At 69.4% G+C, this 57,671-nt stretch carries 42 protein-coding genes and 1 riboswitch (1 of these 43 only partly in view); of the genes, 24 read left to right on the forward strand and 18 right to left on the reverse strand.

Going from position 1 to position 57,671, the window contains the following annotated elements; translation table 11 throughout:
- Window positions 1–134: 134 nt before the first annotated feature.
- Window positions 135–1,700 carry a sigma 54-interacting transcriptional regulator gene (locus QHF85_RS16090; RefSeq protein WP_281328064.1) on the reverse strand — a complete coding sequence of 522 codons (1,566 nt, stop codon included), beginning with the start codon at window positions 1,698–1,700 and terminating at the stop codon, window positions 135–137.
- Window positions 1,701–1,978: 278 nt separating this feature from the next.
- Between QHF85_RS16090 and QHF85_RS16095 the strand changes: the two genes are divergently transcribed.
- Entirely contained in the window at window positions 1,979–3,334 is a 1,356-nt protein-coding gene (locus QHF85_RS16095; protein ID WP_281328065.1) for a cytochrome c peroxidase, read from the forward strand.
- Between the two features lie 3 nt (window positions 3,335–3,337).
- Here QHF85_RS16095 and QHF85_RS16100 read toward each other — a convergent pair whose 3' ends face one another.
- On the reverse strand, window positions 3,338–7,588 hold the full coding sequence (locus QHF85_RS16100; RefSeq protein ID WP_281328066.1) for an AAA family ATPase: 4,251 nt from the start codon (window positions 7,586–7,588) through the stop codon (window positions 3,338–3,340).
- Window positions 7,589–7,707: 119 nt separating this feature from the next.
- Window positions 7,708–8,292 (reverse strand): HPF/RaiA family ribosome-associated protein, encoded by a 585-nt coding sequence (locus QHF85_RS16105; protein ID WP_281328067.1) that lies wholly within the window; start codon window positions 8,290–8,292, stop codon window positions 7,708–7,710.
- A gap of 229 nt (window positions 8,293–8,521) precedes the next feature.
- On the opposite strand from QHF85_RS16105, the gene udk reads away from it, so the two are divergent.
- The 4 genes from udk to QHF85_RS16125 all read left to right on the forward strand — a co-directional run bounded on the left by udk (window position 8,522) and on the right by QHF85_RS16125 (window position 12,361).
- Window positions 8,522–9,139 carry a uridine kinase gene (udk, locus tag QHF85_RS16110; RefSeq protein ID WP_281328068.1) on the forward strand — a complete coding sequence of 206 codons (618 nt, stop codon included), beginning with the start codon at window positions 8,522–8,524 and terminating at the stop codon, window positions 9,137–9,139.
- Between the two features lie 55 nt (window positions 9,140–9,194).
- The gene (locus QHF85_RS16115) at window positions 9,195–10,439 is read left to right on the forward strand and encodes an ATP-grasp domain-containing protein (protein WP_281328069.1); all 1,245 of its coding nucleotides are present in this window, start codon (window positions 9,195–9,197) and stop codon (window positions 10,437–10,439) included.
- A 50-nt stretch (window positions 10,440–10,489) separates the two neighbouring features.
- A riboswitch (guanidine-III (ykkC-III) riboswitch) is annotated at window positions 10,490–10,554 on the forward strand.
- Between the two features lie 21 nt (window positions 10,555–10,575).
- Window positions 10,576–10,890 carry a quaternary ammonium compound efflux SMR transporter SugE gene (sugE, locus tag QHF85_RS16120; protein WP_281328070.1) on the forward strand — a complete coding sequence of 105 codons (315 nt, stop codon included), beginning with the start codon at window positions 10,576–10,578 and terminating at the stop codon, window positions 10,888–10,890.
- Window positions 10,891–11,284: 394 nt separating this feature from the next.
- Window positions 11,285–12,361: an STAS domain-containing protein gene (locus QHF85_RS16125; protein WP_281328071.1), complete on the forward strand. Its 1,077-nt coding sequence runs from the start codon at window positions 11,285–11,287 to the stop codon at window positions 12,359–12,361.
- Window positions 12,362–12,397: 36 nt separating this feature from the next.
- Here the strand turns inward: QHF85_RS16125 and QHF85_RS16130 are convergent, their stop codons facing one another.
- Window positions 12,398–14,641, reverse strand: a complete 2,244-nt coding sequence (locus tag QHF85_RS16130) for an MASE1 domain-containing protein (RefSeq protein WP_281328072.1) — start codon at window positions 14,639–14,641, stop codon at window positions 12,398–12,400.
- 224 nt (window positions 14,642–14,865) lie between these two features.
- Entirely contained in the window at window positions 14,866–18,312 is a 3,447-nt protein-coding gene (locus tag QHF85_RS16135) for a BRCT domain-containing protein (RefSeq protein ID WP_281328073.1), read from the reverse strand.
- 104 nt (window positions 18,313–18,416) lie between these two features.
- Here QHF85_RS16135 and QHF85_RS16140 point away from each other — a divergent pair, with 104 nt between their 5' ends.
- Both QHF85_RS16140 and QHF85_RS16145 read left to right on the forward strand, forming a co-directional pair.
- Window positions 18,417–19,148, forward strand: a complete 732-nt coding sequence (locus QHF85_RS16140) for a hypothetical protein (protein ID WP_281328074.1) — start codon at window positions 18,417–18,419, stop codon at window positions 19,146–19,148.
- The gene (locus QHF85_RS16145; protein ID WP_281328075.1) at window positions 19,145–20,164 is read left to right on the forward strand and encodes a site-2 protease family protein; all 1,020 of its coding nucleotides are present in this window, start codon (window positions 19,145–19,147) and stop codon (window positions 20,162–20,164) included. The genes QHF85_RS16140 and QHF85_RS16145 overlap by 4 nt, the downstream gene beginning before the upstream one ends.
- 3 nt (window positions 20,165–20,167) lie before the next feature.
- Here QHF85_RS16145 and QHF85_RS16150 read toward each other — a convergent pair whose 3' ends face one another.
- From QHF85_RS16150 to QHF85_RS16160, 3 genes are all read right to left on the reverse strand, one after another.
- On the reverse strand, window positions 20,168–22,597 hold the full coding sequence (locus QHF85_RS16150; RefSeq protein WP_281328076.1) for a hypothetical protein: 2,430 nt from the start codon (window positions 22,595–22,597) through the stop codon (window positions 20,168–20,170).
- Window positions 22,598–22,729: 132 nt separating this feature from the next.
- On the reverse strand, window positions 22,730–23,569 hold the full coding sequence (locus QHF85_RS16155) for a hypothetical protein (protein ID WP_281328077.1): 840 nt from the start codon (window positions 23,567–23,569) through the stop codon (window positions 22,730–22,732).
- Complete coding sequence (locus tag QHF85_RS16160; RefSeq protein ID WP_281328078.1) at window positions 23,566–24,915, reverse strand: FAD-binding oxidoreductase; 1,350 nt, start codon at window positions 24,913–24,915, stop codon at window positions 23,566–23,568. Before QHF85_RS16160 ends, QHF85_RS16155 begins: the two co-directional genes overlap by 4 nt.
- 78 nt (window positions 24,916–24,993) lie before the next feature.
- Between QHF85_RS16160 and QHF85_RS16165 the strand changes: the two genes are divergently transcribed.
- Together QHF85_RS16165 and QHF85_RS16170 are read left to right on the forward strand one after the other, a co-directional pair.
- Entirely contained in the window at window positions 24,994–25,881 is an 888-nt protein-coding gene (locus tag QHF85_RS16165; protein WP_281328079.1) for a LysR family transcriptional regulator, read from the forward strand.
- A 3-nt stretch (window positions 25,882–25,884) separates the two neighbouring features.
- Window positions 25,885–26,694, forward strand: coding sequence for a hypothetical protein (locus QHF85_RS16170; protein WP_281328080.1), 810 nt, complete (start codon window positions 25,885–25,887; stop codon window positions 26,692–26,694).
- Here QHF85_RS16170 and QHF85_RS16175 read toward each other — a convergent pair.
- Both QHF85_RS16175 and QHF85_RS16180 read right to left on the reverse strand, forming a co-directional pair.
- Window positions 26,656–28,011: a nucleobase:cation symporter-2 family protein gene (locus QHF85_RS16175; RefSeq protein WP_281328081.1), complete on the reverse strand. Its 1,356-nt coding sequence runs from the start codon at window positions 28,009–28,011 to the stop codon at window positions 26,656–26,658. The genes QHF85_RS16170 and QHF85_RS16175 overlap by 39 nt on opposite strands.
- A 79-nt stretch (window positions 28,012–28,090) precedes the next feature.
- On the reverse strand, window positions 28,091–29,425 hold the full coding sequence (locus tag QHF85_RS16180; protein ID WP_281328082.1) for a S28 family serine protease: 1,335 nt from the start codon (window positions 29,423–29,425) through the stop codon (window positions 28,091–28,093).
- Between the two features lie 366 nt (window positions 29,426–29,791).
- Between QHF85_RS16180 and QHF85_RS16185 the strand changes: the two genes are divergently transcribed.
- Window positions 29,792–31,363: a benzoate-CoA ligase family protein gene (locus QHF85_RS16185; protein WP_281328083.1), complete on the forward strand. Its 1,572-nt coding sequence runs from the start codon at window positions 29,792–29,794 to the stop codon at window positions 31,361–31,363.
- Window positions 31,364–31,373: 10 nt separating this feature from the next.
- Here the strand turns inward: QHF85_RS16185 and QHF85_RS16190 are convergent, their stop codons facing one another.
- Window positions 31,374–31,985: a TetR/AcrR family transcriptional regulator gene (locus QHF85_RS16190; RefSeq protein WP_281328084.1), complete on the reverse strand. Its 612-nt coding sequence runs from the start codon at window positions 31,983–31,985 to the stop codon at window positions 31,374–31,376.
- Window positions 31,982–33,313 (reverse strand): cytochrome P450, encoded by a 1,332-nt coding sequence (locus QHF85_RS16195; protein ID WP_281328085.1) that lies wholly within the window; start codon window positions 33,311–33,313, stop codon window positions 31,982–31,984. Before QHF85_RS16195 ends, QHF85_RS16190 begins: the two co-directional genes overlap by 4 nt.
- A gap of 172 nt (window positions 33,314–33,485) precedes the next feature.
- Between QHF85_RS16195 and QHF85_RS16200 the strand changes: the two genes are divergently transcribed.
- The gene (locus QHF85_RS16200; RefSeq protein WP_281328086.1) at window positions 33,486–34,307 is read left to right on the forward strand and encodes an AAC(3) family N-acetyltransferase; all 822 of its coding nucleotides are present in this window, start codon (window positions 33,486–33,488) and stop codon (window positions 34,305–34,307) included.
- A gap of 11 nt (window positions 34,308–34,318) precedes the next feature.
- On the opposite strand, the gene QHF85_RS16205 is transcribed toward QHF85_RS16200, so the two are convergent.
- On the reverse strand, window positions 34,319–34,834 hold the full coding sequence (locus tag QHF85_RS16205) for a GNAT family N-acetyltransferase (protein WP_281328087.1): 516 nt from the start codon (window positions 34,832–34,834) through the stop codon (window positions 34,319–34,321).
- A gap of 87 nt (window positions 34,835–34,921) precedes the next feature.
- On the opposite strand from QHF85_RS16205, the gene QHF85_RS16210 reads away from it, so the two are divergent.
- From QHF85_RS16210 to QHF85_RS16220, 3 genes are all read left to right on the forward strand, one after another.
- Window positions 34,922–35,551: a hypothetical protein gene (locus tag QHF85_RS16210; protein ID WP_281328088.1), complete on the forward strand. Its 630-nt coding sequence runs from the start codon at window positions 34,922–34,924 to the stop codon at window positions 35,549–35,551.
- 73 nt (window positions 35,552–35,624) lie between these two features.
- A complete protein-coding gene (locus QHF85_RS16215; RefSeq protein WP_281328089.1) occupies window positions 35,625–36,731 on the forward strand; it encodes a hypothetical protein in 1,107 nt (368 codons plus the stop codon).
- The gene (locus QHF85_RS16220) at window positions 36,671–38,401 is read left to right on the forward strand and encodes a carboxylesterase family protein (protein WP_281328090.1); all 1,731 of its coding nucleotides are present in this window, start codon (window positions 36,671–36,673) and stop codon (window positions 38,399–38,401) included. The genes QHF85_RS16215 and QHF85_RS16220 overlap by 61 nt, the downstream gene beginning before the upstream one ends.
- A 34-nt stretch (window positions 38,402–38,435) precedes the next feature.
- Here the strand turns inward: QHF85_RS16220 and QHF85_RS16225 are convergent, their stop codons facing one another.
- Window positions 38,436–39,986 (reverse strand): leucyl aminopeptidase family protein, encoded by a 1,551-nt coding sequence (locus QHF85_RS16225; RefSeq protein ID WP_281328091.1) that lies wholly within the window; start codon window positions 39,984–39,986, stop codon window positions 38,436–38,438.
- Window positions 39,987–40,152: 166 nt separating this feature from the next.
- On the opposite strand from QHF85_RS16225, the gene QHF85_RS16230 reads away from it, so the two are divergent.
- On the forward strand, window positions 40,153–41,580 hold the full coding sequence (locus tag QHF85_RS16230; protein ID WP_281328092.1) for a protein adenylyltransferase SelO family protein: 1,428 nt from the start codon (window positions 40,153–40,155) through the stop codon (window positions 41,578–41,580).
- 21 nt (window positions 41,581–41,601) lie between these two features.
- Here QHF85_RS16230 and QHF85_RS16235 read toward each other — a convergent pair whose 3' ends face one another.
- Window positions 41,602–42,684, reverse strand: coding sequence for a hypothetical protein (locus QHF85_RS16235; protein ID WP_281328093.1), 1,083 nt, complete (start codon window positions 42,682–42,684; stop codon window positions 41,602–41,604).
- A 198-nt stretch (window positions 42,685–42,882) separates the two neighbouring features.
- Here QHF85_RS16235 and QHF85_RS16240 point away from each other — a divergent pair, with 198 nt between their 5' ends.
- The 5 genes from QHF85_RS16240 to QHF85_RS16260 all read left to right on the forward strand — a co-directional run bounded on the left by QHF85_RS16240 (window position 42,883) and on the right by QHF85_RS16260 (window position 50,297).
- A complete protein-coding gene (locus QHF85_RS16240; protein ID WP_281328094.1) occupies window positions 42,883–43,803 on the forward strand; it encodes a hypothetical protein in 921 nt (306 codons plus the stop codon).
- A 388-nt stretch (window positions 43,804–44,191) separates the two neighbouring features.
- Window positions 44,192–45,709, forward strand: coding sequence for a serine/threonine-protein kinase (locus QHF85_RS16245; RefSeq protein WP_281328095.1), 1,518 nt, complete (start codon window positions 44,192–44,194; stop codon window positions 45,707–45,709).
- 4 nt (window positions 45,710–45,713) lie between these two features.
- Window positions 45,714–47,261: a kelch repeat-containing protein gene (locus QHF85_RS16250; protein WP_281328096.1), complete on the forward strand. Its 1,548-nt coding sequence runs from the start codon at window positions 45,714–45,716 to the stop codon at window positions 47,259–47,261.
- Window positions 47,262–47,263: 2 nt separating this feature from the next.
- The gene (locus QHF85_RS16255; protein WP_281328097.1) at window positions 47,264–48,229 is read left to right on the forward strand and encodes a PEGA domain-containing protein; all 966 of its coding nucleotides are present in this window, start codon (window positions 47,264–47,266) and stop codon (window positions 48,227–48,229) included.
- A gap of 28 nt (window positions 48,230–48,257) precedes the next feature.
- Entirely contained in the window at window positions 48,258–50,297 is a 2,040-nt protein-coding gene (locus tag QHF85_RS16260) for a S9 family peptidase (RefSeq protein WP_281328098.1), read from the forward strand.
- 417 nt (window positions 50,298–50,714) lie between these two features.
- Here QHF85_RS16260 and QHF85_RS16265 read toward each other — a convergent pair whose 3' ends face one another.
- Entirely contained in the window at window positions 50,715–51,269 is a 555-nt protein-coding gene (locus tag QHF85_RS16265; protein ID WP_281328099.1) for a hypothetical protein, read from the reverse strand.
- Between the two features lie 153 nt (window positions 51,270–51,422).
- Between QHF85_RS16265 and QHF85_RS16270 the strand changes: the two genes are divergently transcribed.
- From QHF85_RS16270 to QHF85_RS16285, 4 genes are read left to right on the forward strand one after another with little or no spacing between them, the layout of a single operon-like run.
- Window positions 51,423–52,376: a hypothetical protein gene (locus QHF85_RS16270; protein ID WP_281328100.1), complete on the forward strand. Its 954-nt coding sequence runs from the start codon at window positions 51,423–51,425 to the stop codon at window positions 52,374–52,376.
- 34 nt (window positions 52,377–52,410) lie between these two features.
- Entirely contained in the window at window positions 52,411–53,646 is a 1,236-nt protein-coding gene (locus QHF85_RS16275) for a CapA family protein (protein WP_281328101.1), read from the forward strand.
- A gap of 26 nt (window positions 53,647–53,672) precedes the next feature.
- Window positions 53,673–54,794 carry a hypothetical protein gene (locus QHF85_RS16280; RefSeq protein ID WP_281328102.1) on the forward strand — a complete coding sequence of 374 codons (1,122 nt, stop codon included), beginning with the start codon at window positions 53,673–53,675 and terminating at the stop codon, window positions 54,792–54,794.
- On the forward strand, window positions 54,791–55,978 hold the full coding sequence (locus QHF85_RS16285) for a hypothetical protein (RefSeq protein WP_281328103.1): 1,188 nt from the start codon (window positions 54,791–54,793) through the stop codon (window positions 55,976–55,978). The genes QHF85_RS16280 and QHF85_RS16285 overlap by 4 nt, the downstream gene beginning before the upstream one ends.
- A gap of 54 nt (window positions 55,979–56,032) precedes the next feature.
- On the opposite strand, the gene QHF85_RS16290 is transcribed toward QHF85_RS16285, so the two are convergent.
- Both QHF85_RS16290 and QHF85_RS16295 read right to left on the reverse strand, forming a co-directional pair.
- Entirely contained in the window at window positions 56,033–57,208 is a 1,176-nt protein-coding gene (locus QHF85_RS16290) for a hypothetical protein (RefSeq protein WP_281328104.1), read from the reverse strand.
- Window positions 57,209–57,447: 239 nt separating this feature from the next.
- Window positions 57,448–57,671 carry the 3' portion of an STAS domain-containing protein gene (locus QHF85_RS16295; RefSeq protein ID WP_281328105.1) on the reverse strand. Its footprint extends 910 nt past the window's final position, so only the last 224 of its 1,134 coding nucleotides appear in the window; its start codon lies off the right edge, out of view; it ends in the stop codon at window positions 57,448–57,450.

Raw genomic sequence — 57,671 nt, forward strand, 5'->3', positions numbered from 1 at the left:
TCCGACCCCCCACGCAATCCCCTCGACGGTACCCCATCCATTTCCCCATGATGCGACCGTACCACCGGCGGCGCGCGCCAAACAAGAAGGCCCGCGGAGGGCCCGGCCGGCGAGCACCTTTTCGTCTCCGCTCGTCAGGCGTTCGTCTCGCGCCGCAATCCGAGCCGCTTCATCCGGCTCTGGAGCGTGGTGGGGGGCAGGCCGAGGATGGCGGCCGCGCCCCCTTCCCCATAGATGCGTCCGCCCGTCGCGCGGAGAACCCGCTGGATGTGGCGCCGCTCGTTCTCGGCGAGCGAGACGAGCGCATCCGTGGGCCCGCTCTCGCCGGCGCCGGACCGCTTCCGGGCCTTCGCCCCGAACAGCGCGAGGTCCGCCCGCTCGATCGTGCCCGACGCCGCCCGGATCGCCCCGCGCTCGAGGATATTCGAGAGCTCACGGATGTTGCCCGGATAATCGTGCTGTCGCAGCGCATCGAGCGCGCCCGCGGAGAGCCAAAGCGATTGCTTGCCGACCCGCGCGGAAAGCTCCTTTAGAACGACCCGGCAAATCGAGGGGAGGTCTTCCATGCGCTCACGCAGCGGCACGAGGCGCAGCGGATAGACCGAGAGCCGATAATAAAGATCCCCCCGGAACCGGCCCGCGGCGACGGCTTGCTCGAGGTCCACGTGCGTCGCCGCGATGACCCGCACCGAGACGCGGATCGGCTGCTCCGCGCCCACGGGCAAGACTTCCCCCTCCTGCAATGCGCGGAGGAGCTTGCCCTGGAGGTCGAGCGGCAGCTCGCCGATCTCGTCGAGAAACAAAGTTCCGCCGTCCGCGGCCCGAAAGAGGCCGGGGCGGGCCCGCAATGCGCCCGAAAAGGCCCCACGCTCGTGCCCGAAGAGCTCGCTCTCCAGCGTGCCCGAGGGCAAGGCCGCGCAGTTCACCGGGACAAACGGGCGCTCGCGGCGAGGGCTTTTTTCGTGAATGAACCGCGCGAGCCGCTCCTTTCCCGTGCCCGTCTCCCCGATGAGCAGGACGGTCGAGCTCGTCCCCGCGACGAGCGCCGCCTGTCGCGCGAGATCACGCACCTGTGCATTGTCGCTGTCACCGAGCACGGAGGCGTCCTCGGTGATCTCGCCGATGCGGCGCTCGAGCGCGGCGGCCCGCTCTTCGCTTTCGAGGCCCGCGCGGGCGAGCTTCTGGTTCTGCCGCAAGCAATGGATCGAGAGTGCGAGGAGGCGCCCGAAGACCTCGGCGAGATCGACGACGGCGCGCGGATAAGGGCCGCAGCGCGCACGGTCGATCGACATGAGGCCGAAGACCTCCGAGCCCGTCACGAGGGGCACGACCATGCACGCGTGACCGTGCGGGAAGTCCAGCAATCCATCGAAGAGATCGCCGTCGCCGTGGGCGTGATCGTCCTCCGTGAAGACGCGGCTCCTGCGCTCCTCGATGGCGAGCCGAATGGAGGGGAAATCGTCGAGGTGGATGCGAGCCTCGCGGACCTCGGGCCGGAAGAGCGAGCCACGCCCGGCCCTCGCGCGGAGCAAGGCGCCCTCGAGCTCGAAGACGACCGCGAGATCGTACGGCGCGATGCGGCCGAGCCATTCGAGGCCCCGCTGCAAGAGCTCGTCGAGCGCCGCCGGCGTCCCGTCCGCGAGCAGCGCCAGGTCCGCGAGCTCGTGCGTGCTCGCGGCGACCCAATCGTCGAGGTTCATGCCTCGACGATAACCGCCCCGCGAAGGCACACGCAACGACCCCTCGTTGGGTTGAGCACCGACGGGTCGTTGGCAGCGCAACGATATTTCGATGCGCACCGACCCGTCGGTGCCGTTGCGCACGGCGTCATCGTGAAATGTCGCGGAGTTACCGCGCTCGGGTGGCTGGTACGTGGCGTGCTCTTCGCGCCGCGCGCGGGGGGTGGGCAGCGAGGAGGACGAGCATGGAGCGATCGAGTCGAAAGAACGGGCGACGGCGCGTGGGTGCGGGAGGGGGGTTGGCCTTCGTATTGGCGTCAATGGCGATCCTCGGCGCTTGCAGCGGAGAAAACGAGACGGGCAACGCGCCGATCGCGCCGAGCCTCGACCAGGAGCTCACGGAGCTCTTCGCGGCCGAGGGCGTGAAACCCGTGGAGCGGCCGAAGGCGCAGGATCCGGCGCTCGTGAAGCTCGGGCAATCGCTCTTCTTCGAGAAGGAGCTGAGCGGACGGCGGAACATCGCCTGCAGCACGTGCCATCACCCCTTGCTCGGCTCCGCCGACGGGCAGAGCCAATCACGCGGCCAGGGCGCGACGGGGCTCGGGCCGCAGCGGGTGCACGGGCCCAAGAGCCTGTTTCTGGCCCGCAACACGCTCTCGCTCTGGAACCGGGGCGTCGCCGGCTGGGACACGATGTTCTGGGACGGCCGGCTCGGCGGCAATCCGACGGACGGGTATATCTCGCCGGCGGGCGACGCGACGCCGCAGGATTTTTCCAATGCGCTCGCGGCCTTCTTCATCATTCCAATCACGCCGGACGAGGAGATGCGCGGCTTCCCGGGCGAGACCGACGTGAACGGGAACCCGAACGAAATGGCCGACCTGACGAACGACGACTTCGCCCAGATCTGGCCGCTCGTCGTGGCGCGCGCGATGGCGATCCCGGAGTACCGGGACGCGCTGCTCGCGGCGTTCCCGGGGAAGACCGAGGCCGATATCAACGTGGTGCACCTGGCCGAGGCGGTCGGCGCATTCATGACCGACGCGTTCACGGCGCTCGATGCGCCGTTCGATCGGTACCTCGCCGGCGATCACGCTGCGATGTCGGACGCGCAGAAGCGGGGCGCGCTGCTCTTCTACGGGCGCGCGAGCTGCGGATCGTGCCACACCGGCGGGCTGCAGACCGATCTCGGCTTCCACAACATCGCGGCGCCGCAGGTCGGCACGGGCAAGGGTGACGAGGCGCCGCTCGATTACGGTCGCGGGCGGATCACGCTCAAGGAAGAGGATCGGTTCAAGTTCCGGACGCCCTCGCTGCGAAACATCGAGCTCGAAGGGCCCTGGATGCACAATGGCGCCTACGCCAACCTGGAGGACACGGTCCGGCATCACCTCGATCCCGAGGCGTCGCTGAAGGCGTACGACGACAAGCAGGTGGAGCCCGAGCTCTGGGGCACCTACCAGAGCAGCGAGGAGACGCGGAAGACGCTGCTCGCGTCGCTGGATCCGCTGCTGAAGGTGGAAGGCGCGAAGCTCACGGACGCCGAGGTGTCGGACCTGATGGCCTTCCTGTCGGCGCTGACCGATCCCTCGACGTTGAACCAGCTCCATCTGATCCCGGACAGCCTGCCGAGCGGGCTGCCCGTGGACGACTGACCCTCACGCCCGCGCGAAAATCGCTGCCACCCTCTGCCGGAGAGAAGCGTCCGCCGACGAGCCGAGGCACGCCTCGGTGTCGGCCGCGAGCGCCGCGATCCGATCCGACCGCCCCCGCTCCCGGAGCAAGCTCGCGAGCCGCTCGACCACGTCGATCCACGGATCGCCGCCCATCGGACGCGCGAGCCGCTCGGCCTCGTCCGCGTGCTCCAGCGCCTCGCCCCTTCGGCCCGTCTTCTCCGCGAGGTCCGCGAGCAGGAGCCGACACTTCACGGCGCGCCCCGAGAGCCCGAGCTCGGTGCACAACGTGAGCGCGCGGAGCGCTTGCACCTCGGCCTCGAGCAGCTCGCCTTTCTCGCGCAGGTGGTGCGCCAGGTGAAACCCCGAGTGCGCCTGCGCGAGCACGTTGCCCTCGCGCACCGCGAGCGCGTGCACCGCCTTCTGATCCTCGATCGCCTCGTCGAGCCGACCCATCGCGGCGAACGTCATCGCCCGGCCGCTGCGCGCCGCGACCTGGCCCCACACGGCCGCGAGCGGATCGCCCTCCAAGGCGAGCTCTTCGCCGGCGCGGATCGCCGCCTCGAACACCTCGATCGCCGCGTCGTACCGCCGCACGTCGCGCAGCAAGTTGCCGAGGTCGTGGCCCGCACGCACGACCGCGGGCAGGTTGTCCGAGCCGCGCAAGGTCTCCCAGCCCTTCTCGGCGAGCGCGAGGCCCTCCTCGATCTTGCCCTGGCTGCGGAGCTGAAACCCTCGCGTGCAGAGCGCCTGCGCCGCATCGAAGGGCCTCCCCGCGCGGCGGAAGAGCCCCTCGGCACGTTCGAGCTGCGAGACGGCCTCGGGCCAGCGGGCGCGCTGGTGCGCCGTCTCGGCGCAGAGGAGGTGACAGCGTGCGCGCACCGTGAGCGCCTCCTCGCGCGTGTCCTCGTCGAGGAGCGCGAGGCTCTGCTCGACACGCTCGCCCACCTCGTCGAAGCGGCCGAGCCAGAAGAGGGCGATGCCGAGATCGAAGAGCGCGCGGGCCGCCGCGAGCGGGTCGTCGTCACGCAGGCGGCTGCGCAAGGTCTCCGCGGTCATGAGCGCCTCGACCGCGTCGACGAACGCGCCGAGGGCCACGGCGCGGTGGCCCGTGAGGCGCGCGTACTGCACGATGCGCTCGACCTCGTCGGTCTGGCTGTAGTGATGGAACAGCGCGGGCAGATGCGGCGCGAGCTTGCCGGCGTGCAGGCGCTCGATCGACGCGGCGGCCAGGTGGTGCAGTACGCGCTTGTTGTCCATGAGCACCGTGCCGTAGATGGCGTCCCGCGCGAGCACCTGCCGGAAGGCGAACGTCTCCTCGCCGCGCTCCCTGCGATGCGAGAGGATACCGCGACGGACGAGCTCGTGGAGATGTCGTTGCGAGGTCCGCTCGTCGCCGAGCGCAGATGCAACGGCGTCGAAAAGATCGGCGCTGAACTCCACGCCGAGAATGCTCGCGTACTGGAGGGTGGTGCGGAGCTCGGGCTCCAGTCGATCGAGGCGCGCGAGGAGCATGCCGACGAGCGACGAGGGGACCGTGAAGCGCCGGAGGGACGCGGCGTCGGCCGTGACCATGCCTTGCTCGCGTAACGAGAGCGAGAGCTCCTCGGCGAAGAGGGGGTTACCCGCGGCGCGCTCGACGAGCAGGCGCACGACGTCCGCCGAGGGCTCCTCCCCCGCGAGGAGCACGGCGATCGTGCGGATCTCGTCGTCCGTCAGCGGCGCGAGCGGGGCGCGCGTCACGGCGACGTGCTCGGGGAGCGTCGCGATCTCGCCGTCGCGGCTCGTGACGAGGAAGACGACGGGGAGCGCGGAGCGGTAGCCGCCAAGGACGCGGCCGAGCAGCTCGAGGCTCGTCGCGTCGGCGCGGTGCATGTCGTCGAGGACGCAGAGGACGGGCCTGCCAGGTCGCAAGGCGCTCGCCCGCCGCGCGAGGGCTTCGAGCAGGAGCGTGAGCGTCTGCTGGACGCGGCTCTGGAAGCCGTCGGGCCCGTACTGCTCGACGAGATCGTGCCCGCCGAGGCCCAGCAGAAAATCGACGACGGGCGCCTTGGCGATGAGCTCGCTCCGGCGCGCATCCTCGAGCGCGGCGGCGAGGGCGCCGATCTCGGTCGTCGTCTGCAGCGCGTCGATCATGGTCGCGCCGGGCGGGAAGAAGACGCGGCGCAGGAAGGCGACCCAGGCGCCGTACGGCGCAGCCGAGGCCGGGTGCGCGCGCACGACGAGGGTACAGCGCGCGTCGTCGGCCTCGACGCGGCGCAAGAGCTCGTGCACGAGGCGCGATTTGCCGACGCCGGGGCCGCCGGTGACGAGCCCGAGGTGCAGCCCGCCGCGCGCGCGCGCCTCGGCGAGCAGGCCTTCGAGCGTGGCGAGCTCGGCGTCGCGACCGACGAAGGGCCGCTCTTCCTGGGCGCCGGCGCGGCTCTTGCGCGGGCCCTCGACCTCGGAGGGGCCGAGGATCTCGTAGGCCTCGCTCGGGCGCGCGCGGCCCTTCATCGAGATCGGCCCGAAGTGCCGCTCCGTGAACCTGCCGCCGAGCAGATCGACCGTCTCGCGGCTGACCACGACGGCGTTGAGCGGCGCCGAGCGCTGGAGCATCTCGGCGAGGTTGATGCTCTCGCCCGTGAGCATGGCGTCGCCGCCGCGCGTGACGAAGCCCGTGTGGATGCCGATGCGCATGGAGAGCGCGCAGCCGATCTCGGTGAGGGTCGCGTTGATCTCGTGGCGCTGATCCAGCGCGGCGAACGCGGCCGCGACGGCGCGCTCGGCGTCGTCCTCGCTCGATGCGTGGTAGCCGAAGACGGCCATCAAGGACTCGCCCGGCGGCCTGTCGACGCGCGCGCCGACCGTCTCGAAGGCGCGGCCCACGACCTCGGAGATCTGCGTCGCGATCTGCTCGATGTCCTCGGCGCCGAGCGTGCTCTCGCGCGGCTCGTCGAGCACGAGGCCGACCATCGCGATCGTCAAATGCCTGCGCTCGCCCTTGCGCAGGCTCGGGCGCGGCACGTCGGCGGCGACGCCTCCTCCGCCTGGCCGCACACGGCCGAGACCCGCGAGCTTCGACTGGATGCCCGCGAGCTTGGGCACGGGCGGCGGCGGCGGAATCGTGACCGTCTTGCTGCGCGTGATCGCGACGGTCGCCTCGTTCTCGAGGGTCGTCCGACGCGTGGGCACGCTCGATCGTTGCCCGCCGCGGCGCAGATCGTAGAGCACGGCGCGATCGGCGGCGAAGGGCTCGAGGGCGCGGGCGAAGGCCGCGGCGTCGGGGAACCGCTCGATCGGCTCGACGCGGATGGCGCGCATGACGGCCTCGGCGAGGCCGGGCGGGACGTTCGGCGCGGCGGCCGCGAGGGGGCGCGGAGGCTGCCGCTCGGCGAGCGCCGTGAGGTAGCCGATGAGGCTCGACCCGTGCCAGGGACGCACGCCGGCGACGAGCTCGTAGAGCACGACGCCCGCGGCGAAGACGTCGGTCCACGGCCCGATCGCGCCGTGATCGCGGACCTGCTCGATCGCCATGTAAAACGGCGACCCCACGAGCTCACCGGGCCGCGTGTTCGGATCGTCGACGAAGTGGGCGACGCCGAAATCGAGCAGCTTCGGGATCTCGCCGAGCACCTCGCTCCGGGCGAGAAAAATGTTTCGCGGCGTGATGTCGCGGTGGATGACGCCGAGCTTGTGGACCTTGTGCAGGACGTCGAGGACCTCGAAGACGATGCGCGTCGCGTACGCCGGCGCGAGCGGCCCGTCGGTGAGCCGCTGCTGGAGATCCTCGCCTTCGAGGTACTCCATCACCATGTACTGCGTGTTGTCGTCGAGCCGATCGATGTCGAAGATCTGCGGCAGGCGATCGTCGCGGATGCGGCTCGCGGCGAGCGCCTCGTTGCGGAAGCGCTCGGCCATCGCGGCCTTGCCGGCCATCTCGGGCCGCACGGTCTTGATGACGACGCGCGAGCCGAGCACGGGGTGCACGGCCTCGTAGATGATCCCCATCCCGCCCGTGCTCATGACGCGGACGATGGGGAACTTGCCGATGCGCGTCCCCTTCTCCATGGCGCGCAGCGCGGGGCCGAGCGGTTCGGTGGCGTAGCTCGGCTCGTCCGAGCGCAGGCCCCGCGCGTTGGACATCCCCTCGATCATGGGGCCTGGCAGCGTCGAGCCTGCGCGCGGCGCGCCTGAAAAGCCGCCGGCCAGCGTGTCGTGATCACGTATGGGGAAGCGCCCCGAAGGGTCCGCCACGCCGTCCTCCGCCAAGACCCGGATCGCGGCGCCGGGCGACTGCCCGGGCCGTGCGTCCGCAGCCGGCGTTCGTACCCAGTTCTCCCGGGCTCCGCAAGAGGCGGCGGACCCGAGGGGCCTCAGGCGGCGCGGTGTCCGTGTCCGCCCTTGCCCACGATCGCCACCGTGCTCGCCTGCGGACCCTTCTCGCCGAGCTCCTCCTCGTAGCGGACCTCGGTGCCCACGGCGAGCCGCGCGAAGCCGTTGTTGAGGACGCTGTTCTTGTGGAAGTACACGTCGTAGCCTTCCTCGGCCTCCAGGAAGCCGTAGCCGCTCTCCGGGAAGATCCGCGCGATCCTCCCGTGCGGCGGCCCGACGCGGGACTTCACCTCGCCCCGCTGCCTCGCCACGTACGCCTGCAGGAGCCGGCGCGCGCCGTCGAACGCCTCGTGCACGGCGACGTAGACGTCCTCGTGCGCGCGCTGGTGTAGCTCCTCGGCCGACTCACCGCCGACCACGAGCTCCTCGCCGGGCACGGTCATGTCGATCCGCACCCGGTAGACGTTGCCCTGATGACGCCGGCGGGACGCGGGCTCGATCGCCACGCGGCACCCCATGATCCCTTCGTAGACCTCGTCGAGCTTCTCGGCCTTCTCGCGCACCTCGCGCGCCACGGACTCCGACGATGGCATGTCGCGGAACGTGATCTGAAGCGGTAACTTCATGCGCACCTCGCTTGGCGCTCGGGGGTACTCCCGAGCCCCCGGCAGAGCCGTCGGGACCCCGCCATCTGACCTTCTCCCCTCCTCCATTCGGCTACGTCCTGGCTGCGGCAAGACCCGGCGCGCCCGGCCGGGTGTGGTACGGCATGCTTGTTCGCTCCACGGTCGACCAAGCCGCCGAATCGAAGTATGGTGCCGCCGGGACGAACGAGCTCTGATGCGACGACCGCTCATGATTGGAGTTGCTGGCGGCAGCGGCTCCGGCAAGACGACCGTGGCCCGCCGTATCGCCGAGGCGCTGCCTCCCGCCGGCGTGACCATCCTCGAACACGACGCGTATTACCGCGACCGTGACGACATCTCCTACGAGGAGCGCTGCGGGCTCAACTTCGATCACCCGGAGTCCTTGGAGACCGAGCTCCTCGTGGAGCACCTCGCCGCCCTCCGGCGGGGCGACTCCATCGACGTCCCTCGGTACGACTTCAAGACGCACCGGCGCGCGCCCGACTCGCGCCGCGTCGCGCCGACGCCGGTCGTCATCGTCGAGGGCATCCTGGTCTTCGTCGAGGCGAAGCTCCGCGAGCACCTCGACATCAAGATCTACGTCGACACCGACGCCGACATCCGGGCCTTCCGGCGCATCCGCCGCGACATCGAGCACCGCGGCCGGACGTTCGAGTCCATCCGGGAGCAGTACTACCGGACCGTGCGGCCGATGCACCTCATGTTCGTCGAACCCTCGAAACGCTGGGCCGACGTGATCATCCCCGAGGGGGGTGACAACAAGATTGGCATCGATCTCGTGATCGCCCTCATCCGCCAGATGCGCGGCGCCGAGATGGCTGGCTGAGTTTGGCGAGGCGCCGGGGTGACATCCCGCCCCGAGTTGGGGTAATGGAGGCCCCGTGATCAACACCGACCACGAGCCGACGAGGCCCGCCTCCCTGCCCCCGCCGCCGACCACGATCCTCTGCGTGTCGAGCTACTTCAAGGGCAACGACTTCCTGCAGCAGGCGCGGCGCGAGGGTTGCCGGGTCATCCTGTTGACACTCGAGTCCTTGCTCGGCAAACCGTGGGCGCGCGAGGAGATCGACGAGATCTTCGGCATGCCGACGTTGAGCGATCGGCGCGCCGTCGTGAACGCGGTCAGTTACCTCGCCCGGACGCGCGAGATCGAGCGCGTCGCGCCGCTCGACGACTACGACGTGGAGCTCGCCGCGCACCTGCGCGAGCACCTGCGCATCCCGGGCATGGGCGAGACGACGGCGCGGTATTTCCGCGACAAGCTGGCGATGCGCGCGCGCGCCAAGGATCGCAGCATCCCGGTGCCCGACTTCGTGCACGTGCTGAACGATGAGCGCGTGCGCCGCTTCCTGCGCACGGTGCCGGCGCCGTGGCTGCTCAAGCCGCGCTCCGAGGCCGCGTCGCTCGGCATCAAGAAGCTCGATCGCGAGGAGGAGGCGCTGCGCGTGATCGAGGAGCTCGGCGACGATCGCTCGCGCTACCTGCTCGAGCGGATGATCCCGGGCCAGTTCTTCCACGTGGACTCGATCGTCTCGGAGAAGCGCATCGTGTTCGCGGAGGCGCACCAGTACAGGACGTCGCTCTTCGAGGTGGTCAACCAGGGCGGCCCGTCGGCGACGCAGACGATCGATCGAGCGAGCGATCTGTGGCGCGAGATCATCGACCTGAACGAGCGGGTGATCGAGCACATGGGCCTCGTGCGCGGCGTGACGCACATCGAGTACGTCCGCTCGGCCGAGGACGGCCGGATCTACTTCATCGAGGCGGCGGCGCGCGTGGGCGGCAGCCACACTTCGGACGTGGTGGAAGCGGCGACGGGGATCAACCTGTGGCGCGAGTGGGCGAAGATTGAAATCGCGCAAGGCGAACGCCCGTACGCGCTGCCGTCGCGGCGATACGACTACGGCGGCCTCGTGCTGTCGCTGTCGCGGCAGGAGCACCCGGACATGTCGGCGTATACGGACCCCGAGATCGTCTGGCGCACGCCGGAGAAGCCGCACCACGCGGGGCTCATCGTGCGCGCGGACAACCCGGGCCGCGTGCGCGAGCTCGTCGAGAATTACGCAGTGCGGTTCGTCCAGGATTTCACGGCCGTGCTGCCGCCGCCCACCGCGCCGACGGCTTGAGCTCGGGGCGCCCGCCCCCTTGCCGTTCCCCCTCCCCTCCCCTAGGTTCTAGGCGCCGGCAGACTGCCGGCCCGGACGAGACGCGCCGTACCCGGTCAGGAGAAGACGACGCACCCCGAAGGAAGGAGTGCACGTCATGGCGTGGGTATCCCTCATCGTCGCAGGGCTCTTCGAGGTCTGCTGGGCGATCGGATTGAAGTACACGAACGGCTTCACGCGCCCGCTGCCGAGCGTGCTGACGATCGGTGCGATCGTGGCGAGCATGTATTTGCTCGCGTTCGCGACGAAGTCTTTGCCGATCGGGACGGCCTACGCGGTGTGGGTGGGCATCGGCGCGCTCGGCACGGCCATCGCGGGCATCGCGCTGTTCGGAGAGTCGGCGGCGCCGGCGCGGGTCGTGTTTCTCGCGCTGCTGCTCGCGTCGATCGTCGGGTTGAAAGCGAGCGCGTGAGCGCCCACCGATCCGTGGAGACGCGGGCGGCGACGCGGGCGGCGGAGAGGACGCCTGCGTCCTCGCAGCGCTCTGCTCACGCGCCCGCGTCGACGTCCCCGGTATCGCGGGAAAGCAACACAGGCTCCTGAGGAAGTCATCTCCGCTTCCCAAAGGACACGGCTTGCGGGTCCGGCCGGGAAGGATGCGGCCCGTGGATTTCGACGGTCGTGGATTTCGGCGCGAGCTCTCCCTCGAGCATTTGCCGGGCCGGCACGAGAATGTACGAGCCACCGCGCGCCGGATGCGGGCCGTTACGGAACGTTGGCAAACGAGACCGGACCTTCGGCAAAGTGTGCGATTCGCTTACACTTCCGTCCAAGACGATGTATGATGTCTGCTGGAGACTTCATAAATGATCGAGCGCGCAATCCTGGGCGGCTTGGAATTCGAATACGATACCGAGCGGAAGACGATACGCATGGGGGGAAACCCCGCTATCTTCATCTGGACCGAGAGCACGCTGGCGGGGCTGCTCTCGGGGCTGCAGCGCATGGTGGGCACCGAGCGCATCCGGCTCTCGCTCCACGGCGGCGGGCGCGACGGCGTCGATGAGGATTGGGCGTACATCCGCCAGTATCCGACCTTCGAACAGGGCTTCGCCGAGCTCACCAAAGTGGCCGCGGCCGCCGGCTGGGGCATCTGGGACATCGTCTCGCTCGATCCGAAGGCCAAGGAGGCGCGCGTGCGCGCCCGGAACCACTGGGAAGCCGACTGCCAGAAGGCGCTCGGGGTGAACTGGGGCTCGAGTTACCTCGGCGGCAAGTTCGCGGGGATCTTCCAGCGGTTTTTCGGGGTCTCACAATGCTGGGCCGAGCAGGTCGCATTCGCGGCGAAGGGGGACGGATACGACGAATTCGTCATCCGGCCCTCGGACGCGAGCCTGGAAGACCGCGTCGAGCGCCTCCTCGGCACCGACGAGGCGACCAAGGCCGATCTGGCGGTGGCCCTCGAGCGCGTCCGCAAGGAGGTCGAGGAGCGCGCCGCGACGGAAAAGGAGCTGCGGGACAAGCTCGATCTCATCGCGCGTCAGGAGGAGGCCATTCGCGCCCTGTCGACCCCGATCATCGAGGTCTGGGACGGTGTGATCACCCTGCCGCTGATGGGCGTCGTCGATAGCCAGCGCGCTGCCGAGACGATGGAGCGCTTGCTCGAGGCGGTCGTGAAAAAGAACGCGCGTCACGCGATCATCGATTTGACGGGCGTGGACGTGATCGACACCTCCACCGCCGATCACATCCTTCGGCTCGTCCGCGCCGCCGAGCTGCTCGGCGCGCGCTGCGTGATCACGGGCATCCGCCCCGCCGTCGCCCAGACGATGGTATCGATTGGCATCGATCTGTCGAAGCTCGTGACGCTCGCCAGCCTGCGCGACGGCCTCCTGCGCTGCATGGGCGCCACGCGCACGGGCGGTCCAAAGACTCTCCCGTAGCGATCGGCGCTTTGCCCCCTCGCCCACGAAACCTCGTCAGCGTTCGCCTTCGTTTTCGGAGGCGCGTGGGGGCCCCGCGCGAGGCAGCTCCACGGTGAACATCGTTCCGCTGCCGAGCGTGCTCTCGACGCGAATCGAACCGCCGAGGGCCTCGACGATGGATCGCACGATATAGAGCCCGAGACCGAGACCCTTGTACGCGCGCGACGAGACCGCCCGCTCGAAGCGTTCGAAGATGTGCGGCAGGCGATCGGGAGGAATGCCGATGCCATGATCGCGCACCGTGAGCTGCGCGATTCCATCCGCCTCGCCAACCCGGATCTCGATCGGATGACCGGATCCGAATTTGATCGCATTCGTGATCAGATTGGTGACGACCTGCTCCAAACGAATATGATCCCAGCTGCCGACCATGGATGGCTCGGCGTGCAGCGTCAGGGGGCAGGCGGCCCGGGACAGGTCTTCCGCGAGGCGCTCGACGACGTCACGGACGACGGCAGGGAGATCGACGTCCTCGATTTGCAAATGCAGGCGCCCGGTCGTGACCCGCGTGACGTCGAGCAGCTCCTCGATCAGACGCGCGAGCTTCTTTACCTGCCGCTCGACCCGCAAAAGGGGCGGCGGGCATGGAGCGCCCGATTGCGCAGCGCCTCTCTTCAGCGTCTGCACGTCGAGCGCGAGGCACGTCATTGGCGTATTCAGCTCGTGTGACGCGATCGACAAGATCTCGTCGCGCAGGCGAATGGCGGCCTGGGCGTCGCGATAGAGGCGCGCGTTGTCGATGGCGATGGCCGCGCGGCGGGCGAGCTCGGTCGCGAGGTCGAGGTCGGCGGTGCTGTAGTGCCGACCGGGCGTCGCGCAGCCGAGGGTGATCACGCCGATCGTCTGTCCTCGGAGCACGAGCGGTACGGCGATCGTCGAATGCGTGCCGAGTGCCTGGATCAGGCGTAGATTCTCCTCATCGACGGCGTGCGCCCGGATGAGCTCCTCGGTGACGAGAGGCAGCAGCAAGGGCTTGCCCGTGCGGAGGACGCGAGCCGCCGGCTGCGGCGAGCTCGCGTCGGGCGCGTAGCGCTCCTCGAGCTGTCGGAGAAGCGGCTCTTTGGAGGCATCACGGTGTGCGCCGATGCGCCGGAACACGCCCCCCTCGTCGACGTCGATCAAGCACCAGTCCGCCATCGACTTCACGCAAAGCCGCGCCAGCGCGGCGAACCGGGTCGAAAACTCCAGGGACCCCGTCAGGATCTCGGAGGCCATGGCGAGGAACTTGATGCGCTGCTCCGCCCGTTCGGCGGCGGCTCGCGCCCTCTGTTCTTCGACGACGACCATGGCGAGGAGCAGGACGAGCAACGTGAGGAACGCGACGTACGTTTGCACGGTCAGGATGCGCGCCGCCACGGACGCGTTCCCCATTGCGAAGGGACCGCGGCCCTGACTCGTGTGCAAGGCCGCCATGAAATCGACGATGACCGTGGCGGCCGTCGCGCCTCTGGGTCCGAAACGGACAGCCGTCCATGCCGTCAAGGGGAACAGGAGCGCGGGGAGTGCCCCTTCGATCTCGCGCGACTGCTCGCCCCCGAACACCCACCACGCCCCGCCCGAAACGATCACGAGCATGGCCAGTGCTTCGGCGGCGCGGCCGGAGCGCGACGGCTCCGGATTTGGCTCGGTCCAGGTCAGAAACAGCGGACACAGCAGGATGACCCCGAGCGCGTCGCTGCTCCACCAGGAGACCGCTACCTTCCAGAACGAGGGTGCGCCCAGCCAAACGACCGCTGCGACCGCCGCGACGAGGGTGCCGGGGATCGCGCCGACCGCAGCACCGAGCAACACCAGACGCGCGAGGTCCCATGGGCGCCGGAACACGAAAACCCTGTATGCCTGCCGGCGCAAGAGCAAGCCGCCCGAGAATGGCAGGAGACCGGCCGCGGCGCCCCAGGCCAGGGCCACGGCGGGTGGTTGCCCGTGCACCAAGACGATCAGCACCTCTGCCAGAAAAATGGCGAGGAGCCACGCGGGCCAGCGGGCCGGCGCGGTGCGAAGAAACCAGGCCAGGGTCAGGCCGCTAGGCAGCCAGAAAATGGCATTGCTGGCGGGCGGGAAGACGAAAAGGTAGCTCGCTTCCGACAGACCGACGTGGGCCAAAAAAAGCACGGCGCAGCCGAGGAGCGTCCGCGCCGACGGGACGCTCATGTGCCTGCGGCGCAGCCCGCCCGCGGCCACGCCGCGTTTGCAATCGACGCGAAAGGTCCCCATGCCGACGAAGAACCCTTCTTGCACATACGACGATCGTAGGGTCGCTCGACCACGCGTCACCTTCCTTTCCGCCGCCGCCCCGCTCTCGCCTGCGCGGCGGCTCTTTCGTGCGCGTTCGGGCCGCTCGTCCGCGCCTGTGCCCATGGCCGGCCGAGCTGGCGGAGCACCTCTCGCAAGCTACGGTCCTGCCCGTCCGGTCGTCCTCTGGCAGCCCCGTTCGCTCGGACGCAATCGCGCCCCCTCCGCCGCTAGAATCCGTCGCGATCGGTCAACTTCAGCAAGATCGAGAGCCCGTGACGCGCCCTGCCGTTGATGTCTTCCGGCATTTGCCGCAAGAGATCGACCGTCGCCGCCCACAGGCCGCGCTCCATCGTGGCGGACAAGATCGGCCCATTGCGATGCGAGCGCATCCCTTTGCTGATCGACATGAAGGCCCGGTGCGCCCCCGCGAGATCGCCGGCCGCGACCATCACCGCCGAGACGTCCTGGAGCGCGATGTCCGGATACCCCTCGCCGCGGGCCATTTCGATCGCCTGATCGAGGAAAGCGACGCTCTCGTCCGCGAGCCCGCCGCGGAAGGCGAGCGTCGCCATGCGCTGAGCCAGCTTGCGGTGGTCCGGCTCGAGCTCGCGGGCGCGTGTGAACCACGCCTTCCATTCCGGATGCGAGGGGTCGAGCGCGCCGAGCACGCCGGCGCGCACCTCGAACGCGTCGAGCACGTTCGGCGCGCTCTTTTCGAGCTTCGCCGCGATGTCGAGCCGCCCGAGCGTCGCAGCTGCGGCGGCGAGGTGGCGCGGGAAGTCGCGGCTCTCGTCGCGCAGCTTCGGCGCCTTCTTGAGAATCGCTTCCAGATGCTTGTTGGCGCGCTCCGGGGCCACACGCGCGAGGCCTAGCAAGTACTCCGCCGAGCTCTCGTACTTCGGCACGAGCTCCTTGGCCATCGCGGCCTCGGCGCGGGCCGGCTCGCCGGCGGCCGCCATCGCGGCCGCGAGCTCGATGCGCGATACGCGGGTCGACAGTCCGTCGAATTCGGAGAGCCACGCGACCGCGGCGTCCCATTCCTTCAGCGCGATGAGCCGGGAGAGCCCGCGCTCGAGCAGCTCGAATTCGTTGTGCGCTTCGCGCTCCTTCATCCGCGAAACGAGGTATTTCAGCTCCGCCGCCGACGCGCGCGGGCAGATCACCGAGAACACGGGCCGCGTCTCGGTCCACGACGGTTTTTCCTCTCCGCTGGCGATCATGTCGATCGCCTCGCGGATCCGTCCGACCGCGGTCAGGGCCTCGGCGACCACGCGGCGATTCTCGCCTGCGTTGACCTCGGGGTCGACCGTGGCGATCGCCGACGCGAGCAGCTCGTCGCCGCGGGCCGATTCGCCGAGCAGCACCCAGCCCGCGCCGATCATCGCCCGCGGCGGCGACGCGCTGCGCTCCTTCGCTTCTTTCTTCGTGAGCAGCTTCTCGGCCTCGCCGAGCCAGCGGCGCAGGGTCTTCGTCTGCGCGCCCGTCAGCGGCGCCTCGCTCTTGCGCCACGCGAGCGCGCCCACGACCGTCTCGGCGCGTGCGCAAGCCGAATGCCACGGATGGTGCCACCGCGGCCAGCCGTCCGTGCCGTCGAGCACAGCCGCGGCGCGATCGAAGAAGCCGAGCACCATCACCCGCTCGGCGAATCTCTGCTGATAATCGTCGCGGATATGACCGTTGTCGATCGCCTTGACGCTCTCCCCGACCAGCGCCGCGACGTCCTCGATCGAGCCCCCCGGCGGCGGCCAATTCACCTTCTTCGTCCGCGCCGGCGGTTTGCCCTTCTTGCCGAACTTGCGCTTGAATGCCGCCGGCGCCGCGGGATCGGCCGCTGCCGCCGCCACGTCCGGCCACACCTTCGCTTCGCCCCAGCGCCACGGCCACGCCCACTTGCGATCGAGGACCCACGCGATCTTTCCGTCGATCTCGGCCACGCTGGCGCTCGCGTCCACCGGCCCGATCACCACGCCTTCGGGCAAGGCCGCGGCCACCCGCTCGCGGTCGAGCGGGAATGCCGGGGGAAAGGTGAAATCGCATCCGTAATCGTCTTCGCCCTGCGCAAGAGGATTGTCGCCGCTCGACTCGACTGCGGGGCGGAACCGACCGATCTCCGCCCCGTCGTGATCCCGCAAAAACAAAAGGCCCTTCGACGTGAAGCTGACGAGCACGCCGTCGCCATACGCCACGCCGCCTTTCGGCCCGGCAATATCGAGCACACGTGTCGGCGCGTCGCCGAGCTCCCACACTTGCAGCCGCCCGCGCACCGTGATCACCGCCGCGCGACCGTCGGGGCGCCACGCAAAACCGTACGTCTCGTCGGTCCTCGGCGCCGGCACATCGAGGCTGTATCGGTACGTGCCGCGATCGTAAATGAAGATCCCCGGCTCCGCGCCCCACCTGTTCTCGGGTTGCACGATCGCCGCGAGCCGCGAGCCGTCCCGCGAATAGAGGAGCGATTCGGCGCCGACGTGCATGGGCACCTTGCCATTGGGCAGGCCGGTCGCCGCGTCGTAATAGACGAGGCCGGCCGGGTGCATCGCAAATTCGCTCCCGTCCGGGGAAAACGCGACGGGCGCGTGCGCCTTCTGCTCCCACAGGACCTTCCCCGTCTTCGCGTCGAGCGCGACGACCTGGCCCTCGCTTTCGCCGACGAAGCGATCGGGGTGCGACCCATCGATGTTCCCCAGCGGTCGCAGGCGCGGCTCGGAGCTCGGATCGTTCGGATCCGAGCGGCCCGCCGATTGGCACCAGCGTGGCGCGGGCCGCCGACCGATCAGCGGAACGATCGCCCCGAGCGCGAGGTTCGGGCCCCAGCAAGCGACATAGACGTCTCGGTTGTTCGCGGACCACCCCCACGACGGCGGCCGGTTCCACCCGTCGGTCACGTAGGCACACGACTCGGGCTCGCCGGACTTGCCGAACGGATCGAAGCTGCCGACGCCGTTGGTATCGAACGCGAGGCCGACGCGCTTGCCGTCGGGCCGCCACTGAATGCAATCGCCGTGATCGGGCCAGCCGACCCCGCCGCGCACGCGCATCATGTTCACGCAGCGCGCGGCCCGGACGTCCCAGATTTGCAGCACGCCGCCGAGATCGTAATCGTCGCCGGTCCACGAGCCGGTGGCGAGGAAACGCCCGTCGGGCGAGAGCTCACTCCAGCTGACCTCGACGTCATGCCCGTGCGCGTGCTGAAGCGTCGCGCGAGGTCGCAATCGCGCCGTCGCGGCCTGATGAGCCGCCGTGATCCCGTGCGCGGCCTCGTGGGCGCAGAGCACCTCGCGCAGGGCCGGCAGGTCGCGATCGGCGTCGAAGTCGTCCCACGGCAGCGCCTCGATCGCAGCCGCGAGCGCCGCGCCGGGCGCCTTTGGATCGAGCGCCGCGAACGCAGAAGCCACCTGTTTTGAAGGCGCCTGTTTCGAAGCTGCCCCCTTCTTGCTCGGACCGGCGAGCAGGGCCATCAGCTCGTCCTCGCCGAGCACCGTGATCCCGAGGCGCCCCGCCGCGTCGATCTTGCTGCCGGCCTTCTCGCCGGCGAACAGGATGTGCGTCGATTTGCCGACGCTGCTGCCGATCTTGGCTCCGAGCGCCGCGAGCTGCTTCTCCGCCTCGGCGCGCTTCAGCTTCGAAAAGGTGCCGGTGAGGACGACGGTTTTCCCGCGGACATCGAGGGCCATGGCTCACGGTTCTACACGTCTTCCCGCGCACGATCCATCCTCGACGCGCGCTCGATTGACTTCGCTCGCATGTAACGCTCAACTCTGCCGATGGAGATCGGGCGATGAGCGAAGCCACACTCGAGACGAAGCCCGCGGAACCCACCGCGCCCGAAGCCCCGGTTGCGCCCGAAGCCCCGGCCCAGCTCGATTTCGAGCGCGCCGAGTTCGCCGAGCCCGCCGCCGCGCACGTGCAGTGCTCGGTCTGCCAGTCGGCCATCACTACCGCGTACTATCAGCTCCTCGACAAGATCCTGTGCGGCTCGTGTCGCGACGGCGTGCAGCGCTCCGTGAACGATGCCCGCGGCGGCACGGCCTTCGGAAAAGCCTTCCTCCAGGCCGGCGCCGTCGCCGTCGGCCTGGGCCTCGTCTACGCGCTCTTCGTCCACCTCACCCAGATCCAGCTCGCGCTCGCGACGATCGGCATCGGCGTGCTCGTCGGACGCACCGTCCAGCGCGTCACGCGCGGATTCGGCAGCACGAGGCATCAGGTGCTCGCGGTCGTGCTCACGTACATCGCGTCCGCGATGGGATATCTCCCCGTGATCGTCGCTGCGATGAAGCAAGACGACGGGGAACCGGGCGCGGGGGCCCTCTTGTCCGTCCTCCGCTTCGTGTTCATCTCGGCCCTGACCCTCGCCGCGCCGATCCTCGACGTCACGAGCGGCCTCAGCGGCGTGCTCGGCGCGCTGATCATCTTCTTCGGCCTGCGCACCGCGTGGCAGTCGTCGCGCGGCGTGGGCGGTCCCGTCGCCATCAGCGGCCCTTACCAGGTCCACACGAGCCCCACCACGTGAACGACGCCGTCTCGCGCTGCGCGGCCTGCGGGGTCGAGCTCGCCCCGGGCATGCTCGCTTGCCCCGCCTGCCGCAAGCTCGTGCACGGCGCCCGCCTCGCGGCCCTCGCGGCGCACGGCGAGGCCGCCGAGCGCGAAGGCCGCTTCACCGACGCCCTCACGCACTGGCGCGAGGCGCTCGGCCTCTTGCCCCCGGGCAGCACGCAGCACCGCGTCGTCGGCGAGACGATCCGCCGCTTGAGCCTCGCCCTCGAAAAAGCCGAGAGCACGCCGAAGCCCCAAGGCGGACGCGCGAAGGCCGTGGCGGGCCTCGGCGCGGTCGCGCTCGTCGCGTGGAACCTCAAATACTTCCTGCTCTCGCTGCTCGGAAAAGCAAAACTGCTCGTCTCGGGCCTCGCCTCGCTGCCGACGCTCCTCTCGATGTTCGCGTGGCTCGCGCTCGATCGATCCCGCGGCATCTCGTTCGCGCTCGGGCTCGTCGCCTCCATCTACGTGCACGAGATGGGGCACGTCTCCGCGCTTCGGCTCTACGGAATCCAGGCGACCGCGCCGATGTTCGTGCCGGGCCTCGGCGCGCTCGTGCGGATGCGGCAGTATCCGATCGACGCCCGCGAGGACGCGCGGGTCGGGCTCGCGGGGCCCGTGTGGGGATGTGCTGCGGCGGCGCTCGCGCTCGCGGCGGGGTTTTTCCTGAAGGAGCGGACGCTGCTCGCGGTGGCGAGCATCGGCGCGACGATCAACGTCTTCAACCTGGTCCCGGTCTGGCAGCTCGACGGCGCGCGCGGGTTTCGCGCGCTCGATACGCGTCAGCGGGGGATCGTGCTGACGCTCGCCGCGGTGGCGGCGCTCGCCTCGGGCGAGGCGATCGGCTGGGTCGTGTGCGCGGCGGGAAGCTTGCGGCTCAAACGAGATCTACCGGCGGAGGGGGATTCGCGTGCATTTCGCACGTTCGCGGGGCTCATCGTCGCCTTGTCGGCGATCGCGTGGGCGGCCGGGAAAGCCGCCCCGCCGGGCTGAGGATCAGAAGCAGAAGACCTTGCAGAGGACCTCGCCCACGTCCTCCGCGACGTCGGTGACGTCGTCGCCCACGTCGTCCGCGAGGTCCTCGAGATCCGACACGCCGCCCTCGAACCAGCCCAGGGTCGAATCGAGCGTCGAATTCACGACCGACCCGGCCGTCGAGGTCCAGTCCGTCACCGCGGCGGCTGCATTCTCGTTCGTGTACATCAGCGCGTTGCTGGCCGTCGCGGCGACGCTGGAGAGCTTCGACCCGACCTCCTCGGTGGTTCCATGCAACCAAACCGTCGACTCCCGCGCGGCCTCCCGCGTCCACACCACCGCGACGCCCGCGTGATGGCTGATCACGATACGACCGTCGTTCACGGCATCGACGAGACCAACGCGGACGTCGTTGCTCCAATCGATCTGCCACGCGTGGAGATTGTAGGCCATGGTCAGGAGCGACTGGTTCCAACCAACGCACCAGCCCTTCAAGGAATTGAATGAGGTGACCGCGTCGCTACCCTTCACGTACACCGTGACGCCGACCGGGACGACCACGAGCGGCACGCTGAACCCGTATTGCCCGTCCTTGCCATACTTGAGCTCGCCATACATGCCCACGCCGCCCGACAGGCTGAGCGCCGCGGTCGTGCCGGAGGGATCGCCCACGCCCGTCGTGAGGACGAAGAGGTTCGATTCGAAGCCCATCGCGACGCCCTCATCCGTGAACATCGCGCCGGCCTGGCCGGAGCCGAGCTCTACCGAGCTGTACCCGAGCGCGTTCTGCGAGGAGCTCGACAGGAGCGAGCCCGAATAGGTCATGCCGTACCGCGACGACTCGAAATCACCCGAGAACGTGCCCACCGCATACGTGCGCCCCTCGGGCAGATCGGCGCGGGCCGCGTCGAGCTCGGCCGCCTCGACGGTCGTGCCCACGTTCGCCACGAGATCGGAGACCGTCGCGAGCAAGCCCGCCTGCTGCGTGACGCTCAGCGTCTCCCAGAAATCCGTGCCGACGCCGAAGTTGTATCCCGACGTGCGCAGTGCCTCGGCGATCACGAAGGGGTCGGCCACGACAAACCCATTGCCGCCCGGCAGCTCGACGACGAGCAGGAGATCCTTGGCGCCGTCGGCGTCGACGTCCTGATACACGAACTTCATCGTCGGGGCGGGCGTCTCGTCGAGGGCGTGCGTGAGGGCGAGGCGCGGGCCGTGCAGGGTCGTGTTCTCTTTCGCGGCGAACGCGAAATTGAGGTACGGCGTGTACTGGGCGCGGATGAGGACGAGCGTGATCTTGCCGTTCGTGTCCGCGTTGATGAAATCGACGAGGGCGTCGTTCGTGAACGAGACGGTCTTGCCGACGTCGGTGCGCTTCACGGTGAACTGCCCGAGCGCGTCGACCTCCGAATTGCGGACGCCGTCGGACGAGCTGTCGAGCTCGTTGGAGAACGTCGCATAATTCGCCGTCGCCTCGTTGAAGCTCTCGGACGAAGCTCCGTCGCGGATACCGAAGACCGCGAAATTCAAGCTCTCCGGGACCGTGCCGACGTCCTGGAAGTAGTTGGCGACGTCGAGGCGCACCGTGGCCCTCTCGACCTTGGTGCCCGGCGTCATCTCGAAACGAACGACGCCTTTGCGGGTATTGGCGTGCGTGCCGCCGTTGTTCTTGACGAGGACGTTGCTCTGCCCTCCATAGGCCGTGGAATCCCCGTACCGGGCAAACGTATCGGCGGCGGCGCCGAGCGTCTCCTCGGCCTGGAGGAAGAGGCGCGGCCCGCTCAGGGTCGGGTGCTCCTTCGAGGCGAACGCCGTGTCGAAGCTGTTGCTACGCAGGACACGCGTGACGATCAGCGTGATCACGCCGTCGTTATCGTTGTTGATGAAGTTGACGAGCGCCGCGCTGGAGAATCGCACGGTCTTGTTGAGGTCGGCCTGCGTCAGCGTGATGGTCCCGAGCGGGTCCCTGTCGGGGGTGGCGGGGTTTGCGTCGAAGATGAGGGGCCAGAACTGGCTCGTGTTCACGCCGACGGCCGTATCGTTGATGATGGCGTTGAACGTCGACCATTTAGCCGACTCCTCCTCGAACGTCTCCGCGAGGACCGTCGTCTCCCCGAGGCCCCAGATCCGAAAATCGCAAGAAAGCGCCTCGTCGAACCTGGCGAGGTCGAGGTAAAGCGCCGCGTCCGTGGCCTTGTCCGTCGGGTTGATCTGAAACCGCATGACGGACGCCACCGCATTGTACGACTGGTCCGTGCTGGTGTTCCGCTTCAGCTTGACGACGAGCTCGGTCGAGCTGCCGTGCGGCCCCGATCCGTCGAGGTCCACGTGGGTATCGTCGGTCGGCGTGACGACGGTGGCCCGCGCGATCGTCGCGTGTCCGAGGAACGCGAGCGCGAATCCCATCAATCGCAAGAGGAAGGTCTTGAAGTGGTCGTGGCGGTGGTTCACGGTACCTCCGAATGTCGACGAGGCGGGCTCATCGGCGCCTCACGAATCGAAGGTAGCTCCGTTCGATGTCCCCACAATGGCCACGGTTCGCCATGCGATGTCCACGCGTGGACATCCTCGAAACGGCCGAGATCAGGGCAGTTCGCGCAGCTCTTCGTGGAGCCGCGGCAGGAACGAGGCGAGGTGTGTCATTTCCTGGGAGCAATGCACGAGGAGCGCGCGTGCTTCTTCCAGGCTCGGCGCAGCGACACGCCGTGCGATCCGAGAAGCCACGGCGCCGACGAACCCCGGCGCCCGCACGCCGCCGTGCGGCCCGCCGAGCCAGAAGCGGGATCGCATTTCGGCGCCGCCCGGGACGCGGCGGACGTGGTGCACGAGCCATCCGGCGTCCACGGGCAGCCCGACGAGACCCACGCGTGCGCAGACCACAGTCGACTCCGCGGGATCAGCAAGTGCCGCCTCGTCGAAGCCGAGCTCGGCGGGCCGGACGAACCGGATCGTCACCTGCTGCAATCGGCTCCCGATGTACTCGTCGACGAATGACACGCGCCCGACGTACCGCGCGCGCCCCTGTGCGCCCGGTGGATCGGCGTCTCCCCAGCACGCATGGACATGCGCTCGTGGATGCCAAAGCTTGTACCGCTCTGGCTCTTTGCCATGCCACCCGAACCACCAATCGACCATCGCGGGGGAGACGTCCGGCATCGTGGTGCGAACCGCGACGAAAAGCGCGCCGTCGTCCCGGCAACCGAGGCCATTCTCGACCTCGTGATCCCCGGCCTCCAGGAGCCGGGGCGCATCGGCGAGATCGGGCAGCAGAGGCGCGGCGAGCGGGCCGCAAAGGAGCGCCTCCCGCGCGTGCTCCGCGAGCGGCGCGAGACGCGGATTCCAGAACGCTGCATAGGGTTTGCCCGTGAGCTCGCCCTCCCGGATACCGAGGTGGAGCGAGCGTGAAGGAATCGGGTGGTTCATGGTCGTCCCATCCAGGCGTGAAAGATGTGCTTCGGATCGCGGTCGCCTCGAATCTGATCGAGCCGCGCGAGGTTGTCCGACGTGACGAACCGCGCCGGCCGTTTTCCGAGATTCTCGTCGGCGAGCTGGCAACCGCTGGCGAGCGGCTGCATCTCGCGCATGCGCTCCGTGGGCCACGACGCGTGGAGGATATCGTCGCCGGCGTCTTTCCACCCCGCATACAGGGCGATGTAGATGTCGTCCTCCACCGAAAACGCCATGTCGGGTCGATCCGGCGGCGGCGCCCAGTTCAGCCAGAGGACGTGCGCGGGGGGCGGCGGCAGCGTCGCGGCGATCTTGAAGAGGCCGGGGAGCAGATCGTCGATGGGGGCGTGAGTCCACATGTTGTCGACCGCGTACCGGTGATCGTCCGGGTAATGGTGCATGACCGCGCTGTAGAGGAGCGGCAGCGTCGCGGGGATGAACGCGGCCTTGAGCGCGGCGCTCCGGCCGAGAACGCTCTCGTTCATGAAGGCGAGCGCATCGAACGTCTCGCGCGCGGTATCGGCGAAAACAGGCGCAAAGACCTCGATGCCCGGCCCGCCCACGCCCATGGCATTTCGCGTCATCACGAGCTGCAGCTCGACCGCGGCCGACACGGACGGCCCCACGGCGCGCGCCCAGCGAAAGACGTCCTCCAGACGGGACATGGGAAAGCTCTGGAACGCGAAGCCCGTGACCTCCGGTTTTTCGTAGACGCGCAGGTAAAACCTCGTCACGACACAAAAAAAACCGGGGCCCGCGCCGCGCGCGGCCCAGTAGAGATCGGCGTTCTCCTCGGCGCTCGCGTGGACCCGCTCGCCGTCGGCGGTCACGAGATCGAGCCCGATCACGCTCATGCACGCCGGGCCGAGCGCGCGGCCATGCCAGCCGAAGCCGCCCTGGAGCAGGTAGCCCCCGACGCACACACCTTTGCAATGTCCGGTCGGGAAAAACAGGTCTTGCCGCCCGAGCATCTCGGCGAGCTCGTTGCCGGCGCGGCCCGGCCCCGTCGTCGCGCGCCTCGCCTTCCGATCGATCGTGACCTCGTCGAGCCCGGAGACGTCGAGCAAAAGCCCGCCGTCGCGCAGGTGGTTGCCCGCCCAGCTATGCCCCCCCGAGCGCACGCCGATCCGCAAGCCCTCGCGCCGCGCGAGCTTCACCGCGTCGATCACGTCGCGCTCGGTCTTCGCCTGCACGATCACGTCCGGGTATCGATCGGGCACGCGCGCATTCCACATCGTCGCGCGGCGCCGCTCTTCATAACGGGGAGATCCGCGCCGAAAGGTTCGTCCCTCGTACGGCACATCGGGATGGATGGTCGTCATGGTTCGATGGTACGCTCGGCCGAGCGGCGGGCGCATGGCCAATCTCGGCCACCCGGTGCTCCAGAAACGAACACCCCCATGGACCTCGAAGAGCTCCGAGCCTTTCTCGCGGTGGCCGAGGCAGGATCGTTCCTCGCCGCGGCGACGTCCCTCCACATGCCGCGCGCGACGTTGCGCCGCAGGATCGATCAGCTCGAAGCGCGCGCCGGGGTGCTGCTCGTGGATCGGACGCGGGACGGCGTCGCGCTCACCGAGGCCGGAAAACTCCTGGCGGCGCGCGGGCGGTTGATGGTGCAGGAGTCGAACGCGCTCTTGCAATCGGTACGGGAAGCGGGATCCGAGCCGGCCGGCGTGCTTCGTATCGTCTTGCCCGTGGGTTTGCCCCCGCACCTGTTCATTCACGTGCTCGGCATCGCGCGCAAGTACCCGCGCCTCGCCTTCCAGCTGCATTTCAGCAATGATCCGGTCGGCGGGCTCATGGAGAACGTGGACCTCGCCTTTCATTTCGGTGAAACGAGCCCCGCGGGGCCGTGGGTCTCGCGCGAGCTCATGCGCGTCCCCGTGCGGCTCGTCGCGTCACGTGAATACCTCGAGCGGCGCGGGACGCCGCGATCCGTCGCGGAGCTCTCGGGGCACGATTTGCTCGCCTGGGAGGCCCCCGGCGAGGACGGGCGATCGTGGCCCCTGCTCCGCGGCGGCACGTTTTTGGTCTCGCCCATGGTCACGGCGCAAGACATTCACGTGATCCGGCTGCTCGCGGTCGCGGGGCACGGAATCGCGCTCCTCCCCGACCCTGGGATCCCCGACCCCGAGCCCCCCGAGCGCCAACCTGTCCCGGTGCTGCCCGACGTCGTGGGCCGGGAAATCGGCTTCCGCGTGGTCGTGCCGGCCGTGCTCTCCGAGATTCCGCGCATCAAGGCCATGCTCGATCTGCTCGAACCAATTCTCGGAAAAATGGGTCTGTAAATCATGCGCCATCATCGACGTTTCTTCACCCGCGCCCTCGTCGCTCTGCCTGCGGCCGCGCTCGCGCTCGCCGTCACGACGGAGGCGCGCGCCGGCAACTCCGACGACGTCGGAGCCGCGATCGGGGGGATCCTCATCACGGGTGGAACCATCCTCGTCACCAGCACGGTCTTCACGATTCACGACGTCGGGACCGTGGCGCAACGCGAGCCCCCGGCGGTCGGCTGGTCGATCGCGGAGAGCGTGCTCGTGACGCCGTCGGCGCTCCTTCTCAATACGCTGCTCGCGATCGAGCACGGCGGCGAGGGCACGGCGTCGAACTTCCTATCCGCTCTTCTCGTCGTCCCCGCCGCGTGGACCGGGGCCATGAGCGTGCACGGAATCTGGTCGCTCGCCGCGCCGAATACGGATCGGGGGACGGTGTATGGCGTCTCCTGGGCGCTCGGCGCGAACCTCGCGTTCACCACGGGCGCGGTGAGCGCGCTCTTCGACGACGATCGGACGCCGCCCGTGGCGTTCGGGATCCTCGAAATGCTGGGCACGGCGCCGACGATCCTCGTGGGCGCATCGCAGCTCCTCGGAAACGACGATCGATATCGCGCGCCCTGGGCGGCGCTCACGGCGTGGTCGGGCGCGCTGTTCGTGCACGGCGGGATCACCCTCGCCACGGCGATCGCGCGGGAGCGGCGGGAGGAGCCAATGACCCCGGAGCAGCCTCAGGCCGCGTCTGCGGCGCGATGGTTCGTCGCGCCGACGATGGTCAGCGACGGCGTTTCACGGGCTCCGGGGATCGGCGTGAGTGGCGTGTTTTGACGGCTCGCTCCCGTTCCGGCGGGCGAACACCGCGTGCAAAAGAATGCCGGTCACGCTGCCTGCCGTGATGCCACTTTGCAGGATCACCTGGAGCCACGGGGGCAAGCTCCGCCAGAAATTCGAAGCGCCGAGCGGAATGAGGCCCACGGCCAGCGTCGCGGCGACGATGAGCCCATTCATGCGCCCCTGCTCGCTGTCGAAATCGACCCGCGACAGCGTACGCAGCCCGCTCGCGGCCACCTGCCCGAACATGAGCAGCCCCGCCCCGCCGAGCACGGGCGCCGGAATCGCGGCGACGAGCGCCGAAAGCTTCGGCAAGAGGCCGAGCACGACCAGGATCGCCCCTGCCGCCGCCACCACCCACCGGCTCCGCACGCGCGAGAGCGCCACGAGGCCCACGTTCTGCGCATACGCGGTGTATGGAAACGCATTCAGAACACCGCCGAGCATCGTGGACAAACCGTCGGCGCGCAGGCCCCGCGCGAGCGCCTCGGGCGTCAAGGGTCTGCCCGTGAGCTCGCCGAGCGCCACGAAATCGCCCGTCGATTCCACCATGACGACCAGCATCACGAGGGCCATCGAGGCCACCGCGCCCGGATCGAAATGCGGGAGCCCGAACGCGAACGGTGTGGTCACCGCGATCCACCGCGCCTCGCGCACGCCCGCGAGGTCGAACATGCCGAGCGCCGCCGAGATAACCGTGCCCGACACGAGCCCGAGCAGCACGGCCACGCTCTGCCAGAAGCCCGTGAGCACGCGTTTGTAAAGAAGAACCAGCGCGAACGTGGTGAACGCGAGCCCGAGCGCGGCCGGCGCGCCGAATTCGGGGGACGACGGGTCCCCGCCTCCCGCCCAGCGCACGGCGACGGGGAGCAAAGAAATGCCGATGAGCGTGATGATGCTGCCCGTCACGACGGGCGGAAAAAAACGGAGCAATCGAGCGAAATACGGCGCGACGAGCAAGGTCAACGCCCCGGCCGCGATGACGGCGCCGTACACGGAGGGCAGGCCGCCCGTCTTGCCAATGAGAATCATCGGGCCGACGGCTGCGAACGTGCACCCCTGAATGACGGGCAGGCGCACGCCGAACCCGGGGAACCCGACGGTCTGCACGAGCGTCGCGAGGCCGCAGGTGAAGAGGTCGGCCGAGATCAGGTAGACGAGCTGATCGTGGGAAAGGCCAAGGGCGCCGGCGACGATGAGCGGCACCGCGACGGCGCCGGCGTACATGGCGAGCACGTGCTGGAGGCCGTACGCGAGGAGGCGCGGCAAGGGCAGCCACGCGTCGACGGGATCGGGGGCGCTTTGCGAGGCCATGGCCGAGGATCGCCCCGCGCGGGCGCGAAGGCAACCCCCGGGCGAGCGTGCGCGCGCCTCGAGGGCGCGACAAACGTCCTCAGCGCGGCGGCAAGCGGAAGCGGAGCCCCGGACCCTCGTCTTCCTCGACCTCCGGCGCGAGCAGCGGCGCGGCCGTTCGGGCAGCCGACGGGTCGAAGGGCACGTCGGCCCAATCGAAGATGCGGCTCGTCGCGTGCAATCGATCGTCCTCGGGGAGATCTTCGATGTGCACGCCGTGGTGCCCGTCAGGCACGAAGTACCGGAAGGTGTCGTTCTTCGCCCGGGCGTCGAACGGGTTGGTGCTCCAAGGATCGTTCTCTCCATAGATGAAGAGCATCCGCTCGCCGTGCGACCTCGTCCGCGCTTCGATCCGCGCCATGAGCCCGTGGGAGAACGGGATCGTCACGGGCACGGGCGTGAGGTTTTCCGCCTTGTCCTGCCCCGGATATCGCAGCAAGTCCATCAAGGGAGCCTCATCGAAACGCGGGTGGCCGAGCTGGGTGGCCGACTGGTAGAAATAGGGCCCGTAGTAGACGTTGATGGTCTCGTCGTCGTAGTTGAACGGGGCGCCGAGGTAGTCGATGTAGAAATGAAGCAGCTCCTCGTCGCTCGCGTTCGGCGCCGGAAGATGAGGTTCGCAGAAGTCCACGGGGCAGAACTGCCAGTAGAAGAACGAGGCCTCGAGGACGCCGAATTCGAAGGCCCGGTCGGCCCCCACGATGTCGTACGTGAGGCCCCACTCGGCCATTTCCGCCACCATCATCGGCACGATCTGCTCACGCCGGGTCAAAAGCGCGCGCTGGTATGCGGTCAACCTCGCCCGCATCGTCGGGTCCCCCACCTGACGGAGGAAGGTGACGTACCGCGGATCGCTGGCCGAATAGGTGGACGGCGACACGTAGGCGACCGTGCCGTCCACGTCGTCCGGGTGGTAGTAGCGATGATAGATCGAGGTCATGCCGCCCTTGCTGCTGGCGCCGGAGATCCAGCGGCCGGTATAGACGGGCCGGAACGCCTGCACGATCCGGTGGTGATCGCCCGCGGCCTGCTCGATATCGAGGTGCTCGTACGGCGGGCCCGGGGGCACGGATTCGCCATAGTAGCGGTGCTCGACGTAGAGCTGATTGCCCTGGAGCATCCTCGTGACCTCCCATTCGGTCGCCTTCCGCGTGTTGACGGCATACCCGCTGGGCATGAACGACGTGGGCCCGTCGAAGGAGCGGTGCAGGAGGGCGATTTTCTGGGTGAAGCGCGGGCCGTTCGGATTGTGATGATCCACGGGCTGATCAAATCGAAGCACGAAGAAACGCGTGCCCGGGATGTTCGAGGGTTTCTCGCTGTCCACCGTGAGCCCGGGGATCGTCGCGAGCGCGGCGAGGACCTCGTCGTTCACGGCTGCCTGCGCCTCGGCGACGGGCTCGTCCAGAGCAGCGCCACCTCCGTTGCCACACGCGGCAACTCCGAAGGCAAGGAGGATCGAGGCCAGAGGAAAGTTACGAAATGGGCGGATGTTCATGCTTTTTCACTTTGGCAATCGGCGTGCCTGGGGGCCCGCACATCGCCACGCGTCACGGAGCGGCAGGCGCACGGGAGGGTCCCGGGCCATGCGCACAGGTCGAGCAACCGGCTTGCGCGAATTGCGCAATCCGCCCGTCGACATTGCGCGATTCGTGCAATCGCAGGGCGCGCGCGCCGGCTCTGACGCAGCGCATGCGCCGACGAGCAAGCGGGGCGCCACCTGTGGTACGCTCCCGGCACGATGTCCGCGCCCTCCCCTGCCCTCACGTTCCCGCGCGCCTACAACGCAGCCGAGCATTTCGTCGACAGGCACCTCAGCGAGGGGCGCGGCGACAAGGCCGCGATCATCGACCCCCAGGGCACCGTGACCTACGGGGAGCTCGCCGAGCGCGTGAACCGCGCGGGAAACGCGCTCCGGGGCCTCGGCGTCCGCATGGAGGAGCGGGTCCTCCTTTGCTTGCTCGACGGCCGCGATTTTCCGAGCGTGTTCTTCGGAGCGATGAAGATCGGCGCCGTCCCGGTGCCCGTGAACACGCTCCTCCAGCCCGACGATTACGCCTACCTCCTCGACGACAGCCGCGCCCGCGTGCTCGTCGTCTCGTCCCTGCTCTACCCGAAATTCGCGTCGATCCTCGAAAAGGCGCGCTTCGTCGAGCACGTCGTGCTCGTGGGCGCGGAAGACGAGGGCCCCGGAAGGCACGCGCGCCTCGAGAGCCTCCTCCGCGCCGCCGAGCCCACGCTCGCGGCGGCGCCAACGTCGCCGGACGACGTGGCCTTCTGGCTCTACTCGTCCGGATCGACCGGACGACCGAAAGGCGCGGTGCACCTGCATTCCCACCTCCAGCAGACCGCCGTGCTGTATGGCGAGCGCGTCCTCGGGATCGAGCCCTCCGACGTGGTCTTCTCGGCGGCGAAATCGTTTTTCGCGTACGGACTCGGCAATGGGCTCACGTTCCCCTTCCACGTCGGCGCGACGGCCGTCTACCAGCCCGACCGGGCGACGCCCGACACCGTGATGCGCGTGCTCCGCGAAAAACGGCCGACCCTCTTCTACGGCGTCCCCACGCTCTACGCCTCGATCCTCGCCGATCCCAGGAACAACCGCGAGACCGGCTCCGATCGCCTCCGCGTCTGCGTCTCTGCGGGCGAGGCATTGCCCAGGGAGATCGGCGAGAAATGGTTTCTGCGCTTCGGGGCGCACATCCTCGACGGGATCGGCTCCACCGAGATGCTGCACATCTTCATGAGCAATCGCCCCGGCGACGTGCGTTACGGCACCTCGGGCCGACCCGTCCCCGGTTATGACGTGAAGCTCGTCGACGACGCCGGCGAGCCCGTGCCCGACGGCGAGGACGGCTCGCTCTGGGTGCGCGGGCCGTCGAGCTGCGTGGCCTACTGGAACCAGCGACAGAAGAGCCTCGACACGTTCCACGGCGCCTGGACGCGGACGGGCGACCGGTACGTGCGCGACGCGGACGGCTATTTCACGTACGCGGGGCGCAGCGACGACATGCTCAAGGTCTCGGGGATCTGGGTCTCGCCCTTCGAGGTCGAGAGCGCCCTCGCCGCCCACGAGGCCGTGCTCGAAGCCGCCGTCGTGGGCCACGCCGACGAGGCGAAGCTCGTCAAGCCGAAGGCCTTCGTCGTGCTCAAGCGGCCGGACGAAGCCTCGCCGGCGCTCGCGGATGCGCTGAAGGATTTCGTGAAGGGGCGGCTCGCCCCCTACAAATACCCGCGCTGGATCGAGTTCGTGCGCGAGCTGCCGAAGACGGCGACGGGGAAGATCCAGCGGTTCAAGCTGCGGGAAGGGTGAGAACGTTGCATCAATGGGCCGCGCCGCGCCCGCCATTGCAAGGCCGCGCGCGGACCCCGTCGAGCAGCACGGCCTTGCAATGGGCGAACGCCTCGGGGAAGCTCAGCCCGAGCGCGGCGAGGACGTCGGGTCGGAGGATGTTCTGCGCATTGCCGATCACGAGGCGGACGACGAGGTCCTCGGGGACGTCGGGCCGGAAGACGCCCGCGCGTTTGCCCGCGGCGAAGAGCGCGCGCGTGCGCGTGTGGACGACCTTGCTCCGCCACGCGTCGACGCGGGCCCAGAGCGAAGGCGCGTCGCGATGCAGATCGGTGAGCAGCGGCCCGCGCGCCTCTTCGTAGCCCGCCGCGACGATGCGCATGAAGCGATCGAGCTTGTCCTCGAAGCCCAGTCTCACGTCGTCGAGCGCGGCCGCGAGCTCGGCGTCGATCGCGGTGAACGCCGCGTCGATGACGGCCTCGCAGAGATCCTCCTTGCTCGCGAAATGGCGATAGAGCGTCTTTTTGCTCATGGCGAGCTCGGAGGCGATCTCGTCCATGGTGACGCGGCCGAACCCGTGCGCGAAAAAGAGCCGTCGCGCGACGGCGAGGATCCGGCCACGCGCCTCCGCCTCGGCCGTCACGAGACGGCCCGCTGCACGGGCCCGAGGTACCGGAGCGGCGCGCCCTCGGACGGACCGAGCGTCACGTTGCGCCGCACGACGCGCGGCGGCTCGGCGGAGAGCACCTGGAAGCGGTGCGACGCGAGGAGCGTGCCGAGCACGATCTTCATCTCGTAGAGCGCGAACGCCGCCCCGAGGCAACGCCGCGCGCCTCCGCCGAACGGCAAATACTCGAACGGCGTGAATTTGCGCTCCAGGAATCGCTCGGGCCGGAACACGTCGGCGTCGGGGTAGACGGCGGGGTTATGGTGCACGAGAATGATCGCCGCCATCACGGCCGCGCCGGCCGGGAGCTCGCGGCCGCGGAACGTGAACGGCGCAAGGAGCCTGCGCGAGACCATGCCGACCACCGGATGCACCCGGAGCGCCTCGTCGCAAACGGCCGAGAGATAAGGCAATTTCACGAGCGCCTCGGGCGACGGCGCCGGGCCGAGCTCGCGGATCTCGGCGAGGAGACGATCGCGAATGCGCGAGCTCCGGTGGATCCAGTCGAGCGCCCAGGCCATGCCAATGGCGGTGGTCTCGTGGCCGGCGATGAGCATGGTGCGCAATTCGTCGTCGATCTCCTCGTCGGACATGGGGTTGCCCTCCTCGTCGCGCACGGAGAGCAGGAGGCTCAAGATGTCGTCGTGGCTCTCGCCGCTCTTGCGCCGGGCCGCGATTTCCTCGGCGATGAGGGCGTGGAAGCGCTCGGTGAAACGCTGAAAGCGCGCCCAGGGACCGAGGCCGCCGAAGGAGTGGCGCAGGGGCTCGATCGTCATGAGCGACGGCGTGTACGCCTCGATATAACCGACGATCACCTCGCGGAACTGCGCCACGCGCGCCGGATCGCGCACGCCGAAGACGGCCTCGATGATGACTTCGAGCGAGATTTCCTGGGTGAGATCCTGCGCCTTGAACCTCGCGCCCGCCGGGAGCTCAGAAGCCTTGCGGAGCGTGATGGCGGCCATGAGGTCGCCATAGGCGCGCATGCGATCGCCGTGAAAGGGCGGCGTGAGCAGCTTGCGCTCGCGGCGGTGGCGCATGCCGTCGAGCAGGAGCATCGAATGCCGGCCGACCACTGGCTCGAGCGGGATCTTCGCGAACGGGGTGAAGAGGGAGGGATCCGCGGTGAAAATCTCCCGGATCCCCTCGGGATCCCCCGTGACGACGACTTCCCCCATGGGGAGCCGGAGCGTGAACGGGTCGCCGTAACGACCGACGGTGTCGAGGAAAAAACCCTTCGTGTCCCGGGCGAGCTTGAACGCCTGGAGCGCGGGGAAGCGAGGACCGGCAGGCAGGGTGTGCATCGTGGCCTCCGTGGGAACTCAGGAAACTTTATCGGTTTCCTCGGTTTCCTGCAAGGGTCAAAAACGTGCTGCTACACACAACAACGGCCGAGAGCGCGCGGCGTGGAGCGAGCTTTCGCTCCGACAGGGCTGTTCGTGTCATAGGATATGCCTCGTCCCCCAGCCGCCGCCCATGTCCCCGAATCCCTCGTCGCAAAGCCCCACCGACCTCGTGCGAGACCTGGAACGGCTCGGCGTCCGCGCGGGCGACACGTTGATGATCCACGCTTCGCTTCGCGCGCTCGGGCCGGTCGAAGGCGGCGCGGGCGGCGTCCTCGACGCCCTCGATCGAGCCGTCGGCGCGAGCGGGACGTGGATGATGGTTCTCGGCGCGCGCGACGACTGGGCCTGGGTGAACGACCTCCCCGAGGACGAGCGCGCCCAGCACCTCGCCAGCGCCGAGCCCTTCGACAGCCTGCGCACGCCCGCGGATCCGGACGTCGGTTACCTCGCCGAAGCGCTCCGCCAGCGACCCGGCACGCTCGTGACGAACCATCCGGAGGGCCGATTCGGCGCCCGCGGCGCGCGCGCCGCCGAGCTCGTTCGTGATCCCCCGTGGCACGATTATTTTGGTCCCGGATCGCCGCTCGAAAAGCTCTGCCAGCTCGGCGGTCGCGTGCTCCGCCTCGGCGCCGACCTCAATACCACCACCGTGCTGCACTGGGCCGAGTATCTCGTGGATCTGCCGGAGAAACGCCGCGTACGTCGATACCGCCGGATCGCCGGGAGCCCGGCACCAGCCATCCGTCATGTCGATAGTCTCGACGACAGCGACGGCATCGTCGAATGGCCCGGCGAGGATTATTTCGCGCTCATCCTGCGGGACTACCTGGACACCGGCCGCGCGAGCCAGGGGACCGTGGGCCGCGCGCGGAGCGAGCTCGTCGAAGCCGCGGACCTCGTGGCGTTCGGCGTGACCTGGATGAAAAGCCGGTTCGCGTCGCTCGCGCGGTGATTCTCCGGCCGTCACGCGAGCGTGAGGCGCATGTGAACCCGGAAATTCCAGTCGATGCCCATTGCGCCTTGCGCCTCGGCCACGGCGCGCATCTCCGCGGACCATCGCTCCTCGGGGACCACGACGAAGCCGTGGCGCGCATACCACGGCATGTTCCACGCGACATCCGATTGCGTGTTCAGCACGAGGGTCCGCTCGCCCGCCGCGCGAGCATGCTCGATCAGATCCCGCAAGAGCGCAGTGCCAATGCCGCGCCGCCCGTGCGAGGGCAACACGCTCACCTGCCCGAGGCAAAGCTCCGCGCCCACACGCGCGACGAGGAGCCAGCCGACGACCTCGCCGTCGACCTCGGCGACGGTGATACGCCCCGCCGCGACGGCTCGCTGCGCGGCCTCGAGCGGGATGGTCTCTCCGTCGAGGAACGCGGCGTGGCGGGTCTGCCGATAACGCTCGTCCGCGGCGCGCTCGATGATCCCGAGCACGGGAATGTCCTCGGCGCGCGCCGGACGCAAGACGAAGGAGGTCACCCCCGGGACGTTATCACGCCTCCCGCGCCTCGCGTGTCTTGCAAGCACACGCGGGAACTCCGCGCCCCCCGCGGCCTCCCTTCCCCCATGCTTCGTGTCCTCGCCCGCGCCGCTTCGATGATGCTCCCGGCCCTGGGGCTCGCCTGCACGCCAGCACGCCCGCCCGCGGCCGAGCCGCCCGCAGCCTCCTCGGCGCCCTCCCCGACCGAAGCCCCCTCCCCGCCCGTCACGCCGCGCGCGCCTGTCTCGACGGCCGGCTGCCCCTTCCAATGGACGCCGCGCGAGATCGGCGCGAGCGTGCTCCGGCTGCCCGCCGCATACGCCGGTCGGTTCATGAACCCGCTCTACGGCGCTGCTTGCGCCTGCGTGCGCCCGGGGGAACACGTGTACATGGTCGCCCGCATCGTCCCCGAGCGCGGGACGATCGAGGTCGTGACAGCCGATCGCGACGACCTCCCGACGCGCGCCGATCCAAGCATCGACGCATGTTTCACCACCGTGCTCGGAGCGACGACGTTCGAGCCGTTCGAGGTCGGCAGCGACGTCGTCTGCCCCGAAGAGCCGCCGCCGCCGCCTCGAAAAGGCCCGCCGTTTTTCCGCCCCCCGCGCCTGGCGAATTGCCCCGCGCGCGGCGAGCAGACCTCGAAAATCATCTACCCGCTCCGCGTGGACCGCCGGAGCGAGGCGCCCGCGTCCGCCTCCGCCGAGGGCCCGTAAAGAAAATCTTTTTGTCCTCGGCCGCGCAAGTGTGGACTGCTAAAAGTCGCGCGTGCTCTCGGCTGCTCGAATCGTGACTCTGGTGAAGATCGCCGTGTGGTCGATCTTCCTCCTCGTCTTCCCGCCCCTCGCGTTCGCGAACGGGATGTACGCGGCGACCATCCTCTTGTCGGTGCTGGGCCTCCTCCTCGATCTGGCGGCGCTCCGAGAGCTCCTGCCCGCATCGACGCCTCCGAACGTGCGACGCGGCGTCGTCGCGAGCTTTGCGCTCCTCCACGTCTCGCTGCTCGTCCTGTCCGTCGTTCGCCTCGTGTCGCCGCGGTATGGCGCGTGGCAACGGATCGCGGGGACCGACGAATGGAACAATCCCGCGCTGGTCCGCCCCGAGCACGGGCCCGTGCTCGGCGTGGGCCGCGGAGACGTCCATTCGCTCGGGAAAGAGGGCGCGTTCGTCCCGGTGAGCGGCATCCAGGGCCCGGTCCACGTGATCGGCGCGGGGGCGCATCGCGCGTGGTTCGTCGACGTCGAGGGGCAATTCGCGTGGGGCTACGACGGGACGTCGCTCGAAAAAATCCCGCTCGGATGGAGCCCGAGCGCGCGGGGACTCGACGGCGCCGCGCTCGATGATGCGTTTTTCGTCGTTCATTCCAAGGCGCTCGTGCGCGTGGAGCTCGGCGGCCACCAGAGCAAGGTGATCGACGGCGTATCCATCACCGGCGTCGCCACGGATGGAATGCGCGTCGTGGCGGTCGGCGCGCACGTCTTCGTGAGCGAGGACGGGGGACGGCGGTTTCAGGATCGCGGGCCCCTCGGGCTCCCGGCTCCGTCGGTCTACGCGGGCGGCGGCTCCTATTACGTGGTGCAAGGTGGATTCATGTCGTCGCGGCTCTTCGTGAGCGAGGCGGGCCGACGCATGGAAGAGCGCAAGGTGCCGATACGCGACATCCGTGTCCTCGCGGTGGATCCGCACGACGGCCGGCGGGTATGGATCGGGACGTGGGGCGAAGGAATCTTTCGCTCCGAGGACGCGGGGCGGACCGTCCAGAGCCTCGAGCTCGAAGGGCTGGAAGTGCAATCGCTGGTCGTCGATTTCGCGAAAAAGGACGGCGGCGGCGAGGCGTGGGTCGCGGCGACCAACTTGGCGACCCCGAGCGGCGTATTCCATTACAAGACCCCCTGAGCCCTCGGGCTTGCGGTCGCGGCACCGTGAGCCCATGCATCCGCTTGGCGGAGCGTCTTTCGGCGCGGCCTTTTCGCGGGGGGATGGGCATGAGGCGGGGTTCTTCCATCATCGCGGCGATGGCCCTCTTTTGCGGCGCCCAGGGCTCGGCGACGGCGGCGGAAGGCCCGACCGTGATCCGCATCGACAGCGGCGAGATCCGCGGCAAAACGGAGGGCGATGTCCAATTCTGGAAAGGCATCCCGTTCGCCGCACCGCCGGTCGGCGCCCTCCGCTGGCGGACGCCCGAGCGCGTAAAACCCTGGAAAGACGTGCTCGATGCATCGGCCTTCCGCTCCAATTGCATGCAGGCCGACGGCGTGCCGAACGTCTCGGAGGATTGCCTTTATCTCAATGTCTTCCGTCCGGCCGCGCGCGCCGAAAAAGCCTTGCCCGTCATGGTCTGGATTCACGGCGGCGCCCTCGTCCGGGGAGGCGCTTCGCTGTATCCAGGCGAGGGGCTGGCGCGGCAGGGCGTCGTGCTCGTGACCTTGAACTACCGCCTCGGCCGGCTGGGATTTTTCGCGCACCCGGCGCTCGCGCGCGAGGCGCCGAACGAGCCGCGTGGCAACTACGGCTACATGGATCAGATCGCGGCGCTCCGCTGGGTGCAGCGGAACATCGCTGCCTTCGGCGGAGATCCGAACAAGGTGACGATTTTCGGTGACTCCGCCGGCGGCGGCTCCGTCCTCGTGCAGATGACCTCGCCGATGTCGCGTGGCCTTTTTCACCAGGCCATCCTGCACTCGGCCGGCCTCCCGACCGCGCGCGCCGCGGCGATGCCGCTCCGGGAGCTCCCGGCCGCCGAGACGATCGCCGTCGATTACGCGAAGACCCTGGGGATCCGCGGCGCGGACGCCGAGGCGCTCGCGGCGCTTCGCTCGATCCCTGCAGAAACATTCGCGATGGCCAGCGATGGCAATGGCGTCATCTGGGAATTGTCGGGCGGTCCCCAGGTGCCCGGCGTCGCGGGCGCGATCCGCGACGGTCGCCTCGTCGTCGAATCCCCCGAAACAGCCATGCTCGCCGGTCGACAGGCGAAAATCCCGATCCTCTCCGGCGCCACCGACCACGACCTCGCCACCGGATCGGCGCAGACGAAGGACGAGCTGTTCCGCATCTTCGGGCCGCTCGCCGCGCGGGCGCGCACGCTCTACGATCCGCGCGGCAATGCCGAGCTCGCCGCACTCGTCCAGGAGGTGCATGCCGACCGGGGGATGGTCGAGCCTTCGCGCCATGCGGCCGAAGCCATGGTCCGGGCTGGACAACCTGCCTATTTTTATCGTTTTTCCTACGTCGCAGCGTCGCGCCGCGGCCAGGTCCCGGGCGCCACACATGCAACCGATGTCGCCTTTGCGCTCGATGTCCCCTCCGTGGTCACGGGGGACAAGACGACCGACGCGGATCGCGCCATGGCGCGCACGATGAGCGGCTACTGGGTCGCCTTCGCGAAGACCGGCAATCCGAACGGCGAAGGTCGCCCCGTGTGGCGAACGTATGAGCCCAAACGAAGAGACGTGCTGAATTTCACGAATCAGGGCGTGATCTTCGGGCCCGATCCGCTGAAGGACCGCCTCGATCTCTGGAAGGCGGTGTTCGAGGGCGCGCCGTGCCCTGCGCGCCTCCGGTGAGCCGAAGCGGCTCACCCAGGCAAAACGTGGCCCTTCATTCGGTCGGCTGCCCCAAAAGCGCCGTGAGCATCGCCACCGGGCTCCCCGTGGGCCGACCGAATTGCCAATCCGGCGGATCCACCACGACGCCCCCGATATCGAGGTGCACGAATGGAATCCGCTCGCCCCGCAGGCCCGACGCGATATCGAGGAACGCGAAGGGGAACTGATGCCCGCGCGGCGTGTTCACCGACGCCAATCGGTTCGAGCTCACGACGTCCTCCGCGCTCGATCGCGGCGCCACAAACGAATAATCCTCCCGCCGGGGCCGCGATCGCTCCACCGGCTCGCCCCACGCCTCGCCCAGCCGATCCAGAAGCTCGAGCGTCCCGGCCCGCTGCGCCGGGCCATTGCCGATCGCGCCGACGTACGGCCCGAACGCCCGGTACACGTGGCCCGTGAGCGTCGCGACCGAGAACAACGTCGGCGACGGCGCGCGCTCCGCGATCGTCTTCGCCTCGGCCAGGAGATCGGCCAGCACGAGCCGCCCCTCCGCGTCCGTGTTCCCGATGCGCACCCGCACCCCCGAACGAGCGCGGATGATCTCGTCGCTCACGAACGACTCGTCGCCCACGCTGTTCCGCACGAGCCCGAGCAGCCCGACCACGCGCACCGGAACCTTGAGCAGCGACGCCGCCAGCACGAGCCCCGCGACCGCGCCCGCGCCGCCCTTGTCGCGCGACATGCCGGCCATGTGCCCGTCCGTCTTCAGATCCGCGCCCCCCGTGTCGTACGTGACGCCCTTGCCCACGAGCACGAGCGTCCGCGACGCCGGCGCCTCGGGCGTGTACGAGAGCCGCACGACGCACGGCCGGTGACGCTCGACGCCCATCGACGCCCGCGCCACCGCCGCGAGCAGCGGATACCCCGACACGTCGTGCTCCACCTCGACCTCCACGCCCGTGCCGCGGAACGCGATCTCGCAGAGCTCGGCGATCCGGCGCGGCGCCATGCGCTCCGGCTCCGTCCCCGCGATGTCGCGGCAAAGCGCGCGCCCGTGATCGATCGCCGAGAGCGACCGGGCCCGCGCCTCGTCGAGGCCCACCATGCCCACGGCCTCGGCCGTGCGCGGCGCCTTGCCCGCCTCGCGCGCCTCCACCGGCGCCCACTGGCTGCCGAGCGCCGCGAGCGCCGCCACCTCGCGCGCGCGGGCGAACCGCGGCCCGGAAGGCGCTTGCACCCACACGAGAGGCCGCGTCGCGCCCGCGTCCACCGCGCGGCTCGTCCCTGCGGCCACGGCCTCCGCCACGCTGCGCACGTCGTCCGTGTCCTCGCCGAGCGGGCCCATCGGCACCACCACGAGCCGCCCGCCCGGCAGCGCCGGCGCCGCGATCACCGCGGGGGGCCGCGGGCCTCGATCGAGCCCCGCGTCGGCCTTGAGCGCGCACGCGAGCGCCGCGGCCACGGGGCCCGTGAGCGTCGCGCGCGTGCTGATCGGCGAGGGCGCGACGAGGACGAGGGCATCAAAAGGCAGACCTTCGAGGGAGCTCTGGGCGAGCGCCTCCTCGGGTTGACCGAGGAGCAACGGCGGATCGTAGGAGGACATCGGGGCGCATCCTAGAGGAAGCGCGGCAGCCGCCGCAACCGAGGGCATCATGCCCGGGGCCGCTCGGTCACGCTGGCCAGCGGCGCCGAGCTGCTTTAGGACTGTCGTTTGCCGACGGGAGGCCACGCTCGGACGATCCGAGCGCCACTCCCGACCCCTCGTGCTCATGCCGATCACCCCTCGCTACCGCCCCGCGCCTCGTTTCTCCTCGCTCGGCGACGGCTTCGCCGACGTCGTCGCGCCGGCGCGATTCCACACCCGCACGCTCCGCTTCCGCAACCAGCGCTGGGCCAGCCGCCTCGGCCTCGGCGAGCTCGACGCGGAGGAGTGGGACCGACATTTCGCGCGCCTCGAACCCCTGCCCTCGAACCTGCCCGCGCCGCTCGCCTTGCGATACCACGGGCATCAGTTCGACGTGTACAACCCGTACCTCGGCGACGGCCGCGGGTTTGTCCTGGCCCAGATCGAGGATCCCGAGGACGGAAAACTCCTCGATTTCGGCACGAAGGGCAGCGGCACGACGCCGTATTCGCGCGGCGGCGACGGGCGGCTCACGCTGAAGGGCGGCGTGCGCGAGGTGCTCGCGGCGGAGATGCTCGAAGCGCTCTCCGTGCCCACGTCGAAGGCGTTTTCCCTGTTCGAGACGCACGAGGCCTTGTTCCGGGGCGACGAACCCTCGCCCACCCGCTCCTCCATCCTCGTCCGCCTCTCGCACGGCCATATCCGCTTCGGCACGTTCCAGCGGCACGCCTACCACCGCGACGCCGACCGTTTGTCCAAATTGCTCGATTTCTGCATCGCCCATTACGTGCCCGAGGCGGCCGGCGGTCCGGATCCTGCGGTCCGCTTCGTCGAGGCCGTGGCGCGGCGCTCGGCCCGGCTCGTCGCGGCGTGGACCGCCGCCGGGTTCGTCCACGGCGTGCTGAACAGCGACAACATGAACATCACGGGCGAGAGCTTCGATTATGGCCCGTACCGGTTCCTGCCCACGCTCGATCCCTCGTTCATCGCGGCCTATTTCGATCACACCGGCCTGTATGCCTTCGGGCAGCAGCCGCGCGCGGTGGCGCTCAACCTGACGCGCCTCGCCGATGCCTTGCGGCTCGTCTCGCCCGCGGCCGCCTTCGCCCCCGCCGTGCGCGCGTTCGAGCCTGCGCTGCGCGAGGCGCGCGCGGCCGCGTTCCTCGCGCGGCTCGGCCTCGCGCCCTCGGATCCGGACGTCGACGCGAGCCTCACCGAGGCCATCGAGCTCTTCCTGGAGGAGAGCCAGGTCCCCTTCGATCGATTCTTCTTCGACTGGTACGGCGGCGCCCAGAGCGAGGCGCGCGCCCGGGCGAGCGAGGCGAAAACGTTTTACCAAGGCGAACGATTCGACGCGCTCCGGAGCTTGCTCGAGCTCTACGCGCCCGCCCGTCCCGACGCGCTCTCGCACCCGTATTTCCAGGGCGACGCCCCGTGCTCGCTGCTCATCGACGAGATCGAGTCGATCTGGCACGCGATCGACGCGCACGAGGACTGGGAGCCGTTCGAGGAGAAGGTGGCGAAGATCCGTCGCATGGGCGAGGCGCTCGGCGCAAAGGCGCCGGCGGGGTGAGGCCGGCGCTCGTCGGGATCGTCAGAAGAGCTTGTGGCAGCAGATCGTGGTGGGTCCGCTCGTATGCACCTCGCCTTGGGGCTGGGCCGGCGGGCAGAACCCCTCACCGGTCGTCACCTTCGGAGGCACGATGTTCGCCGCTTCGAGCGAGTTGAATGAAGTGCAAGCGGAGATGGGGTTTCCCGCCCCGCCGCAACCGAGCCCCACCTTCTTGAACGCATTCGAGGCATCACAATGCAGTTCGCTTCCGACGCAGCTGCAACCCGGGCAAACGCGCTGATCGTCGAATTGATCGTACGCCACCTTCGACAGGTCATTCCAGCCCGCGGGACAGTCGGCCTCCGCGCCCACCTTCTTGATGCACGCGAACTCGCTGTAGGCGCCCGACGGCGCGGTCACGCACGCGCCCCCGTCGGCGCAAGCGGAGGCGGCCTCGATCGGGCAGAGGTGCACGTTCGTCTCCCAGTCGTTTTCGTTCACGAGGGCGCCCCCGGACGCCGAGCAGGCCTTCTCGCCATTGACCGTCGTGATCTGATAGGTCCCGGTTACCTGGCAATTCGATGTCCCGACCAGCGTGACGCCCGGCATGCTCTCGCCCGAAATGCACCCTTTATCGAAGTTCGTCGGGTTTCCCGACCCGCACGTATCGGCCCAGCACGACAGCACCGCGCCGACGCACACGGCTCCGGGATTGACCGCGCACTGGCACGGTAAGCAGTCGGCCTTGGCAGGATCCGCGTATGCAATCTCGGGGAGTTTGCCGTTGGGGCATGCCCCCGCGTTTTGTTGCCAGCTCGTCGGCCTGCCCCAGTAAGGCCCCATCCAGCCATCCTTGAAGGGTACCCCAGGGAGGCATTTGTTGCTTTCGCCGCAGGCCTCGCCGCCGCCCGCGCCTCCGGGCCCCGCCATTCCGCCCGCGGCGCCCGCTCCGCCGCTCCCGCCGGCTCCTCCCTCGCCGCCGGTTCCGCCCGCGCCGCCAATCGACGAGGTGGTATTCGCGGTGGGGGGCTGGTAATCCGTGAGTGCACACGACGCGATACCGATCGCCACGAACGCCCCCATCGTCGCTCCTGCGAGCGCGCCGCGCTTCGTCCAACCGCTCATCGTTCGTCCTCCTGGAGAATAAGAAAGCCGGCTCGCTTCCGGCTCCGACGGCGTCCCAGCCGCCACGCGCAGGCAGTCCGCCTTCCCGGAAACACGATATCCGAACGGCGGACGTCCGTCATCTGCCCTCGCCCCGCGCAGACGACGATTCAATGCTGTTCAAACACACGATCTCTTGGTTTGATGCGCCGAGCCATCATGCACGACGCACCGCCGGCCGAGGTCCTCGTCGTCGCTGCCCCGAGCCAGGACGGCCGCGCCACACGCCTCTCTGAGCGCCTCGAAGAGCGCGGCCTCCGCGCGAAGCGCTGGCCCGACGAGGAGGACACCGCCGATCCCGCCCGCTCGTTCGGCCGGGCCGCAAAGACCGCCGCCGCGATCGTGCTGCTCGTCGATCGCAGCTTCGCCGCCGGCAAGATCGGCGCCCCCGAGGAGCTCCTCCCCGCGCTCACCAAGGTGATCGACAAGCTCCTGATCGTCGCCGTCGATCGCGCCGCGCTCGCCGGGTTCGTCGATCTGCGCGCCGACATCCTGCCCGCGCGCGGGGGCCTCGCCGAGCTCGACGAGGGTTCGGCCGAGGACGCCTTGCGCCACGTCGTGCACGAGATCCTCGCCGAGGTCGACGCGTCGCACGCGCCCGTGCGCACGGACGCCTTCGACGAGTACCGCCTGCTCTTCGACAGCACCGAGCGCCTCGTCGAGCGCAGGCGCGGCACCACGCAGACGTTCCTCACGGTGAACGCAGGTCTCTCGGCGGTCGTCGCGTTCCTGATCAAGGACCTCGCGCTCACGGGCAGCCGCCTCGCGTTCGTGACGATCCCGCTCTTCCTGATCGGCATGCTCGCGTGCCGCCTCTGGAAGCGTACGATCCTCCAGTACGAAGCCCTCGTCGACTGGCGCTACCGCCAGCTCCGGCGCATGGAGCGACGGCGCTTCGTCGGCAGCTATCGCGTCTTCACGCGCGAGTGGGAGGGGCTCTACGCGCCGCACGGCAAGAAGCGCTTCGGCTTCTCGGGGCTCGAAGCAACGGTGCCGGCCACGTTCCTCGCGCTCTACGCCCTCGGCCTCGTGTTCGCGCTCGCCTCCCTCGCCGGCTTGCTCGATCGCCTGATGCCCTGAGCGGCGAGGCCCGCCGTCCCGGGGCGCGGCTGGCGCCTTCTTGCGCGAATTTCCGCGCCTTCACGGGCGCTTGGGAGAACCCGTAGAGCCGGATCTCGGCGAGGGTTGTGGAGAGTCCGGCGGGAGCGGTATAGTTCGGCTGGATCCGCGTGCCCGGCTCGGGCGTACCCTTCGCTTCCTCATGCCGCCCTCGTCCCAACACCCGCCCGCGTCCGCTCGCTCGCCGAGCGAAGCCGCGATCACGGGCGCAGAGGAGAACCCCGAGCGCTCGCAGGCGCGCTCGATGGCCGACACGCAGGACGCGCCACGCTCCGAAGCGCCACGCTCCGAAGCGCCACGTTCCGAAGCGCCACGTTCCGAAGCGCCACGCTCCGAAGCGCCGCGATCGATGCCGCCGCGATCGACGCCGATCGAAGCATCGCCCGCCACGAGTTACCTCGCCGGCGACGTCATCGCCGGGAAGTACCGGCTGTCGAAGGTGCTCGGCGAAGGCGGCATGGGCGCGGTGTGGCTCGCGAAAAACCTCACGCTCGACATCGACGTCGCCGTCAAGCTCATCCGCCGCGACTTCGCCACGGCCGAGGCGTCGCAGCGCCTCCTGCAGGAAGCGCGGGCCGCGGCGCGCATCGGGCACCCGTCGATCGTGCGCGTGTTCGACTTCGGCACGACGGAGCAGAAGGACCCCTTCATCGTGATGGAGGTCCTGCACGGCGAGTCGCTCGGGCAGACCATCTCGCGCAGGCGCAGGCTCTCGCCCGTGGCCGCCGTGCGCACGCTCCTGCCCGTCGCGAGCGCGCTCGCGGCCGCGCACGGCAAGGGCATCGTCCATCGTGATCTCAAGCCCGACAACGTCCTGCTCGTGACCGACGATCGCGGCGCCGTGGTGCCCAAGATCGTCGACTTCGGCATCGCGAAGCTGCACCACGAGGAGGTCGTGCGCACGACGACGCAGGCCGGCGTGATCCTCGGCAGCCCGCACTACATGTCGCCCGAGCAAGCGTGTGGCCGCAGCGACGTCGATCATCGCACCGACATCTGGGCGTTCTGCGTGATGCTCTACGAGGTCACGACGGGCCTGAAGCCCTTCGACGGCGGGAACTACAACGCGCTGATCAGCGCGATCTTGCTCCGCGATCCAGAGCCCTGGGCCGCGCACGAGATCGAGGACGAGGAGCTCTGGTCGATCGTGCAACGAGGCCTCCTGAAGGAGGCCGACGATCGCTGGCAGACGATGCGCGAGCTCGGCGCCGCGCTCGCGGCGTGGGCGCAGAGCCACGGCGTGGAGACCGACGCCGCGGGCAACTCGCTCCGCGCCCACTGGCTCGAACCCGAGGAGCATCGGCCGCTCTCCGACAGGCCGCCGATGTCCGCCGTGCAGCCCTCGTCGCCGCGGCCGCGCATGATCTCCGAGCGCGACCTCGTCCCGCCGCGCTTGCCGTCGATCCCCGACGGCGACGCGGCCGATCCCGCGACGCAAAACGCGGAGGGTGATCCCGACACGAGCGGCGCCATCTACCCGACGACGGCCACGCGTCCGCCCGAGCGACGCTCGGCCGCGCTGTGGATCGGTCCGCTCGCGCTCGCGATCGGCGCGGCCTCGGCAGGCGCATGGATCTACATGCAGGACGAGGCGTCCACGCAGACGACGGGGAGCGCGCGCGCGCCCGCGGCCCTGACCGCGCCGCTCCCGAACGAGGGCGCGACGCAGCCCATCTTCCCGGCGGCGTCCTCGCCGGGCGCGCAGCCCTCGGCCGCGCCGCTTTCGAGCGCCGCGCCCGCATCGAGCGCGAGCAGCGACGGGCCATCGCGATTGACCGCGCCCGGCACCAATGCACCGAACGTCTCGAAGCACCCCGGCGGCAACAAAGGCCCGAACATGCCCGTCCCCACCGAACCCAACTTCTGAGCACATGAACGTTCGCGGCACGCCGCTCACGCTGATCCTTCCCCTGCTGATCGCGCCCGTCGCGTGCTCGCTGCTCGCGGAGTCGGAGCTCGCGGAAAAACCCCTCGCGAACGCCGGCGGGGCCGCGGCGACGGGCACGGGCGGAAACGGAAACGACGGGGGCGGCGGCGGCGGCGCCCCGCCGTGCAGCGGCACGTGCAGCGCGAGCGAGGCGTGTTGCGACGGCACGTGTGCCGATCTCGCGACGAGCGTCGAGCACTGCGGGACCTGCGGGCTGGCTTGCGGGGCCGGCGAGCGCTGCTGCGGCGCCATGGGCTGCGCGGCGTGCTGCGAGACGCCGGACTGCCCCACGGATCACGAGTGCATCGGGAACACGTGTGTCCTCCAGTGCAGCGGGCAGACGGAGCCGTGCGGCGACGTCTGCGCGACCCTCGACACGAACCCGCAGCACTGCGGCGCGTGCTTCAAGGACTGCCTCGCGGGGCACATGTGCGCGAGCGGCGTCTGCCAGCCCGGCTGGGTGCCGATGAGCATGACGAACGCGCTCTCGCCGCGGCAACGCGCGGCGGCCGCGTGGGCGGGCACGAAGCTCTTCGTCTGGGGTGGCCAGAACGCGCAAGGCGCGCTCGGCGACGGCGCACTCTACGATCCGAAGACCGACACGTGGACGACCCTCAGCGTCACGGACGCGCCCGAGCCGCGCGTCGACGCGGTCGCGGTGTGGACCGGCGAGCGTGTCCTCGTCTGGGGCGGCGGCCCCGCGAACGGCTCCACCGCGCTGAACACTGGCAAGCTCTACGATCCCGCGACCGACACGTGGAGCTCGGTCGCCATCGCGCCCATCGGCCGTCGCGCGCCGGTCGCGTTCTTTGCAGGCAACCGCGTGCTCATCTGGGCCGGCAGCAGCGGCGGCTCCCCCATCGCGGGCGGCGCGCTCTACGACCCCGCCATGAACAAGTGGAGCTCGATGAGCACCGCCAACGCGCCGAACGCCCGGACGAACACCGCCTGGGTCTGGACGAGCACGGAGATGCTCCTCTTCGGCGGCCGCCCCCTCGGCTCCGGCGTGACGAGCGAGGGTTTTGGCTACGATCCCGCGATGAACAAGTGGCGCAGCCTTTCCACCCAGAACGCGCCAGCCGCACGGTATGATGCCTTCACCGTGTGGATGAACGGCACGATGCTCGTCTACGGCGGGCGCGACCTCGGAGGCGCCGCCTTCGACGACGCCGCGATCTACGACCCGATGAACGACGTGTGGAGCGCGAAGACCTCGAACGGAAGGCGCTCCGCGCCGCTCGGCCGGACGGGGGTCGCGGGCTACGTCGGCACCCACGCCGTGCTCGCCGGCGGTCTCGACAACGCGCAGAAGCTCACGAACGACGGCACCACGTACGACGTCATGAACGCGTCGTGGACCGCGATCGATCCCTGGCCCTCGATGACCGATCACGAGTACGGCGTCGCCGTCTGGACGGGCGAGGAGATCATCCTCTGGAGCGGGCTCGACAACGGCACCTTGATCTCCGCGGGGGAGCGCTACCGTCCTTGACCGTGATCCCGAGGCGCTTCGTCTCCTCCCTCGTCCTCGCCGCGATGCTCCTCTGCCAGGGGTTCGCGCACGCGCAGAGCCCGGCGGACGTGGCCCTCGCGCGTGACCTCTTCCGCGACGGCGCGAAGCTCGCGCAGGAGGGACGCTGGGCCGAGGCGCGCGAGCGATACACGCGCTCGCTCGCCCTGAAGCGCGCGCCGCTCACGCTCTACAGCCTCGGCGTCGCGAACCGCGAGATCGGCCGCCTCGTCGACGCCCTCGAGAGCTTCCGCGCGTTCCTCGTCGAAGCAGACCTGCAGAACGCGGCCAACAAGCCCTACGAGCAGCCGGCGCGCGACGCCATCGCCGCCCTCGAGCGGCGCGTCGGTCGGCTCGACATCCACATCGCCCCCGCCGCGCCGCCGGCGCTCAGCGTGCGCGTCGACGGCGCCGAAGTCCCGCAAGCGGCGCTCGGTTTGCCGCGGATCGTCGATCCAGGCGAGCACACGATCGTCGTGCGCGCCCAGGGATTCCGCGAGGCCACGACGAAGGCCAAGGTCGGCGAGGGCGAACAGTCCGCCGTGACGGTGACGCTCGTGCCGCTCGTCCCGAAAGGGCCCGGCCCCGGCCCCGTGAAACCGCCCGGCGGAGGCACGCCGCCGCTCCCGCCCGAGCGACCCGTCGCGCCGATCTTCCTCCTCGCCGGCGGCGCCGTCGCCTTCGCGTCCGGCCTCACGGTGGGATTGATTGGTGTTCAAAAGGCTTCCGACGCCCCCGTGCAGGACGGCCCCGAGGCCGCGCAGGCGCGCAGGCTCGCGCTCGCGGGGGACATCGTCGGCAGCGCCGGCATCCTCGCCGCGGGCGCGGGGCTCGCGATGCTCCTCCTCGGCAAGCCGCCGGACACGCCCGCCGATCCTTCCGATCCCCCCGAGGTCTCGGTGAAGCCGTTCGTCTCGCCGACCGGCATCGGCCTCGTCGGCCGTTTCTGATCGCGCCGCGTCTGGTAGCATCGCGCGCATGCGCCTTCCGCGACTCGCCCTCCTCGTCGCCACGGGCCTCGCCTCCTGCGCCTCGCCGGAGCCGCCGAAGCCCGTGCCGGTCCCTCCGGCCGCCCTCGTGCCTCCCACGTTCGCCCCTCCGCCGGAGGCCACGCCCGAGCCTCCTGCCGAGGCCGGCCCTTCGTCGGGCATCACGCTCGAACAGCTCCTCGACGTGCACCGCGCGACGGGCGCGCGCGCGCTCGGGCGTGAAAAATTCCTGTTCCTCTCGGACGCCCCGGGCACGATGCAGATCTTCTCGGCCTCGCTCGACGCGGCCCCCACGGCCGAGCCCCAGGCTCCGGTGCAGCTCACGAAGTTCCCGGATCGCGTCTCGGGCCTGCGCGTCGCGCCCGGCGGCGCAGGCGCCGTGTTCCTCAAGGACAAGGGCGGCGACGAGAACGATCAGATCCACTGGCTCGACCTCGCCGCAGGCGACAAGCCCGAGGCCGCGCAAGCGCTCACGGACGCGCCCAAGGTCAAGCACACGCTCCCGGTCTTCGACGAGGCCGGCAAGCGCGTCGCGTTCACCTCGAACGCGCGCAACGGCAAGGACATGGACCTCTACGTCGAGGCCCTGCCCGCGAAGAAGGAAACGTTCGGCAAGAAGCCCATCGCCGAGCTCTCGGGCAGCCACGCCGTAGCCGATTTCCACGGCGATCGCATCATCGTCTCCGAGGCCCGCTCCGGCTTCGATCAAGACCTCTGGGTCGTTGACGCGAAGACCGCGACGAAAAAGCTCCTCACGAAGCACAAGGGCGACGAGCGCTGGCTCGCACCGCACTTCACGCGCGACGGCAAGTCCTTGCTCGTGCTCACCGACCGCGGCCGCGAGTTCCTCTCGCTCGTCGCGCTCGACCTCACCACAGGCAAGGTCACGCCGGTCTTCGAGCTCGATCACGACGTGCAGGACATCGCGATCCCCGCCTACACGAGCGACAAAGCCGCAGCCGGGCAGCCCGAGGACATCGCCGTGCTGACGGTCAACGTCGACGGCGTGGAGGAGGTCCACATCGTGACGCTCGACGCGAAGCGGAAGGTGGTCTCGAAGAAGAAGGCCGACCTCGGCGGCGTCGTGAACAGCCTCGACCTCGCACCGAGCGGCGACGCCGCCTTCCTCGGCGTCGAGCGCCCGAACCTCCCCACCGAAGTCTTCCGTGTCGACGTCGCAACCGCCGCAGTGACGCGCGCGACGAAGAGCCACCACGCGGGCATCGACACGTCGAAGCTCATCCCATCGGAGCTCGTCCCGATGAAGACCTCCGACGGCCGCGCGGTCTCGTTTTTCTATTACCAGACGAAGCCGAGCGCCGGCGAGAAGCGGCCCGTCTTGATCTACGTGCACGGCGGCCCCGAAGGCCAGGCGCAGCCCACATGGAACCCGCTCGTGCAATGGCTCGCGCTCGCGGGATATGCAGTGGCGACGCCGAACGTGCGCGGCTCGACGGGATACGGAAAGTCATTCGCCCACCTCGACGACAAGGAAAAACGCGAGGACTCCGTCCGTGATCTCTCGGAGGTCGGCAAGTTCATCGCAGCGCGCCCCGACGTCGATCCCACACGAATCGCGCTCCTCGGCGGCAGCTACGGCGGCTACATGGTCCTCGCCGGGCTCACGCTCTACCCCGATCAATGGGCCGCCGGCGTCGACATCGTAGGCATCGCAAACTTCCGCACCTTCCTCGAGCAAACCGCGCCTTATCGCCGCGCCCTGCGCGAAGCCGAATACGGCTCGCTGGCAAAGGACGGCGCCTTCCTCGACCGCGTGAGCCCCATCCACAAGGTCGACCGCATCAAAGCCCCACTCATGGTCGTACACGGCACCCGCGACCCCCGCGTCCCCATCGGCGAAGCACGCCAGATCGCCGACGCCGTGAAAAAACGCGGTCTGCCCGTCGAGCTCCTGACCTTCGAGGACGAAGGCCACGGCATCGCCAAGCGCAAAAACCGCCTCGTCGCATTCCCGGCGATGGTCCAGTTCCTCGACAAACACGTGAAGGCCAAGGCCGCCGCGCAATAGCTGCCTCGAGCCGCCGCGCCGGGGCGCTGCCCCGGGCCCCGCGGGGGCTATTCGCCCCTCGACCCGAACCAGGGCCAGCCCTGGACCTCTGGGCATCGACTGCGCGAAGCGCAGTCGATGCGGGGAAAGTTTTTTAAGCTGTCCGCCCCGCTCTTTGCACGGCCAGCCCTGGACCTTTGGGGGAAGAACTGCGCGATGCGCAGTTCTTCCCACAGGCCGGTGGGACCGCCTTGCCAGTTGAACCGTTCGTGCTGCCGTCTTGGCTGGCAGGATCGCCCGTGGTCTCGACCTGGCCCGTTCGATGAACTGCGCATCGCGCAGTTCATCGACCACGAGTCCAGCGCTTGCGCTGGTCCAGGTCCAGGGGCGGATAGCCCCTGGTGGGGCCTGGGGCAAAGCCCCAGCGAGGCGCGCGCATCACGGCAAAAGCCGCGACAGGAAGCTCCACTTCGTCGACTGCCCCGACTTCATCGCCAGCATCGCGGTGATACCGATGACGCCTGCTGTGCATGCCAGGTTGATGGGGCCCATCACGTTCACGAACCGCAGGAGGCCCCTCGCCTTCTCGGGGGTCCGGGCTGACGGCTCGTTCCCTGATTGCACGGGCACGGCGCCTTCTGGCGCCTGCTTGCCGAGTTCTTGACCGCTCAGGATGTTTGCGGCTCCTGTCAGGACGGCGGCGCCGAGCAGGATGTCCTTTGCGAGGACGAGCCTGCGCGTCTCCTCGTCGATCGATCGCCCCGAGATGGCGGCGCGCCCGAGGAACCAGGTCAGCGCTGCGATGCCGAGGCTCGCCTCGGTCACCACGTTGTAGCTGCTCCAGGCGTCGTGGAGGACCTGTCCTCGCTCCTCCTCGGAGCCGATGTCCTGGACCGCGCGTTGCAGCGCGAGCTTGCCGAACAGCGGGCCACCGAAGCCGGCGGCGAGCCCGAGATCGTGCAGCACCCAGGCGGACGTCGAGAGCACGGCCATGGTCTTTTCCCTTTCTGACGAATGCGTCGGCCCGGAGGGACCGTCTTGCGCACCCTGCCTCGTTTGCACTGCACGAGCGATGCCGGCCGAGGACGCGCCCGCTCGCGCGCCCATCGTTGAAATTCCTCGCCCGACGCCTGTAGAACGGAGCTCGTGACCCGGATCGATCCCTCCCACAAGACGCTCGTCGAACAGCTCCGCGCCCTCGCTAGCGTCTCGGCCGACACCAACGAGTTCGACATCGTCAAGGACGAGGGCCGGATCATTCACGTCCGCTTCAGCCCTGGCTCGACCGACTCGCTCGACGTGAAGACGGCCATCTCGGAGAAGGGAGCCACGCCGCGCTTCGTCCAGGCCGGGTATCGTCATAGCCGTCGCGAAGGGCCGCTCCTCGTCCCGCGGCCCATGACGCTCGTGCTCCGCAAGGAGACCGCGTCGAATCGGCAGGGCAAGGCGGACGGCGTGGATCGCGAGATCCAGACGGGCGACTCGGACTTCGACGATGCGGTCTTCATTGATACGTTGATTGGCGATGATCTCGTCCGTGCCGTCCTCGCCTCGCCGGACGCCCGTGCCGCGATCCTCTCGCTCCTCGCCGACAATTGCTACGCGATCCGCATCGACGACACGAGCGCCGGCAACATCTCGCTCGATCTCGTCGAGTTCACCCGGCCCGCGCCCGATCAAGAGCGCGGCGCGCGTATCGCCTCTGCGCTCGCCCGCCTCGCGGCGTCCTTGCCTCCCATCCGCGCGAGCGGCGAGGCGCCTCCGGCCGACACCCAATCCCAGGCGGCCACGGCCGGCTGTGCCCTTGGATTGTTGGGCCTCGTCGTGACCCCCATGGTCATCTACGGCCTCGCGCCGAGCGGCTGCGTCGAATCGGACGGGGAAGGATCGAGCCTCGTGTGCAGCGCCGGCCCGGCGTGTTGTGAGCCGCTCTGGATTGGCTTTTTCGTGGGGATCCTCCTGAGCCTGCCGGTGATGTTCGTTCTCCATCGAATCGTGCGCGGGAGACCGAACTCCTCGACGAGCAGGTTCGTGTTGCAATGCGCCACCCTCGCCGTGTTCGCCGAGCTCGGGATCGTCGCCTCGCGCCTGTGGCGCTAGGCGCGCCGACGCGCTACCCGGAGAAATCCTCCGCATGGCTCCGCATCGTGTCGCCGCTCCCCTCGCCCTCGTGCTCGTCGTGGCCGCGGCTGCGTGTGGGAACGATCGCGAAGACACTACGAATCTCGCGCCCGCCCCGGCGCCCGTGGTGACGGCCCCGGCGCCCGCGGATGCTGGAGACGAGGACGCGAACGACGCCGCGCCGGATGCGCCGCCTCGAAGTCCAGCATTCGTCACCGTCTTCGCCGCGGGTGACGTGAGCTTCGGCCGCCTCGTCGGTCAGATCCTCCTGCGCGAGCCGGATCGCGCCCTGTTCGCCCCGATGGAACACCTCCTCCGCGCGGCGGACGTGCGGTTCGTCAACCTCGAGGGGCCCATCAGCGATCAGGGAAACGAGACCGTCTCGCCCGAGAACAACCTCGTCTTCAATGGCCCGCCCGCCTCGGCCGACGTCCTCGCGCGTGCCGGGATCGACGTCGTCTCCACGGCGAACAACCACGCCTGGGATTATGGCAAATCGGCCATGCTCGAGACCCTCGATCACCTCGATCGGGCCTCGGTCCTGCACGTGGGCACGGGCGCGACCCTCGAAAAGGCCTTCGAGCCCGCGATCGTCACGCGCCGCGGGGCTCGCCTGGCCTTCCTCGCCGTCACCGACGTCTGGAACCAGGGCGTCCTCTCCAGACACCCGGGCCGCGCGCACGTCGCCTCGGCCGATCGCGAGGCCCTCGTCCGCGCCGTGCGCGCGCTCCGCGAACGCAGGGACATCGACGCCATTCTCGTCAGCTATCACGGCGGCGAGGAATACCGCGAGGATCCCCTGCCCGGCACGCGCGCCCTCGCCGAGGCCGTCATCGACGCGGGCGCCGACGCGTTCCTCGGCCACCACCCGCACGTCGTGCAAGGCGTCTCGTTCCACGCCGGAAAGCCTATCGTCTACAGCCTCGGCAACCTGCTCATGCGCATGCACAGCGGCCACCCGTGGACCGAGATGGGCCTCGCCGTGAAGATCGAGCTCGAAAAGGGCGCCCCTCCCCGCCTCTTTGCGTGCCCCTTCCGCATTCACGGCATCGAGCCGATCCCCCTCGCCAAGGATCCCCGCCGCAAGGCCTACGAATCGCACTTCTTTGGGCGATTCCAGTCCCTCACGCGCCGCGTCGGGGGCGCGACGCTCGGCCCCGCCGGCGAGGACGGATGCGCGCCCGTCGCCCCGCCTTCCGGCGCCGAAAAGCCACGAGCTGCAGATTCTCTTGCACCGAACTTTCCGTAGTCCTGGCCGAGCATTACCATTCCTCCATGTTCACGCGAAAGATCCTCTTTGGCCTCGGCGCTTCGAGCGTCGCGGTCGCACTCGCATTCGCCGCCGGCGGACCCGAGGGCGCGGCGCCCGCCCACGCCGCAGCGCCGCCCGAGATCCGGGGACCTCGCGTGGCCGTCCTGGCCACGTTCCCGGGCGCCGAGCACACCTCGCTGTATCTCGTCCAGGCCGGCGGCGGTGAAGGGCCCGCCCCGGTCGCCACGTTCGCCCACCTACCCGACGCGACCGTCCGCGCCGCCGTCGTCCCGGGCACGCCGTACGTCCTCGCGACGGCCGATACCACGCCGTCCCGCGACACCTCCTTCAATGCCTCCCTCTTCCGCTTGCGGCCGCACGCGCCGCCCGAGGCGCTCGCCACCGGGGTCGTCCACGCGAGCCGCCCCCTCGTCACCCCCGCCGGCCGCGTCTTCGTCTCCCGCGGCCGCGCCGGCACCGAAATCGAGGGCCGATTGCGCGTCGATCCCCTCACCGTCGACGAGATCGACCTCGATACGGGAAAAACCCGCGCCGTCCACGCCGAGCACGGCCACCTCCTTTTCCTCGCGGGCGCGAGCGGCAAGGAAATCGTCCTTTATCGCGTCCTGCCCGACCACGCCGACATCGTCGCCGTCGATCCCGACACGAGCGCCGTGCGTTCCATCGTGAAAGACCTCCCGCCCTTCGCGCGGGATTTTTCCATGGATGCGACCGGAAACAAGCTCGTCTTCCAGGGGCGCCACGAGACGAACAGCCGCACCTGGGTCGTCGACGAGATCGACCTCGCCTCGGGCCACGCGCGCCGGCTCTTTTCGAGCCCGAGCATGACCCTCGCTCCGGCCGTCCTTCCGAGCGGCGGCGTCCTTTACAACCCGCCGGGCCGTGGCCTCTCCACGCTCGACGCCGAGGCGCGGATCGCAGGCCCCCTCGGCCCCGGCGTCGACCTCGTCGCCGCCGCGACCGCCGATTCCCGCTGGATCGCGGCCTCGCACACCCAGCCGAGCGCGCTCCCCGTGCCCTTCCTGGTCGACACGCAGACCGGCGCCGCCGCCGCCCTGCCCGCGCCCCGCGGCAGCCGCGTGGCCATTGCAGGGTTTTACCTCGAGAACGGAGGTGCCCTGTGAGCCCCAAGCGCCCCCTCGCCGCCGCCGCCTCGCTCGCCCTCCTCGCCGCGAGCGGCCATGCCGCCGCGTATTGCCCGTCGTACACCGCGTCGAGCCCGTCGAACGACCACAACTGCGCCATCGAGGCCGCGGCCGGGACGAACCCGACGAACGACGAATGGAACGGCATCTTCGACATCGTCTCGCAGGGCCCCGCGGCCTGGGGTGGCGACGGTCCCACCGTCACCAACATCGGCCAGGGCTGCGGCAAACCGGAGCCCACCCAATCCGTCCCCGCACGGTTTCCGTGTGAATTGCTGAAGGCCCTCACCAAGGTCGAGTCCGGCTGGCGCCAGTTCTGCGTCCCCACACTGCCTGCCGATCAGGTCGGCGGCGCATCACAGACGATCATCTCCTTCGATTGCGGCTACGGCATCGGCCAGGTCACGAGCGGCATGCACGTCGGGGAAAACCCGGACTTCGACCGCGAGCGCGTGGCCTCGGATCCGTTCTACAACCTCGCCACGAGCACCCGCATCCTCGCGGCGAAATGGAAGGCGACGAACTGCGTCGGCGACAACCAGCCGAAGGTCGTCGAGCACTGGTACGCGGCCACGTGGGCCTACAACGGTCTGGCCTATGTGAACAACCCGAACAACCCGAACTACGACGCGAACCGCGGCGTATGGAATCCGTCCGTGGGCGGCGCCGCGCCGTACCAGGAGAAGGTCTACGGGTTCATGGAATTCAATAGCCAGTGGGAGACGATCGAGCCGGCCTACCCGAACCCCGGCGACATCGGCGGAAGCACGAGCCCGCCCGCTCTCCCCGATCCTGATTGCGCTTCCCCCACGGATTGCCAGAACCAACGCCCGATCCACCTCACCGCGTGTAATGGCGCGGTCGGCGGGAGCGGAGGCGCAGGCGGCAGCGGCGGCGCAGGCGGGAGCGCGGGCGCAGGCGGGAGCGCGGACGGCGGCGCGGGCGGAAGCGCCGGCGGAATCGGCGAGGGCGGCGGGAGCGCCGGCGGAGACGGGACCGCCGGAAGCGGCCCCGCGCCCGCGGACGACGGCAATGGCGCCGTCCACGGCGTCGTCACCTGCCAATGCCGCGCCGCCGGCACGAACGAGGCCATCCCCGACTGGCTCGGCCTCGCCTCGCTCGCCGCCCTGGCGAGCCTCGGCGCGCGCCGCCGCCGCCGGTGACCGGGGCCGGGGAGCCCTCTCCCCGGCCCTCGCGCCCAGCGCCTTTTCCCCGCGTCAATCGCAGACGAGCGATTTCATCTCCTTCACGCGAAACGGCAACTGATCTTCCAGGACGAACGTCGAGAGGCGCGTTTCCGGGCTGTTGCGGGTCGGCCCCACGTGCAGGAAGGTCGTGATCGTCTCGCCCGCATGGCAACCATTACACGTCGCGGTCGAGAACGCCTTCCGGACCTCCTCGGTCGCGCCTGGGACCTCCCAGATGAAGTCGCGCGACGGCACGCGCGCCGATCCGCCGTTGAACGGCTGGCCCTTGAAGCGGGGGCCCACCTTGTGGGTACCGGCCAGGATCTTGCGCTCGTTCTCACGCACGTAATCGGCGAGGAGCGACGTGTTGTCGTGGACGAGGTCCGGCGTCAGGCCCGCGCTCGCCGGCAGGAGCTTTCCCTGGGGGTTGATCTCGAATTGCCGCATCTCCCAGAGGGGCTCCGGGCCGCCCAAGGTCAGGGCGATCTCGTTCGTGCGGAGCTGGTTGAGCACGCTCCCCGGCGGCATCCCTTGCCACGCCTTCGCGCTCACGAATTTCTCCGTCAGCGCCTCGAGCCTCGCGTTGTAGTCCGGCCCGAACGGCAGCGCGCCGAGCGCGTGGAACTCGCGCGCCCAGCTCTCCGCCGACTGCCCCCGGTTCGCCGGCAGCTTGTATTCGAAGATCATGGTGAACTGCAGGGGGCGCCCGTCGGGCCCGTGCACGTTGTAGATCATGCGCCCCTCGCCCACGCCCTCACCCACGTTCTTCTGCCTGCGCAAATCGAGCCGGTACACGATCGCGAGCAGGGACATCGGCGCCTTGTCGAGATCGTACGTCTTGCCGTCCGCGCTCTTCGCCCGCCAGGGCGCGAGCACGAGGTCTTCCATCTGCGTACGCGCCTTGATCGTGAGCCCATCGACGGTCTGGTCCTGGAGCCACGTTTCCATGAATCCCTTGATGAACGCCTGCTCATCATGGCCTTTCGCCATTTCCTGGACGACGTGGCCGAACGACCAGTTCCCGAGTCCGGACGCCCGGGCGTCCTGGATGACCGAGAGATCCGTGATGAAAAGCTCCTTCGTGGCATCGACCAAGCAATCGCTGACGGCCTCCTCATTTTCCCCGATGGGCTCCGTCTCCCCATTCTGGGAAACCGGCTCCTCGCCACAACCCACCCCCAGCACGAGCGCAAGTGCGACCGTCACCAAACCATGAATATTTCGCTTCATGACTGCCCCCGCCCTCCGCGAAGGAGCGCCCGGTCGTCTCGCAGAACGCGGTTTGTCCCGGACGCACCTCCACGGGGCTCATGGCCATTCGATTCGGCGCGCTCGTCCCCGAGCCTCGCGCCAAAAACATGCCCCTTGCGGAACAGTCACCAATATCATGCGCCGATGGCGATTCGACCAGCCCCCCTGCCGAGCGGCTCGCCCAGGGAGCGATTTTACGTCCGCTCGCGCCGCGCCGCCTCGATTCCGTCGCGCAAGGTCCGGAGCAAACGGATCCCGCCGAGGTCCACGTTGGCATGAACCAAGGTCCGCGCGAGCTTCGACGTGATGCCCGTGGCGATCGGCCGCGCCCCGAGCAGACGGATCGCACGTCCGAGGCGCGCCAGTTGCTCGGCCGTCTCCGCCGTGAGCGCATTTGCTCCGGTCAGATCCAGGATCA

This window comes from Polyangium sp. 6x1, from assembly GCF_029946515.1.
Classification (GTDB): domain Bacteria; phylum Myxococcota_A; class Polyangia; order Polyangiales; family Polyangiaceae; genus Polyangium.

Coding starts and splice junctions, on each gene's coding strand:
- QHF85_RS16200 (WP_281328086.1), top strand. CDS start 33,486: ATGTCCCCGAATCCCTCGTCGCAAAGCCCCACCGACCTCGTGCGAGAC.
- QHF85_RS16250 (WP_281328096.1), top strand. CDS start 45,714: ATGAACGTTCGCGGCACGCCGCTCACGCTGATCCTTCCCCTGCTGATC.
- QHF85_RS16280 (WP_281328102.1), top strand. CDS start 53,673: ATGTTCACGCGAAAGATCCTCTTTGGCCTCGGCGCTTCGAGCGTCGCG.
- QHF85_RS16105 (WP_281328067.1), bottom strand. CDS start 8,292: ATGAAGTTACCGCTTCAGATCACGTTCCGCGACATGCCATCGTCGGAG.
- QHF85_RS16265 (WP_281328099.1), bottom strand. CDS start 51,269: ATGGCCGTGCTCTCGACGTCCGCCTGGGTGCTGCACGATCTCGGGCTC.
- QHF85_RS16225 (WP_281328091.1), bottom strand. CDS start 39,986: ATGTCCTCCTACGATCCGCCGTTGCTCCTCGGTCAACCCGAGGAGGCG.
- QHF85_RS16210 (WP_281328088.1), top strand. CDS start 34,922: ATGCTTCGTGTCCTCGCCCGCGCCGCTTCGATGATGCTCCCGGCCCTG.
- sugE (WP_281328070.1), top strand. CDS start 10,576: ATGGCGTGGGTATCCCTCATCGTCGCAGGGCTCTTCGAGGTCTGCTGG.
- QHF85_RS16240 (WP_281328094.1), top strand. CDS start 42,883: ATGCACGACGCACCGCCGGCCGAGGTCCTCGTCGTCGCTGCCCCGAGC.
- QHF85_RS16170 (WP_281328080.1), top strand. CDS start 25,885: ATGCGCCATCATCGACGTTTCTTCACCCGCGCCCTCGTCGCTCTGCCT.
- QHF85_RS16235 (WP_281328093.1), bottom strand. CDS start 42,684: ATGAGCGGTTGGACGAAGCGCGGCGCGCTCGCAGGAGCGACGATGGGG.
- QHF85_RS16275 (WP_281328101.1), top strand. CDS start 52,411: ATGGCTCCGCATCGTGTCGCCGCTCCCCTCGCCCTCGTGCTCGTCGTG.
- QHF85_RS16140 (WP_281328074.1), top strand. CDS start 18,417: ATGAGCGAAGCCACACTCGAGACGAAGCCCGCGGAACCCACCGCGCCC.
- QHF85_RS16230 (WP_281328092.1), top strand. CDS start 40,153: ATGCCGATCACCCCTCGCTACCGCCCCGCGCCTCGTTTCTCCTCGCTC.
- QHF85_RS16165 (WP_281328079.1), top strand. CDS start 24,994: ATGGACCTCGAAGAGCTCCGAGCCTTTCTCGCGGTGGCCGAGGCAGGA.
- QHF85_RS16160 (WP_281328078.1), bottom strand. CDS start 24,915: ATGACGACCATCCATCCCGATGTGCCGTACGAGGGACGAACCTTTCGG.
- QHF85_RS16260 (WP_281328098.1), top strand. CDS start 48,258: ATGCGCCTTCCGCGACTCGCCCTCCTCGTCGCCACGGGCCTCGCCTCC.
- udk (WP_281328068.1), top strand. CDS start 8,522: ATGATTGGAGTTGCTGGCGGCAGCGGCTCCGGCAAGACGACCGTGGCC.
- QHF85_RS16175 (WP_281328081.1), bottom strand. CDS start 28,011: ATGGCCTCGCAAAGCGCCCCCGATCCCGTCGACGCGTGGCTGCCCTTG.
- QHF85_RS16185 (WP_281328083.1), top strand. CDS start 29,792: ATGTCCGCGCCCTCCCCTGCCCTCACGTTCCCGCGCGCCTACAACGCA.
- QHF85_RS16125 (WP_281328071.1), top strand. CDS start 11,285: ATGATCGAGCGCGCAATCCTGGGCGGCTTGGAATTCGAATACGATACC.
- QHF85_RS16245 (WP_281328095.1), top strand. CDS start 44,192: ATGCCGCCGCGATCGACGCCGATCGAAGCATCGCCCGCCACGAGTTAC.
- QHF85_RS16135 (WP_281328073.1), bottom strand. CDS start 18,312: ATGGCCCTCGATGTCCGCGGGAAAACCGTCGTCCTCACCGGCACCTTT.
- QHF85_RS16090 (WP_281328064.1), bottom strand. CDS start 1,700: ATGAACCTCGACGATTGGGTCGCCGCGAGCACGCACGAGCTCGCGGAC.
- QHF85_RS16195 (WP_281328085.1), bottom strand. CDS start 33,313: ATGCACACCCTGCCTGCCGGTCCTCGCTTCCCCGCGCTCCAGGCGTTC.
- QHF85_RS16155 (WP_281328077.1), bottom strand. CDS start 23,569: ATGAACCACCCGATTCCTTCACGCTCGCTCCACCTCGGTATCCGGGAG.